Origin of the sequence: Chryseobacterium artocarpi (assembly GCF_001684975.1) — a bacterium.
Classification (GTDB): domain Bacteria; phylum Bacteroidota; class Bacteroidia; order Flavobacteriales; family Weeksellaceae; genus Chryseobacterium; species Chryseobacterium artocarpi.
In genome coordinates this window covers 230687-272108 of sequence record NZ_MAYH01000049.1, presented here as the reverse complement: position 1 = coordinate 272108, position 41422 = coordinate 230687, and the positions used below count along the sequence as shown (strand labels likewise).

Here is a 41422-nt window from a genome sequence, read left to right as displayed (position 1 = left end):
CAAAGATAACAACTTATAACAACACAAAACAAAATTATTTAACATAAATTTCATGGTGAATTCATATTCAACCCTAAACAGCTGGTTTAAAGGTGGAAAAATTTTAAACATATGTTTGAAGGAGTGGTGTTCGAGAGTGGGGAGGGTATGAGAGTTGGGGAATAGGAGGCTTTTAGAAGGATCTGCTATAGATAAATAGAGGAAAATTCGGGATGAAGGACATTATTATATATAGTAAAAGTTGCCTATATAGACAACCTTTATATAATTTTATTTAAAAAAACGAGATTTGATTGATTGGTTCAATCTTTTATAAGTTTTTTTGAAGTGATAAATACAAAAATATTTAAGAGATTTCTTTTATTTCATGGTAAATAGCACTTAAAAACTCTGCAAATGACTTTTCCAAACCTATAACATCTCCAGATTTAAGGTTTAGCCCTCCTACGCCTGAGGTATCTGCTTTAATTTTTGTCGAGGAAATCTGAAAATATAGATTATCATCATCGGTTTTAGGTTGAACTTTCAAAGTGGAGCCTAAAAGTTTCTTGGTTGAAATTGTATAAACTTCTCCAGGAGTTATTTTTAATTTCAAAAAGGATCGGGGCGACAAAGTATAGTCTTTTTGATTGATGCTTATTTTCTGGTTTTTTTCTGAAGAAGCAAATATATACATTGAACCTTCCTTAACTGTTACTTTTTCTTTGGGAGTATAATATAAAGCTATCTTATAATTTGCAGCGTTAAAATCCTGAGGTGAACCGTCAACATTTTCGAATGGCTTTATTGTAAAAGTATTAGCTCCAATTTCTTTTGCCTTTTTATATACTAATGAAAATACGGCTGCATCATCTTTTGAAAATCCCTGAACATCTATCTGTCCTAAATAAATAGCATCTGTGTTTCCATCTGCTTTTTTATATAGAAATTTATCTGAATTATCATTGGTTTTTTCAACCTTAGTCAGATAAACATTCTGGGCATTCCAAAACTGGGCACACAATACGGAAAAGATGATTACTATATTTTTCATACTATTATTATTGTTGTGAAAGAATCTCAACACACTCTTCTAAGCTATTTTCCCAGTGTTTAGGTTCTATTTTATAAGTTTCTTCTATTTTATCCAAAGACATTGTACTTCTCACTGGTCTTTTTGCCGGAGTTGGATATTGCTCAGTAGTGAGTGGATTCAATTTTATTGATGATTTTGAAAACTCCGCAATTTTTTTTGCAAATTCAAACCAAGTAGTTTCCGGATAGTTTGAGAAATGAAATACTCCATAGGTTTTTGTAGGAGATTCAATAATTTCCATAATTGCTTCTGCAAGGTCATTAGCATTTGTAGGCTGACCAAACTGATCTGCTACGATACCCAATTCTTCTTTTTGAGTAAAGAGATTCAACATTGTTTTAACAAAATTCTTATTGAACTCTGAATATAGCCAGGAAGTTCTGAGAATAATGGTTTTTGGATTAATTTCTAAAGCAAGTTCTTCTCCTTTCCTTTTAGATTCTCCATATACACCTATTGGGGCTGTAAAATCATCTTCAGCATATGGAAGATTTGTATTACCGTCAAATACATAATCTGTAGATACGTGAATCAAAACAGATTTGTATTCTACACATGCCTGAGCCAGGTAAGCTACTCCATCTGCATTCACTGCAAAAGCTTTATCTTTTTCTTTTTCTGCTAAATCTACAGCTGTGTATGCCGAAGCATTGATACAATAATCTGGTTTGTTATCATAAAAAAAATCGTTAACCTGTTCTTCGTTTGTTATATCCAGAGTTTGGGAATCTGTAAACAAGAACTCATATTGATTTTCAAAATCGGGAGCTATTTTTCTGATACAGTTTCCTAGCTGTCCATTACTACCGATTACTGCTATTTTTTTCATAAATATTAATTTAAAATTGTAAAAACTCAACAAGAAAACTACTTAAGAGTTTTTTGCATTTTGGATTCTTAAGAATTTAACTCTTGGTTGGAAGTCTTTTTGTTCCAGATCTACATAGAACTTATGGAATGTTTCTTTAATATCTTCTGGATGAACTTCTGATTTTCTTGTTTTAATATTGAAATAAATCACTGTAACCCAAAGTACGGCATGAATTGTTTTTTCGTCTAAACTTTTCATTAAAATTTCAACCTTAGCAGTTCTGTCTTGTATATCAATAGTCTTACTACTGATTACAACCTGGGTATTGTATCTTACTTCCTTCAAATAAGCAATCTCATTCTGAATTGCAATCCAGGTACAACCTGTCTGTTTAGTATATTCTTCGTATGTAAATCCGTAAAATGTTTCTACATGATCTTCTCTGGCATTGAACATATAATCAAGATATTTTACATTGTTCAGATGTCCTATTGGATCACAATCACTAAATCTAACCTTCACTACGGTTGAAACTTCTTTTTCCATTCCGCAAAAATAAAAAAACCGCCTCTAATAGAGGCGGTTGGTTTTATAAATCTTTGTTAATTTGCTGAAATTATTGAATTCCTAATTCTTTCTTAACAGCTGCAGTAGCATCTGCTCCAGCTTTGTAAAGGAATGCTGGTGAATTTGCATCCATTACATATTCGTAACCGTTAGCTTTTGATACTTTTTCAACTGCATCGTTCAATTTCTTTTCAATTGGTCCGAAAGCTACTTCTTGCTTAGCTTGTAGATCTTTTTGAGCTTTATCTTGCATTTGAGCTATTTCTTCCTGAATTTTTTGTAATTCAGCTTCTCTAGCTTTGTTTTCATCTGCTGTTTTCTTAGGAGCTTCTTCACTATATTGCTTTAATTTAGCTTGTCCAGCATCTGCTTTTTTCTTGATTTCAGCTTGCTTTGCATCTAAGAATGTTTTAAGGTCAGCATCTGCTTTTTTCTTTTCAGGCATTGCGTTTAGAACTCCCAATACATCTAAAGTAGCAATTTTTTGAGCTTTTGCCATACCTACAGACACAACCATCATCACTGCTGCAAATAATACACTTAATTTTTTCATAATTGGTAAATAAATAATTTAATTTGTTTTTAGATTTTAAATTTAAGCAAAAGTTAATTTAAAATATTACTTTTTGCTTTTACTAGCTTTTTCTTTTTTATCTGTTCCTTTCAGTAAAATAGCTAATACTTTTTCAGTGTAATCATATTTTCCCTGAAGAAAAATAACACTAATGTTATTGCTTTTATCAAGAACTATGCCCAATCCATTTTTTTCGGACATTGTTTTGATAGCTCCCCAGATCTGATCCTGGAACGGAAGAACAAGATTTGTTCTCAGCTTTGTAATCTCACCATTGGCTCCAAAACGTAAACTGGTAGTTGTTTTGATATTTTTATCAAGGTCTACTACTTCCTTTTCTCTAAGTTTCAGCTGATCACCTATCAATAACACTTTTTCACTTTCGAATGCAGCTTTTTTTCTTTCGTACTCTGACTGTAGATTCTGAAGTTCTGACTGCCAGGTATCAATCTGAGAATTTAATCTCGCTTCTGCTTCTTTATACTGAGGTAATTTATTTAAAATTTCATTAGTATCTACTACTCCAATTTTTTGGGCATTTCCAAACCCGAAAATTAGAAGCAATACAAAAGTGATGGTTATTTTAAAGTTCTTCATAATTATAATTATAATGATTGGTTCATCAAGAAGTGGTTTCTCCATCCGGACGGATTACCTGACATTGTTTTATCAAATCCGTATGCGAAGTCAAATCCAATTAATCCAAATGCTCCCATATAAACTCTTACTCCGACCCCTATTGATCTTTTCAACTGGAAAGGGTTATAATTACTCCAAGAGTTCCAAACGTTACCTCCTTCTGCAAATGTCAATGCATAGATTTTAGCTGTTTGGTTCAAGGAAATTGGATATCTTAACTCTAAAGTAAATCTGTTATAGATTGTACCTCCTCCTTTCTGAGTAATATCTTCACCTTCTCCACCATATGTACTTGCATTCTCATAACCTCTTAAAGGAATCAACTCTCTACCATCATATCTACCACCAAATAATCCTGTACCTCCTACATAGAACCTTTCAAATGGCGGTGCCCCAAGATTTTTGTTGTATCCGTCCATGAATCCCATTTCAGCTGAAGATCTCAATACAAGTTTTCCGATGATTTCGTTATATACATCAGCTTTAAACTTGATCTTATAGAATTCCATCCACTTATATTTATCAACAGGCTTCATTGAAGAGTAGTCTTTGTTACTAAACAATGAATATGGAGGTGTCAACTTAGCAGAAAGTTCAATATTTGAACCCATTGTAGGGAATATTGGGTCAATCCCTGCCGAGTTTCTGCTCAAACCTAGGTTGATACTGAAGTTATTGGCACTTCCATAGTATTCTGTAGCATCACCAAACTGGAATGGATAGTTATTGAAGTCATACTTCTGGAACTGTAATCCCGTGTATAATGAGAAATAGTCATCTGGCCAGTTCAATAGTCTGTTTAGACCTGCTGAAGCGGAGAAGATATTCAATTTCTGTGATCCTCCATACATATCACTATATTTTACTCTGGAGTTATTTAAACTTACTGAAAGGGCTGTTGCTTTTGTACCAAATAGCCAAGGTTCAGTAAATGATACTCCATAGTTTTGGAAGTATTGTCCTGCCTGTACCTGAATAGAGAAAGTCTGCCCATCTCCCTGTGGTACTGGTTTGAAGTCTTTAAATTTAAGGAAGTTTCTTAGTGAGAAGTTATTAAACGTCAAACCTAATGTTCCGATGAAGCTATTTCCACCATAACCGGCCTGAAGCTGGACCTGAGAAGAACCTTTTTCTACTAATTTCCAATTAATATCAACAGTATTATCTGATTGGTTAGGCTGAATATCCTGTCCGATCTGCTGTGGATCAAAGAATGTCATCCCTGCCAAATCAAAATAAGTTCTCTTGATTTCGGTTTTTTTGAATAGTTCTCCCGGTTTTGTTCTTAATGCTCTAAGAATTACATGGTCATGAGTTGTTGTGTTCCCTTGCCATGTTACTTTGTTCCAGGTTGCCTGCTCACCTTCGTTGATTCTGATCTCAAGGTTTACGGCATCTCCTGATACTGATTTTTCAACTGGCGTTACATTTGAGAAAAGGTAACCGTTGTTCATGTATACAGATTTGATATCGGAGTCATCTTCTTTACCTCCGTCTTCTCCAACTTTCTTGTTGAATCCTACTGCGTCGTAAATATCTCCTTTCTTATACCCAAGCAATCTTTGCAGGTAATCTGTAGGGTACACAGTGTTACCGGTAAATGTAATATCACCGATATAGTATTTTTTACCTTCGTTAAGCTTTACGTTGATCTCGTAGTTCTTATTTTTATTTCTCCATACTGAGTCTGAAACGATTTTTGCATCTCTGTACCCTAAAGAGTTATAATAATTGATCAAATTCTGCTTATCTTCCTGATATTTATCTTCAATGAATTTGGAAGATTTCAAGATACCGCCGATACCAAAACGTTTTTGTTTTGTTTCTTTGAAAGCTTTATTTCTAAGCTTTCTATCGGTAACGCTTTCATTTCCTTCAAATTCGATATGATCGATTTTAATTTTTTTGCCTTTTTCTACATTGATTGTCCAATCAACCAAAGCTGGATCACCGGCATTTACTTTATCCTCGATAGTAATTTTAGCATCAGCAAAACCTTTCTTAATATAATCCTTTGGAATATTAGTTTTAAGGCTTGAAACTAAGTTTTGAGTAATTTTAGTTCCTGGCTTCAGATTATTGTCTTTAGCTAATTTTTCGCTTTTGGATTTACCAATACCTTTTCCCTTGAATTTCACTTCTCCAAGTTCTTTCAGGTCCTGAAGATAGAATTTAAGAACAACAGTTTGTCCTTCAATACTTTCCACGTAAACTTCCACTTCAGAAAAAGATTGGGTATCCCAAAGTTTTTTTACAGCATTGCTGATTTTCTGTCCTGGAATGTCTACAACTTCTCCTTTAGCTAAGCCTGTAAATCTTAAGATCTGAGCTGGTGTATATTTTTTTACCCCATCTACAACGATGTCTTTAAGTGTGTAAGTGCCTACCTCATTTTCTGCGTGTACAGCACTATTTACTTTTGTGCTGTCCTGTGGAGTTACTTGTCCATAAAAATGTGCAGAAGCAGCAAACATAATGATGGGTAATAGTCTAAACTTCATTTTATCGAGTCTTTCTTTTCTTTTAAATTTATTGGCCTTGTATCTGCTCTCCGGTTAATCCGTATCTTCTTTCCTTGTTTTGATAATCTACAATACACTGGAAGAAAATATCTTTGGTGAAATCCGGCCATAGAACATTTAAAAACTGTAATTCAGCGTAAGCGATCTGCCAAAGCAGGAAGTTGCTTATTCTTATTTCGCCGCTCGTTCTTATCAGTAAATCTACAGGAGGAAAATCTTTGGTATAAAGATAGTTTTCGAATAGTTTTTCATCAATATTCTCTACTTCTACCTTTCCTTCTTTTACGTCAGAACTAATATTTTTAACGGCTTCCAGTATTTCGTTTTGTGAACCGTAGCTTATAGCCAATACCAGGTTACCTTTTGTGTTTTCTTTTGTAAGGTCTACCACACGTTGTAACTGCTCTTTTACTAAAGTTGGCAGTTTATCCAAATTTCCTATTACATGCATTCTCAATCCTTTGCTAAAGATCTCTTCTGCTTCCAGCAGTAAGGTTTCCACAAGCAAATTCATGAGCGTGTTTACTTCTTCAGTCGGACGGCTCCAGTTTTCTGAAGAAAATGTATAAAGTGTTAGGTACGGGATATCAATCTCGTTACATGCATTAATTGCATTTCTTACAGCATTAATGGCATTTTTGTGACCGAAGGTTCTTTCTTCGCCACGAGATTTTGCCCATCTCCCATTGCCATCCATAATGATGGCTACGTGTTTCGGTAAATTCTCAGAATTTATTTTATCTTTAATCAACGACATATTAATCACAATAACATGGAGGTCTTCCAAACGAGAATGTCAATCCAAGGCTGAATGTATTCATCCAATCTTTGGATTTTTCATCTCCAATATTTCTCTTTTTAATAAACTCTTCTTCTCTTTCCTTAGCAACTGCATAATAGTTTCCGGACTGTAATAATGATCCTCCTGTAGCAGGGTCTAAAATATCTGCATTAAAGGATGATTTTACATCACTGGAAAGAATATGACTATGATCAAGCTGATCTGTCAATGTATATCTAAATGTTGCTTCTGCAAATATAGCCCAAGTATGGTTAAATTTATACTTTAAACCTACACCAAAAGGGATATGCATAGTAACTTTTTTTCCTAATGAGTATTCTGTGCTGGTTTTGAAGTCCATTTCATTGATTGGAGCTAATGCCACACCATCTGCATCTCTTCTAAAATCATTCGTAAGTGTAGCTTTAGGAGCATCAAACATCAATGCACCTACTCCCCCAAAAATATATGGGCTTACCATGCTTACCTGTTCATTATTTACAGGGAAAAAGTTATATTCAAACATTAAACTCGCCTCATACACGTTATTTTTACCGTATGAGTTTCTATTTCTTCTATATTCTTCTTTTGCAGCTTTATCGCTAAACTGAATTTGGTTATATCCTAAATCCAATCTAACAGTCTGATGGGGGTTAAAATTAAATCTGTATAAAATTCCACCATAAAACGGGATCCCCCAATCCGACATTCTATCTAAATCCAACGGCTTTTGTAAAATATAATTTGTCCTCCCTACATCACCCACTAGGTTACTCATACCTAGACGAACCCCCAATTCGTTTCTTTGTGCTTTAACACTTACCACTCCAAGGAAGGCAAGGAAGCTAAACAATAATTTTTTATTCATAAAAGAATATGGATTTATGGTTATTTTAAAATTTAATTTTTGCAAATATAAAACATTTTTATATTAATGATAATCTTAATGTTTAGTTAAAAATAAACAAAAAAACATAATTTGTTATAAAGTAAACGGCAAAGTGGCAAAAATATTCTTTTTTCCATAGAATGAAAATAAATAAAGTATGAAAAAACCCCCATCGAATGAGGGTTTGAGACTCTATTTTTTATTAAACATTCGTTGCATCCTGTTTCGTACTCTGATTAACAGAGGTTCTTTATAGTTTTTATCTTCATCAAAATAGCCATAGCCATAGCCATATCCGTAACCATATCCGTAGCCATATCCCTGTTTCGTATTATAATCATTATATATAAGTCCTAAATGATTGATCTCATCGTTATGATATTTTTCTGTAATCATTTTCAGCATATATTTTTCTGTGTATTCATGACGAACTACATAAATATTTGCATCTGAATATTTCATTAATTCATAAGCATCTGCTACAAGTCCTACAGGTGGGGAATCTATAATAATGAAATCATATATTTCTTTCAATTCTTCTAAGAATTTAATATTCCTCTTACTCATTAAAAGTTCAGACGGATTCGGAGGAATAGGTCCTGAGGTTGCAACATCAAGATTAGGAATTTTTGTTTTGTTGATAATTTGATCAATACCTACTTCTCCTGTAAGGTAGTTTGATATACCCAATTTATTATCAATCTTAAAGTCTCCGAAAATCTTTGGTTTTCTAAGGTCCATTCCTAAAAGGATTGTTTTTTTATCACTTAGTCCCAATACAGAAGCTAAGTTGATAGAAATATAAGTTTTTCCTTCTCCTCCAATGGAAGATGTTACCAAGATGATCTTACCTTTTCCATCATTGTTATCCATCAAGAATCTTACACTTGCTCTTATTCCTCTAAATGCTTCGGAGACGGATGACTTTGGTTGTTCTAAAACAGTAAGCATATTTTCATTGGTATTGTTACCAATTACTCCAAGAAGTGGAATTTTTGTTGCGCTTAATAATTCTTTAATATTTCGGATCTTATTATCAAGTAATGCACCTATCAGAATAAAGATTACAGGAAGTAATAACATGAACAATATGATCCCTGTTTTTGCCATTTTAATATTTGGGCTGATAGGACCTTGTCCTAAATTTTTGGCAGGGTCAATTACTGTAATATCCGACTGGTTTGTAGCAACTTTTATCTGTGTTTCATTCTGTCTTCCTAAAAGGCTGTTATAAGTAGCCTCAATCATATTATAACCTCTTTCTGCATCCAGATACCTTCTTTCTTTTTCAGGATATGAAGAAAGATCTGAATTGGCTTCAGCAACTTGCTTATCTAACTTGTTGATCTCATCATAATATCTTGTATAATAACTATTTAAACTACTATACGATCCTGTTTTCGCTTCATTGATTAATCTATTTATTTCCTTCATTGGCTCTGAAGTAGGTTTATAGATCAATGCCATTTCTGCTTTTTTGGTATACAATGCTTTAAGTTCGGTAACGGTAGCTGAGAACATACCGTCTTCGAAACCTGCTGCATTGGTTGCGATCATTTTATCAAAATTTTGAGACTGTAGTGTATTCTTGATATTATTCAGAGAGCTGATTTTACTTACAATATCTGCTTTCTTCGCTTCAAGCTCCTTTATTTTTTCCAGAGATTTTTCATCTCTATCTTTAATGTTATAAAGTTTTTCTGATGTTTTCAGATAGTTAAGTACATTCGCACTTGAGTCTAGTTTTGCACGAATTTTTTCCAGATTTCCTTTGAGATAAACCTCTGTATTTTTATCTACGGTATTTCTATCAGCTAGTCTTTTCTTCTGTAATTCTTCTACTGATGTATTCAGGAAGTTTACAGTACTGTTCAGATTATATCCTTTTTTGGTAATAATCATAATTGTACTGATCTCTTTGTCAAAATTAACATTAATCGTAGAAACGATATCATTAACACTCTGATTGATTGCCGCCAGATTTACTATAATATTACTCTGCTGAATTTTTGGAGTAACAGGATTTTTTACAAGCTTAAATCTAAGATTAGGAGAATTATACCATTCATTTACTCTTATAATCTTATTAGCAGGTCTTGCATAGGCATTAATTGTCTGAAAGCCTTCCGACTCGTAGCTATATAGATTTGTAGACTGTCCTTCTTCTGGTAGGCTTACTTCAAAAGAACCATCTCCTTTTGGTAATAAAGTGATTGGATAATTAATCTGTTGAAGGTGCTTTTTATCTATTTCTAAAAAAACAGGAGAATCTGTCTTATCTAAATAAGTAGACTTTATCAGTCCTTTAGTGGAATAATTAACAAAAAGGTCCAGATTTTTAACCAAAAACTCATTATGAGATCTTGAGAAAAGCATTTTCTTTAAATATACTCCATCCTGATTTCCTCCTTGTCCCCAAATGAAGTTGATAGATTGATTAGGAGTAAAGTAACTGGATGTATTATTGGATATACTTAAAGAAAGATCTGAAGCGTATACGTTCTGTGCATAGTACTTACTGTATACCCAAGATATGACGTACCCAACAAGAAACATAAAAACAAACCAATACCAGTTTTTGAATATTCTTCTTAAAAAATGTTCAATATCAAACATTGCAAAAGTCCCGTACTTTTCCTTCGGGGCCTCTGCTTTTCCTACTTGTGTATCTTTTCCTGGAATCATAAGGATTAAAGTCTTTGTAGGATTGTATATAATGTTAATGCTGTTGTAATAGCTGTCACCCCAGTAAGTAACGTCTGGATAGGATCTTTACCGAATCCGTTCAAGCTTTTTCTTCTGGTATTAAGATAGATTTCGTCTCCGTTCTGTACATAGTAAAAAGGAGAATTCATCAGATCTTCACGGGTAAGGTCTATTTTAGCAATTTTGATTCCTTCCGGAAGCTTTCTGTGAATTACGATTTCTTTTTTGTCCACAGTTCTGTTTAAACCTCCATTAATGGCCAAAGCTTCTGTGATGGTAAGGGTATTTTTGTGAACTACTTTCTCTCCTGAAAGTCCTGTACTTTCAACATCGCCAAGGATATAATAAGTAATACCATCTGTATTTAGCCTTACTTCTGATTTACCTTCCTGGAAGTTTTCGTTTACTTTAACCTGTATTTCTTTTGTAATATCATCCAACGTTCTGCCTTCCGCTTTTACATAGCCTACTCCAAAAACATTGATATCTCCGTTACCATCAACTTTTAATCCGTTAAAATAAAAATTGATATTACCTCCAAAGCTTGAGCCACCATTACTCCCGGTTCTTCCTCCTGTCATTGCAGAATTCATAGAAGTTCCACCTACTCCACCTGAAGTGTTGTAACTGGAATAAAATTGTGCGGCATCTCCTTTGGGAGTTGTAACAATATTAAGGTTAAGGATATCATTTTTTGTAATCCTGTAGATAGGGATATTGTAGGGAACAAGACCCTCTTCGTTGATCACAAGACTCTCACTTGGTTGTAAATACCTTACATCCTTTGTCGTGATGCACGAGATAACCAAAAAGGGTAATATTAAAAATAAATACTTAAAGTTCTTCATCATATTTGAATATTGTTTACAAAAGTAATATTTAATTGTTAATTTTTGTTATTTCTTAATTTATATATCAAATCCGGTAAATAAGCTCCTAAAAAGCCTAATGAAATAATGATCAGCAACAACAGATTTATATTAGTATGTCTCAGATAATAAGCAATTCCTACAATCATTAAATAGTAAATAATGATATAAAAGGATGATCTTCTATGAGTAAGATTTAGCTTAAGCAGTTTATGATGTATATGGTTTTTATCAGCATCAAAGGGAGATTTTTTATTATAAAGCCTTACAAAAATCACATTTAATGTATCTACAATAGGCAGAATAAGAATTGCGACCGCTACCACTGGCGCAGACTGCAGATGATATCTTGGTACGTCAATAAGTTTTTTATCTATAAAGATATCAATAAAACAAATAGATGTAAATGCTAGCAAGAATCCCAGCAACATAGATCCAGTATCTCCCATAAAAACCTTATTGGTTCTGTAATGTGAGAGATTGTAATATAAAAAGGCAAGAACCGTCCCTATAATAACGACAGACAGCACTACCAATGGATAATTATATTCACCCAATCTGTAATAACTGATTCCGAACAATGCACTGCAAATTACGGAGTATCCACCTGCCAAACCATCAATTCCATCAATCAGGTTAAAAGCATTGATCAGAATAATAAAGGTAATAATGCTAAATAATACACTTACGAGATAACTAAGCTCATATACTCCGAATATCCCAAACAAACTTCTGATCCTGATATCCGAACCTATAACAACTAATGATGATACAATAATCTGAGCAACCAGTTTTTTATACGCCCGCATTACCACAATATCATCCATTACCCCTACATAGAGAAGGATAATAAGTGACGCAAACAAAAATTTATAGAGATCAAATAGCTCATAAGCAAAAATGGATGCACAAATCCCAATGGAATAAAAAATGGCAATTCCTCCAAGATTAGGAATTTTTCTAAGATGTGAACTTCTTATACCAGGTTCATCCATAAGATTTTTCCTTCTGGAAATCTTTACAATGGTAGGTATGGAAAAAAATGTAATTAAAAAGGAGAATACGAAACCTAATCCTATTTTTACATAGAAAATAGGTATCCCCGATCCGCTTAAGAACAATTCAAAATTTTTCATTCTTTTTCTTATCCCGTACTCATGTTACTCCCATTCAAACGGATGATGCTTAAGTATTACAATACATCATCTCTTCTAATGTTCGAAACAATAGTACTCTCATTTGTGTTTATATTAATTTTCTTATCAACTTTTTCTGTCCTGCAAAAAACAACAGATAAAAAATCTTTTTCTTCACTGGCAAAGATAAAAGATAATTCTTACCAAAACGATTATAGTTCAATATATCTTGAATTTTTATTCCTCTCTCTCTTATGAAAATAGACAGCTTATCAGCCATTCTGTAAAACGTGTCTTCATCTTTTACAAATGCGAGATAAGCCATAAAGGAATAAACACCTTCAAAAATCTGAAAATTTTTTAATTCCTTTATTTTATGAGAATACATTGATTCTTTAAATATATACTCCACATCATGTACAGCTTTCAGTATATCCAAACCTTTCTCCGTATGAGTTTTTGTAATAGAATCAGTACGCTCTAAGTATTGATAATGAAAACTTTGAGTCTGTACAATGATATCACAGTCTAATAAAAGCTGTGGTATCAATTGAATGTCCTCAAAATGAGCTCCTTTTTTAAACCTTTTCTGTTGGAAAAGTTCTCTTTTAAATAATTTATTACATGCAAAATAGCTAAGATCTGAAAACACCGAGAAGTTATTCTCAAGTTCTATTTTTTCCGGCATATTGGGAATCTGTGTCAGCTTTTGGGTTATATTTCCGTTTTGATCCACTTTCTGAATATTACAGATAACCATTTTAGCCTGATGCTTTTCTGCCAGAAAAAGCATTTCTTCAAACATATTTTTAGTGACATAATCATCACTGTCTACAAAACCGATATAATCTCCCGTAACCCTTTCCAAGCCATAATTTCGGGCATCACTTAGCCCACCATTTTCCTTTGTAAAGGATTTTATTTTTTCGGGATATTTCAGTGCGTAATCTTCGATGATGTCCCAAGACTTGTCTTTACTTCCATCGTTCACCACAATGATTTCAATGTTCTGATAGCTTTGATTCAATAAAGAGTCAAGGCATTTTGTCAAATAATTTTCGACATTATAAACGGGAACAATGATGGAAACTTTTGAGGGAACGTTTGTCATACATTAAAATTTCGTCAGTCTTGTATTCAGCAAGCCTTTTTTAGCATCATCAAAATCTTTTCTGGAACACGGAAGGCAGTTTTCTATATTTTCATCATCACCAAAATACCACAAATTACTGAATGTATCACGCTTAAAAGCAAATTGTCTGTCGTCTATTAAAACATAAAACAGTTCATGTTGCCTTTCTTTCGGATGTGATCTCTGGATATTGATTCCTTCGATCAAATACCATAGCATTTGCGCTAAAAGCTGATGATTGAGTTGATTTTCAGAATAAATATTATAATTAAAGATCCCTACAGATTTAAGGTTTTCACTCAAGCCAATCTCTTTCATATAAGCACATACTTCTCTTCTGTTTAATCCGTTTACCTGAGGATTCATTGAAAAAGGCTCACTAAAGCTTTCTATAGCATCACAATTTACAGTTACAAGATCTGCTTTTCTGAAAAAAGGCTCTGTTCTTTCTGTAGAATTCATCATTTCTGCAAGGCGAACAATATCAAATTCTACTTCTTTGATCAGCCTTACGGAATCCATTTCATTCAAATGCTTTTGATAGCCTAAATGGTGATAATTTTTAATGGAAAAATTCTTGGAACCAAAAATTTTACCTAGGAAAGTGTGTTCATTGATTTCTTCTCCTTGTTTAAGGGAGATAATATTACTGATTTGGGTATAATTAAGGCTTTTTTTATGGAAATTTAAAGTCGAGAATAATGAAAATGCAAAATCATTAGAGCCGCCGATAATCACCGGAAGAGCCCTTTTATAATGACACGCAGATAAAACTTCCTGCAAAATATAATGAGTATCCTGTACAGATTTCCCTGAAACCAGATCGCCCAGATCTACTATAGGAATTTCAAAATCAAGTTGTGAAAGTCTGTAAAACTCTTTTCTTACCGCTGTAAAGTCCTGTACCTCTGCATCACCACCTACTCCTCTGTAATCTGACACAAACAAAAGAACAATACTGTCTTCTTTTATATTTTTTGTGATCCGATTTCCAATCTGCCAGCTTTCTGTTTTGAAATTTCTTGGTGAAATGATAAAGTCCTCAAAATCCATATTTAAATAAAAATTCTAATAATTTATTAATTGCTTGATATAACAAACATACAAAAAAACACCGCAACTGACTATGTTGTGAAACTTTTTATTCATAAAAAAGCCGTTTACAATTTGTAAACGGCTTGGTATATTTTGTACACTAATGTAAAATTATTTCTTTTTCGCAGCAGGTTTCTTTGCTGTTGTCGTTTTTTTAGCAGTAGTGGTCTTTTTTGCTGCTGTTTTTTTCTTTTCTGCGAAAGCATTTTTATCCTGATCAGTGATCCATTTTTTAACCTCATCAAGAGAAATTTCTTTTAATTCTTCTCCGTCATATTTGGTATCATCACTTTTCTTTGGAATTTTGAACATTGCTTTTCCGAATTTGATAAAAGGTCCCCATCTTCCGTTTTCAATGGAAATTTTTTCTTTTTCCCACTGCTGAATATATCTATTAGCTTCTTTTTCAAGTTTAGCATCGATCAATTCGTCAATATCGCTTTGAGAAAGGTTATCAAAGTTGTATTTCTTAGGAACATTTACAAAAATATCTTTATACTTGATAAACGGACCGAATCTTCCGGTTCCTTTTGTTACAGGTTCTCCTTTATAAGTTGCAATAGGTGCATCTGCTTTTTTCTTTTCGCTGATGATTTCTTCGGCACGATTCTGATTTACAGAAAGCGGATCTTCACCTTTCGGGATACTGATGTATGTTTCTCCCCATTTCACATAAGGACCGAATCTACCAACACCTACGGAAACCGGCTGACCATCCACTTCATTTAAATCGAAAGGCAATCTGAATAATTCCAGCGCTTCTTCGAAAGTAATGGTTGCAATATTCTGTCCAGCCATTAGAGATGCAAAGATTGGTTTTTCTTCATCATCTGTTTCTCCAATCTGGATCATTGCTCCAAATCTACCGATTCTTGCATGTACATTTTTACCAGTTTTCGGATCTACTCCTAAAAGTCTGTCACCTGTAGCACGATCTGCATTTTCTTCTACATCTTCAATTCTCGGGTGGAATTTCGAATAGAAATCAGTCATCATTTCTTTCCATTTCTGATCACCGTTTGCAATTTCGTCAAATCCTTCTTCAACTCTTGCCGTGAAGCCATAGTCCAGAATTTCTTTGAAATTATCTGTTAAGAAGTCGTTTACAACTTCTCCTATATCTGTAGGAATGAATTTATTTTTATCACCTCCGAATTTTTCGTCAAGAACAACTTTTTTGATCTTATCTTTTACCAAAGACATTTTGATCACTTCGCGGGTTTGTGGTTCGATCTCACGTTTATCTACATATTCTCTATTCTGAATAGTCTGAATGGTAGGAGCGTAAGTAGATGGTCTACCAATCCCTAGCTCTTCCAGTTTTCTTACCAGCCCGGCTTCAGTATATCTTGCACTTGGTCTTGTGAATTTTTCTGTTGCGGTAATTGTTTTATAGCTTAGAATTTCTCCTACATTTACTTTTGGCAACAATTTGTCATTGTTTTCCTCATCATCTTCTTCTGTCTTTACAATTCCGTAAGCTTTTAAGAAACCATCAAATATGATTACTTCTCCCTGTGCTTCAAAATGATGCGGCAGAGAGGAGTTTCCAATTTCAATTACAGTTTTTTCAATTTTAGCATTTGCCATCTGAGAGGCAAGTGTTCTTCTGTAGATTAATTGGTACAATTTATTTAATTGTGCATCTCCAATGCTTTTCACACCAAAATCTGTAGGACGGATAGCTTCGTGAGCTTCCTGTGCAGATGCTGATTTTGTAGTATAGTTTCTAGGAGAAGAATATTCTGCTCCGTATTCTGAGATAATTTGTTTTTTTGCTCCTTCAATAGCTTCCTGAGAAAGGTTTACCGAGTCTGTTCTCATATAGGTAATAAATCCTTCTTCATATAGTCTCTGCGCCAGACGCATGGTATTGGTCACATTATATCCTAATCTTGAAGAAGCTTCCTGCTGCAATGTAGATGTTGTAAAAGGGGCAGATGCAGAACGTGTTCCCGGCTTTGTTTCAACATTCAGAACTTTAAATTCTGTGGTTTTTGCCTGTTCAAGGAATTTTTCTGCGTCTTCTTCTTTTTCAAAGTCTTTTTTAAGCTTTGCAGCAATTTCCTGCTCGGTCTTATTTAAGAAAATACCGTCTAGTTTAAAACTTGCTTTTGGTTTAAATTCACGGATTTCTTTTTCTCTTTCAACGATTAGTCTTACTGCCACAGATTGTACTCTTCCGGCAGATAATCCCGGTTTTACTTTTTTCCATAAAACGGGAGACATTTCGAAACCTACGATTCTGTCCAGCACTCTTCTTGCCTGCTGTGCATTTACAAGGTTTTGGTCTATATCTCTAGGATTTTCAATTGCTTTTAGAATGGCATTTTTAGTAATCTCGTGGAAAACAATTCTTTTTCTGTTTTCCGGTTTCAGCTTCAATTCGTCTGCCAGATGCCATGCAATAGCTTCTCCTTCGCGGTCCTCATCGGAAGCGAGCCATACCATATCAGCTTTCTTTACGGCAGCCTTTAATTCTGTTACCAATTTCTTTTTATCTGCTGAAACTTCGTAATCTGGGCTAAAGGTAGCAAGGTCTATCCCCATTCCCTTTTTAGGCAAATCCCGGATGTGACCGAAACTGGATTTCACTTCAAAATCCTTACCTAAATATTTCTGAATAGTTTTTGCTTTTGCCGGGGACTCAACGATTACTAAATTTTTCGACATTCTAAAAATTTTTTGCAAAAGTAAAGCTTTTTTATTATATACTTTTTGTTCTGTAAGTTTAATTTGATTATTCAACCCCTTCCTACATATTCATACAGCCCCTTTTTAACGGACCAAGTGCTTTGTTCTGTATACCTTAGCTGATTATCAAATAATTTATATTTAGTGATATAGAATTTTTCATCGACTGTCATAGATGCAGGAAATATGGTTTATCATAAAAATACGGCACAGATCAATCTATCCTGTATTCTTAAGGTCTTTCCGAATGGTTTATCGTTTTATAATTTTCATAACAGCTTCAGAATTATTTATTCTTATTAAATAGGTTCCGAAAATCAACGATGAAACATTTATCTGTTTATTTTCAAATTTTCCGGATTTCATCAATTGTCCCAATTCGTTATATATCTCAAAATAATATTCTTTATCTTCATCAGCATTGATGTAAAGGATACTTTTAACAGGGTTGGGATATAAAGATATTTTATTTTCTACAGCTTTAGACATTATATCCTTAACACTTAATCCACCTCCCTGAGAGGTATCAACAAACTTTGAAGCTGGACCATTTTCATTTCCATTAGTATCATATTGTATTTTCACACACCGGCAATTCATTCCGAAATACGGATCATTATTGTCATGAAAGGCTATAAATTTATTGGCACTAGATGCTGCATCAAAAAGCACACTTACAGGTCTTCCTAAATAATTAGCATTCAAAGCAGATGTCCAGATTCCCGGATACTGAAAATTAATAACATTAAAAGTTCCCTGTGCAGACTGGTTTCCAACAACATTCCGAAAGCCACGGGACCCTGAATTGGGATAGTTTCCTACAGTATACAAATTGTGATTAAATGTATAACCTATAGTAGCTGTGGTAGATGGATTTCTAACTCTACTGCCTAAATAATCTGAAACAGCACTATATGAAGTCGCAATATTTTTATCTTTTTTATACCAGGGTGTCTGCCCAAAATCCAAACCTGAAATTAAAGCAACATTAGTAAGGTCAGGAATCCTCCAGCCTTCGGGACATGGATCAAAGGGAGATTTTTTTCCTCCTCTCCCCCATCTGTCTGCTGCGAGATTAGGTTCCGTTGCTAGCCAGTCTGTTCCGTTTGTATAATTCGGGACACTATTATTGAATGGTGAAAATGTGCTTGGAACCATATAAACCAATGGATTTTTAACGGAATAACTTAAGATTTTCGCGACTTTATCGGCAGGTTTATCGACTGCAAGAACATTAGACATTTCTGCATAAGTATTGTATGGGACAATATAATTTCCGGACAGATTATTATAAACAGCAGGGGTAAGCATTGTGTAAGAGACAGATCCATTATTTGATACATTTCCCAAAAATATGTTGTAAGAGCTTCTATTATCAGCATATTGAAATATTGGCAACGGATCTTTTCTTCCCCACTGATAGTGCAATCCAGTGGAAGCTCTTATTTTTGATAATTCTGTAACGGTAGGAGTAAGTGGGTTTGCTGTAACAGGAAAAGCATCTGTTGCTCCAAGATTTCTATCCATAAAAACAGTTTGTAAGACAACATCTGCTTTCTCAACGTAATTGATATAGTTTGTAGCTTCAGAAACCGGAATTTCTGTGGTATAAGTATAAGATCCAATGGATGAATCTGTCACCCAGATATGCCAGCTCCAATATACGGGAGAAGAAATACTTCCGTTATGTAATGTTATAACAGCATTCCCACTTTGATTAGGAGTTATTTCCACAGATATTTTCGAGTTTCCCAAATCCTGTAACGCTGAAGGGGATGGATTAGTCACAGAAAGCTTGTTAATAAGGTTTACATTGGTGGTCCAAAGAACATTTGTTTTTAAGCTATTAAAATTTGAAGGATTGAGAATATCACGATTATTAAGCAGCTGACTTTGTACCGAAAAAGCTTTACTGACAGGAATTTCTATACTTGAAAGCGATGAACTTTTAACAATCTGATAGGTATTCGGATTATTGATACCAACTTTATACTCTGTAACTGCCGGTAAATATTCCGTGGGAAAATCATAATCATTAACAATATACAATGGGTCTTTGATACATCTGCAACCATTGGCATCTGAAGTATACATGCCAGCAAGAGGAAAATAGAAATACCTACCTTTTATTCCCGGAAAGTTTGGATCCGGTACGTCCGGCTGTGTTTTATCCGGAATCATAGACAATCCTCTTACGCCAACCGCTGGTGAAGCATCAAAATGTCTTGCCATCGTTGCTGTCCATAACGCAATATGATGTTGATCACTATATTGTCCAAGATGAGCTCCTCTCAGCAACTGCCCTGTTCCGGGAAAAACACCCATATTATAACCTCCTACATTGGAAAGGTCGAAACCAAGATTTGGATAAATTTTAAAATTGTTCATAAAATCCGGAATTCCGGAATCTGTAGGCTTTATGATATAATTCTTATTAGCCTCAAAAAAATTTCCTGCCATATTCGTTTTTACTCCGAAAGGCGAAAAGTCTATTCTAATATCATCCACATAGTTTGGAGACGCAAGATTTGCCACAAGCATGGATGGTACTCTCCAGCCATTGGGACAGGGATCAAATGAAGATTTATCTCTATAGGGCTTAGCACTGTCATCGGTCTTGTAAATCTGATCTACCCTGCCCAAAGAATTATCAGACCAAAGATTAAGTTCCGAAAGCCTATTATCCGGTAAGCCGGCTGCTTTCCCAAACCAATTGACCGGAAGATTGATATTGTTATTGTAGTATGCCTGCCCTGAGTTATCATCTTTGTTTACATAGATCAGGCTCAATGGATTTTTTAAAGAGAGTCTTATATTATTGGTGACTTCTGCATTGGAAAGTAAAACGAATTTCCGAAGATCATCGATACTCATCGCATTGGTAAAGTTCTTCGCTCCTCTGTGCCTTACTCTACCAATAGATCCCGAAACTTCATAAAAATCATTTCCTCTTGTAACCAGAGGAGGTATAGGATCTTTTCTTCCCCACTGATAGAGAAGTCCTATGCTTCTATTCCAATCTGAAGCGGTAATAGAGCTGGAAATAGCGCCTAGATTTCGATCCATCCATTTCCATTCATTATTAGGAATTAACTCCGCTGTTCCATCTGCTCTCATTCTTTTCACTCCATCAAAACTCTTATAGGAAGATCCATTTGTAGGGTCATCTGTAACCCAAATGTGCCAGCTCCAGTAAATTTCTCCATTTACTTTTAATGCAACTACGGCATTTCCTTTTTTAGATTTATTGACAGCTACTTTTATTTTAGCGTCCTGTCCGGAGCCTAAAATCTCTAAAGCATAATTTGTTCCTGATTTTATCAATCCATGTACATCTTCCCAAAGTACCTCTGCTGTCGCTGTTCCTGAGGGGATTCCATTACCATTGATATAGCTTCCTCCACTCGACATTGCATAAGCTTTTTTAACAGGAATCAGTATACCTTCACTATTTTGCTCAGGGTTGAAAATGTAACTATTAGGAGCTTTTTTCCAATCGGGAATTATTCTCTGTGCTATTTTCTTCTGAATTGGCTTTACTAATGAATCTAGTTTCTCAATCTTATGCCCTACTAAGAGAAAACCTTTTACTGAAATAATATTCCCCTTAATAAAACACATACTTATCAACACTAAGCAGAATGCTGCCGTTAATTTTTCAATCAACCTTTTCATACTTTATGGATTTGAGTGTATCCTTAGCGGAATACAACTTTTAAGCCTATATCAATAAAATGATATTTATTTTATAAATAAATATTCAATATTTAAATTAAACAACAAACAAATCAACATAAAAATATTATAAGCAAATGAAACACATTCAAATAAAATAAAAAAAACAGACTACCTTCAAAAGCAGCCTGTCTATTTTATTGTTATTTAAAAGGATTTTACGGAAGTACGTAATTTCTATAAAGATCTATAGAAAATCGACCAGCTTTGATATTATTAAAGTATCCAAATACTACAAAATTGAATACCACAAGGGAAATAATAAATGCATAGATCATATTCTTCATCCTATCAGACACTACATACATAGCATTCGGGATAATGACATAAGCAAATCCAATGAAAGCTCCTGCAAGTCGGGAAGAGAAAATAGGGTTATTTCTAAAGATAAAATATAAACAAATTCCTACTAAGGCATAGTTTCTGTGATATTCATAGTAAGGAAAATATTCCTTCATCTTTGTATCGAAAAAGAAAAGGAAAAAAGTCAGAATTGCCATCATTGCCTCAGGAATACCCACCCCCCCATTCAGCCTTTGAGCACTGATCTCTACATATCCGTTAAATCCCTCTACAAGGGAACTTTCCGACGCCATCCCGCTCAGAAAATCTCCAAGCACACGATACACTTCGAAAGGGGATAATAAAATCGAGCCAATAATCATCAGAAGCATTATCGTTTTATTCAAAGGTACCCGGGCGAGCCAGTACATGGGTAAGAACAGATAACACACACTGTGAATTCCGGAGCCTATGAATATAAAAAAGAGGTAATACCAGAGTTTCCGTTCTTTGATAAACCTTATAGCAAAATAAACAATAAAGGTTCCAAGGTTTTGTCTTATCTGTCCACTTTCTCCAATGAAGAAATTCGGGATAAACATAAACAGCGTGAAGGTAAAAGGATAAAAGGTATTGTTATCAGTATATTCCACTTTAAAGAACATAGCAAACAGAGCTATGACAAAGGTCACCATATAAAACGGCGCATCAAAAACATTGAGGAGAACCTTATTGATCAAAGTATATAGCCATTCTACATCCAACAACTCCGGACCTTCCAAATGGAGCATCTTCATAAAGATACTGTAATAGCTCTTCTCATCAGAATAAATATAAATTCCAAGATAACTTCCATAATCCGGTCCTACATCATTCCTAAGCCCTGCAAGAATCACAAAGTAGGCTCCAAGCAGCCAAAACCACTTTTTGTCCACTTTTCTTCCATAGACTTCCTGAATACTGAAGATCAGCATGTAAATAATCGCAATTATATAATATGGATGGAGTAAAGTCATGCTATATCTCTGATGTTTTTTTAAACTGGTGATAGACAATTATAATCCCTGTCAGAATCAAAGGTAAAAATAACCTTATTTCCCAAAAAAGTCCTACCAAGGTAATCATAACCAAATAAGGAATGCAAAAGAAAAGATATTTACCAAACACCTCTCTATTCTCCTTATCTGCACAAAGCTTATATATAAAATAAAGTACAGTAACCGCAAAAAGCAATCCTGCAAGATTAAAAGGACTTGAAAAATTTCTGTTAATATAAAACCCTTCTACAAAAGTAGTTTCATCCTGCACAAGCATTGCCCGCAATCCCAAATATGGAACCAGAAAAGCAATCACCAATGGTATCAATTTCCAAATTACCTGATAGTTTCCTTTCTTCAAATCATCTATCGTAAAGAATACAGCTGCAAAAAAAGCAATATTAATGCAGGCTGTTTCTCTCACCAAAGTAGATAATGCAATAAGCCCGGTTAAAAGATACAGGAATATATTTTTATGGGTAAGTAAATATTTCAAGGTAAAAAAAACTCCTGTTAAATAACAAAAAAGAGCAATTGTATCACAATTTGTAGGAGCATATTGTGTGAGTACAATAAAAAACACAGACAAAAGATGAATGATCCTTCTGGCGTTCAGATTTAAAAGAAAAGGAGTCGCTTTAAGTTTAAAAATCATATTCAGCACCACTGAACATAATATAAAGAAGACACTGTTCATTAAGAAAAGCCCGTGGTAAAAAGGAGTTCCGTTCTTAGATAAAAAGTCTCTAAAGAACGAAAGAGGACCATTGATCAGATAAAACATCAGATCTGTCATCTGCACACTCAGATAATTGGGAATCACCCTATATGCATATACTGAGGAAAATAAAAAGTCAGGAGTTCGCTCCGAAATCTTTAGTCTTGTATAAGAAGACTCAAATCCGTAGTAAGACATCGCAAATATCAGAAGGGGGAGCACTATTATAAATAGGAATCCGTTTATTTTTTCATCATTCTTTTTCAACATATCTAAAACAGATTCTTATTTTTTAATAATAATTTGTGGTTTAAAATACATTTCATCAAAAGGGAACTTTTGCAAAAGTAGAATATTTTTTTATTCTTCCTAGAATATTTTATTGATTTTCAGTCAAAACTTATGGTCTAACTATTTTGAACTAATTCTTAAAAATTTAAATTTGCAGACTTGATTTAAATGCAATGCATCGCTTTTTTATATTTTTATACTATCTGATTTCCAGGAACAAAATCCTTTCTGTGTTCACAGCCTTAGGAATTGCCGCTATATGTCTTTTCTTTGCTTCAAAGATTAATTTTGAGGAGGATATTAATCAGATCATTCCTAAAAGTGAAAAATCAGACCTAACAGCTAAGGTACTTAAACAGCTTAACTTCTCTGATAAAATCATTGTTATCATAGAAAATAAATCCAATGAAGATAGTTTCCAGCTCTCTGAAACAGCGGATACCTTTTTGCAAAAAATAGACCCTTTACAAAAGTACATTGGCTCTGTTCAGGGAAAAGTAAATGATAACGAGATTTCTGAAACCTTTGATTTTGTAAGCCAAAACCTTCCTTTATTTCTAAATGAAAACGACTATAAGGAAATTGAAGGAAAGCTCCAGAAAGACAGCATTGCCCAGCAGGTAGAGAACAATTACATGTCTCTGGTTTCCCCTACAAGTCTCGTGACAAAAGAGTTCATCAAAAAAGACCCTCTGGGGCTGACTTTTTTAGGAATCAAAAAATTAAATGCATTAAATATCAGCAAAGATTTCAAACTGGAAGACAGCTATATTGTCACCAAAGACGGAAAAAACCTTCTGCTGTTCATCGATCCTAAAAATAAAAGCAATGATACAAAAGGAAATGAGTTTTTTGTAGATCAGCTTAACATCATAAAAGACAACCTTAACAAGCAATTCAAAGGCAAAACCGAAATAAGCTTTTTTGGTTCACCTGTGATTGCTGTTGCCAACGCCAAACAGATAAAGAAGGATATCCAGAATACAGTCATGATCTCAATGACTGTACTTTTGATCTTGCTGATCTATTATTTCAGGAACTTCTTTACTCCGATTATTGTATTCCTTCCAACGGTATTTTCGGTATTACTGGCTTTATTGATTCTGTATTTTATTAAGGATAAAATTTCGGCAATCTCTTTAAGTGTAGGTGCTATTCTGATCGGAATTACCATAGATTATGCCCTGCATATTCTTACACATTATAAGCACAACAATAATATTGAAGAGCTTTACAAAGAAATTACACAGCCTATTGTATTAAGTAGTGCGACTACTGCTGTTTCGTTTTTATGTCTTGTATTTGTAAGGTCGGAAGCATTAAAAGATCTGGGACTTTTTGCAGCCATCACGGTTATTTTATCATCCATCAGTGCCCTGATTATCGTTCCTCAACTTTATAAGCCGAAACAAACAGAAGAGAAAATCAATACTAATTTTATTGATAAGATCGGGTCATATCCTTATGAAAAGAATAAACCGTTGATCATAGGATGCTCCGTTATCATTCTTGCCTGTCTCTTTGGTTTCAGACATGTAGGATTTAATGAAGACATTGGTGATCTGAACTATATTCCAAAGGAAATGAAGATCAGTGAGGCTAAGCTGCAAAAGCTTTCCGACATTACATCAAAGTCTATCTACACGATTTCTTACGGAAACTCCGAAGAGGAAGCTCTTGCCAGAAACTCTCAGCTAAGTTCGTTTCTTGAACAGGAGAAAAAAGAGGGCAAAATCCTGAGCTATAATTCAATCGGAAGCGTTGTTTTATCAGAGAAAGATCAACAGAGAAAAATTAAAGAATGGCAAAATTTCTGGAATGATAATAAAAAGAACCAGACTATTTCAGAATTGGTAAGTAATGGGAATAAGTTTGGCTTCAACAGTTCTGCATTTGATAATTTCAATGAAATTCTAAACAAAAGCTATTCAACATTAGACCTTAAAGACTACGAAAAGGTAAAAGCCCTTCAGATTTCGGAGTTTATGAGCAATGAGAATGGTTTTTATACAGTTTCCAACGTTGTAAAAGTTGATGAAAAGAAAAGAGATTCCTTCATCAAGGATATCGAGAAAAAACATGATGCTCTTGCGATTGATCGTCAACAGATGAATGAAAATTTCTTAGGTTTATTGAAAAGAGATTTCAATACCCTGATCAATTATTCTCTTTTGGCAATCGTTCTCACAATCATTGTTTTCTTTAGAAATTTTGAGCTGACGGTTCTTACCATGTTCCCAATTGTCCTTACAGGAGTAGTGACAGCAGGAATTCTTTATTTCTTAGGCTTGGAGTTAAATATTTTCAGTACAGTAGTTTGTACGTTGGTCTTTGGGGTAGGTGATGATTTCAGTATTTTCCTTACCCAAGCAATGCAAAAAGAACATACAACAGGAAAAAATGAACTTCCTACATACAGAACATCTATTATTCTGGCTGTATTTACCACCATTTTATCTATTGGATCATTAATTTTTGCAAAACATCCTGCTCTACATTCACTTGCCCTGGTGGCATTAATCGGAATGTTCTCTGTAATTATCATCACTTCTACACTATATCCGTTTTGGTTTAGATTTTTTATTACCAACAGAGCTAAAAAAGGACTTTCGCCAATCACCTTCAGACTATTGTTAAATTCTATCGTTTCATTTTTATATTACGGACTGGGAGGGTTAATATTTTCAGCATTTGGAAGTTTTTTCGTGAAAAATTCAAAGGGAAAAACGTTGGATATTATTAAACTTATTTTAGCTAAGTTTTTAACTTCTGTGCTGTATTCTAATCCTTTTGTAAAGAAGAAGGTCATTAAAAATCCAAATGAAGATTTCAGCAAACCGGCTGTTATTATTGCTAATCATACCTCATTTTTAGATACGCTGGCAATTGCGATGGCGACTCATAAGATCATTTATCTGGTCAATGACTGGGTATATCAATCTCCTGTTTTTGGAAAGTTGGTAAGAGCTTTAGGTTTTTACCCGGTTTCTCAAGGCATTGAAAACGGAATGGAAAAACTGAAAGAAAAAATTGCTCAAGGATATTCCCTTGTTGTTTTCCCTGAAGCGGAACGTTCTTACACCAATGATGTAAAAAGATTTCACAAAGGAGCTTTCTATCTTGCAGAGCAATTTGAACTGGATGTTCTTCCTTTATATATTCATGGTAATTCAGAAGTACTTCCGAAAGGAGATTTCATTATCTATGACGGAAGTATCACCGTAAAAGTGGGCGAACGAATCAGTAAAGATGATCTAAGTTTTGGTAAAAATTATTCAGAAAGAACAAAAAAGATCAATGCTTACTACAGAAATCAGTTTGCTAAACTGAGAGAAGAAATTGAAGATGAAAATTATTTTAAAAAGCAATTATTCTTAAGCTATCTGTATAAAGACAGTGAGGTGGTAACGGAAGTAAAAAAAGATTTCAATACGAATAAATCCGTATATTTTGAACTGAATAAACACATCACTAATGATGCTAACATCCTTCACATTGCTGATGATTACGGACAAAAAGATGCATTGATTACGTTATATCAGGCAAGCAGAAGAATATTTACATTAATCAACAATGATGAAAAAAGAGCAGTTGCAGCTCATAATTATTTAGTTAAAAGAAGAAAAATACTTTATATAAAGGATCTTTCGGAGATAAATAAGAAAGTAGATATTCTGCTTATTTCTGATGACAATTTTAATATGAATACAATTCAGGAACTCCCTGACACTGTAATTTTTGTGAATACTAAGAATCTCACTTTTGAAAATAAAAATTATACATTAAAATTCAGTTCCGAAGCAATAAAAGTATTTAAAACTGAATAATAAATATGAAAAACATATTTTTGTAAACGCTAAAAAGATTCCATGAAAAAAAATATACTTGTCATATATTATTCTCAAACCGGACAACTGGAAGATATTGTGAGAAATATTGCCAAGCCTTTTGAAACTCAAAAGGAAGAATATGATGTCACATATTATAACATTCAATTGAAGGAAGATTTCCCTTATCCTTGGCCCGGTGATGTTTTTTTTGACACTTTCCCGGAATCTTATTTACAAATACCAAAAGAAATACTACCTCCATCTGAAGAAATACTGAATAAAAAGTATGACCTCATCCTGTTTGGATACCAAGTATGGTTTCTTACTCCTTCTATTCCTATTATTTCATTCCTGAAAAGCGGATATGCAGCACAGCTGCTTAAAGACACTCCTGTTATCACGATTTCCGGAACGAGAAATATGTGGATGCTTTCTCAGGAAAAACTAAAAGTCTACCTTAGAGATTTAAAAGCAAAGCTTGTAGGTAACATTGCATTAGTAGACAGGCACGACAATTATACCAGTGTATTGACTATTGTTCGATGGCTGACAAAAGGACAGAAAGAAAAATCAGGGCTTCTACCCGCAGCCGGAGTTTCTGATGAAGAAATTGCAGGCTCAGTAAAATATGGAGACATTATCACAAAGCACTTTAGAAGCAATGATCTGGAGAATTTACAACCCGATCTCGTGAAAAATGGAGCAGTAGAAATTCGCCCTTTTCTGGTACGTGTAGAAAAGGTAGGAAACAAAATTTTCACAGTATGGTCTCATCTGATTATCAAGAAAAAAGAGAAACGTCCATTGCTGATAAAATTCTTTAAGGTATATTTGATGACTGCGATATGGGTAATCTCACCTGTCGTATTAGTCTTACACCTTCTTACAACCCCTATATTTTGGTTTAAAAGACAAAAACAAAAACGATATTTACAAGGAATTAATTTAAAATAGAATGTACGACGTATTTATAACAAAGGCATCAAAATATTTACCCAATGAACCGGTATCGAATGATGAGATGGAGAAATATCTTGGGCTAATCAATGACGCACCTTCTAAAGCTAGATCACTTATTTTAAGAAATAATAAAATCACCACAAGATATTATGCTTTAGATAAGGAAGGAAACCCTACACATTCCAATGCACAGCTTACAGCAAAAGCTATCGAAGGTCTTTTTGATGACAATTTCAAAAAGGAGGATATGAAATTATTATCCGTAGGAACTACTTCTCCGGATCAAATCCAACCTTCACATGCTTCTATGGTTCATGGTGAACTGAACATCGGGAAATCCATTGAAATCAATACAGCAACCGGGCTTTGCAACTCTGGGATGAATGCGCTGAACTACGGATTCCTTTCAGTAAAAGCCGGTGTACAGGAAAGTGCGGTATGTGCAGGTTCCGAAAGAATGTCTGCATGGATGACTGCTGATAAATTCAACCACGAAGCGGAGAATTTAAAATTATTGGAAGAAAGACCAATCATTGCTTTCAAAAGAGAATTCCTTAGATGGATGCTCTCTGATGGAGCAGGTGCTTTCCTATTACAAAATAAACCAAGAGAAAACAGTATATCTTTAAAGGTAGAATTTATAGATTTCTATTCTTATGCTCACGAGATTGAGGCATGTATGTATGCAGGATGTGAAAAGCAGGAAGACGGAAGCCTAAAATCATGGGCAGATTATCCATCAGATTCATGGTTGAAGGATTCTATTTTTGCGATTAAACAGGATACTAAAATCCTTGATAAGTATATTCTTGTAAAGGGTGCAGAAAGTTTAAGAGCATCTTTTGATAAACATAATTTGGATCCTGAAAAAATCGACCATGTATTGGCTCATATCTCTTCAGGATATTTCAAAGATGGTTTAAAAGAAGAATTTGCTAAAAAAGGAATGGATTTCCCTGCTGAAAAGTGGTTCTACAATCTTTCAAGCATTGGAAACATTGGTGCAGGATCTATCTTCGTAGCATTAGAGGAGCTAATGAATTCAGGTACATTGAAAAAAGGAGAAAAAGTACTTCTTTGTGTTCCTGAAAGTGGAAGATTCGCTTATTCTTGTTCTTTATTAACGGTTTGCTAATGGAAAACAGACTGCCAACATCCGATACAGATTTTGTACAAAGTCTTATTCCGCAACGTGCTCCGTTTATAATGGTACACGAACTATCGGAATACTCAGAAAACCATCTGATTTCCGGATTCGAAATAAAAGAAGAGAACCTTTTTGTTCAGGACGGATTTTTCCAAGCTTCAGGTCTGATCGAGCATCAGGCTCAAAGTGTAGCGCTCCATACAGGATATAAATATCACTTGCTTGGAAAAGATGCACCAACAGGATATATCGGAGCGATTAAATCTTTTGAAGCCGAGGTATTACCTAAAGTTGGAGATCAACTGAAATCTGAGGTAACTATCCTCAATGAAGTAATGGGAGTAACACTTGTAGACATTGTTACCAAATTAAATGGTGAAGTGATTGCAAAATCTCAAATGAAAACTGCTGTAAAATAACTTGTAATGGAAATCAAGGAAGAAAATATCATTAATATTCACAACTTTTTACCTCATCGTGAACCGATGCTCATGGCAGACTATATACTGGAACTGACCAAGGAAAAAGTAGTGACTTCCTTTGAAATAAAAGAAGATAATGTATTTGTTCACAACAATGAATTCGTTGAAGCGGGCTTAATTGAAAACCTTGCCCAAACCTGTTCATCCATCCTTGGACAAAGCTTTTTTGAAAATCCCGAAGCAGATACCAAGGTAATAGGTTTTATTACCAATATCAAAAAAATTGAAATTTTCGGACTTCCAAAAGTAAATGATAAAATCATTTCAAAAGCATCCCTGATTTCCCAGTTTGAAAATATCTGCCACATTTTCTGTGAGACATTCAATAATAATGAATTGTTGATCCGAGCAGAAATCAACCTGTTTATTCAGGAGGTAAAATCGTAAAAAGAAAGAAAAAAACTATAAAAGCTGCACATTTTGTGCAGCTTTTTTTATGATTACATAGATTATTGGGAATTTCTATTATTTAACACGGTGATCGCAAGAGAAATTTTTTATTCTTATTATTTTAAAGTTCGCAAAGGCATTTCACTCAGCAAAGATTGCTATCTATTGTTACTTAGAGACTTGTTGTTTTGTTAGGTTTTGGCTAAAGCCAAATGAACTTCTATTCTTTATTTAGGCGGGCTAAAGCCCACCTCTATTGAATTACACACACCAATCAAAGATATTCCCTTGCTGAGTGAAGCGCCCTTGCGATCGGAAATATCCGTATTTTATAATCCTTTTGCGAACTCTTGCGTTATAAAAGAATTCATCAAAGATTCTTGTAAATATTCGTGAAATTTGCGTTTAAATAACAGAATATTTCACGTGAAACATTCCACATAAAGATGAAATGACAATTATCATCAAAAGCCCTATTTCAAACAAAAAGTGGAACATTTCTGCTCCACTTTACCTATTATTAAAATTAAAAAAAATTAGTATCCAAAGATCTCTTCAAGAGATACTTCCTGGAATTCACCCATTTTGTTGATAGATTCCATATTCAGATTTTCTTTTTTACCAATGATTGCCGTATTGTATTTTACCGGTTTGATCTCCGTATTATAGAATCCTGTCAGTTGAGGTAATGTCAACCCTTGAATTTCAGCATAAGTATCTTTTCTCACATCGTAATCAACGCCTAGTTTTTTCAACGCTAACTGACTGAAGAAAATATTCGTTCTGTTAATTCTGTTGGAAGCAATCTGCTTTAATGCAGAACCTCTTGCATTTTCAAACTGTGTTGGAATTTGTGGTAATTCAGCCATCAACTCGTTCATTGCATTTACAGCAAGAGGAAGTTTATTTGCCTGTGTTCCTATGTAATTGGTGATATAGTTTGCATGCCCTTTTTCCGAAGCATTAGCATAAGAAACATAAGCAGAATACGCCAATGACTTACTTTCTCTGATCTCCTGGAAAACAATAGAAGACAAACCTCTTCCGAAGTATTCATTGAAAACAGTTGATTTTCCAAAGTTACTAAGGTTTACAGGGCTTGCTTTTGCTACTTTCGCCATTTCCATTTGTACCATGTCGTAGTTCGCAAAATATACCTTTCCTGTTGTAGCCGGTTCTGCATATTCTTTAGCTTTTGCGGGCTGAAGGCTTGTACTTGTGATATAAGGTTTTACTGCTTTTTCCATACCAGCCTGATCCTGTCCGTAAAGGAATACCTGGTAAGGATATTGGTTCAGTGTTTTTACCTTTTTCATCAGTTCTGTAGCATCAATACTTTCTAGACGAGCTTTAGAAATAACATCTGTCAGCCTTGAGTCTTTTCCATATTTTGCATAGTTGGAAAGAGCACCCATAATTCTCACTTTATCTCTCTTGGCAGCATCTCTTGCTTCAAGGATCGTTTTAACAGTTTGGCTGTAGATCGTTTTATCAGCTTTTACATTCGTCATCCAATGATTCATAAGCTCTGCTCCCTTCTTCATATTGCTTTCAAGTCCAGATAACGTGATCACTGTCTGATCGTTGGATGTTCTGAAACTGTATGTAATTCCTAATTTAAAGAATTCCTCTTTCAGTTGCTCCGGTGTATATTTATCTGTTCCAAGGTATTCAAAAACAGTTCCTGCTAAAGAAAGCTCCTTATCATTATCTGTTCCGAAAGGGAAAATATAACTTACCTGAGCAATCTCATTGTATTTATTCTTTACAAAACTTACCGTTTTATCTTTTACCTGTGAAGTCTGAATAGCCGTTTTATAATCTATAAACTCTGGTTTGCTCTCTGTAACCTTTGTATTTAAAATATCTTTAAGGAAAGGAGATTGTGCTTCTTTGTTCAGTTTAATAGGAGTAATTCCTGGGTTTTCTACTCTTACCAATTTATCATTTACACCTTTCTCTTTATAAACCACTACATAGTTATCCTTAAAGAAATCATTCGCAAACTTTACAACATCAGCTTTAGTGATTTTTTCATATTGATTGATTTCATCCAGCTCCTGCTCCCATGTTCTTCCTTTGATATAAGAATCATAAAGTTCTGTCGCAAGACCGTCAGCAGTTTCAAGACCTTTCATACGCTGAACTCTCTTATCATTTACGATAGCTTTCAGCATCCAATCCGGGAATTGTCCTTTTTTAACAAGCTCAATCTGGTCCAGTAATAGTTTTTTAGCCTCATCGAAGCTCTGACCTTCTTTAGGCGTTACAACTAATCCAAAGTAACCATATGTTTTAAATGGAGATTCGTAAGCTCCGGCACCTAAAGTTTTCTGCTTTTGATTAATATTAAGGTCAATTAATCCCGCATCACCTCTGTTACTTAAAATTTCAGCAACAACATCGGCTAATCTTGCTTCCTGACTTCCGTAAGAATCCGTTCTCCACGCCATTGTCATTCTTGCATTAGAAGGACTTTTTACTGTTCTGGAAACAATTTGAGTCATTGGCTCTTCGGAAACCATCTTTTTCATCGGAAGTTCCTTATACTTGAAAGCACCGAAATAATGATCAACTAATTTTATAGTTTTATCATAATCAAGATCACCAACCAATACTACAGCCATATTATTAGGCACATAATAGGTATCGAAATACTTATGAATAGCCACCATTGAAGGACTCTTTAAGTGTTCAGAAGTACCGATAGTTGTTTGTTGTCCGTTCGGGTGTTTTGGGAAAAGAGCTTCCATCAAAGCGTAGTTTACAAGACGTCCGTCGTTATCCTGCGCTCTGTTGTACTCTTCATATACCGCTTCTAATTCTGTGTGGAAAAGACGAAGTACCAATTCTGAAAAACGCTCTTTTTCTACTTTCAGCCATTTTTCAAGCTCATTAGCAGGAATATTATTTTTGTAAACTGTTTCATCCAACCAGGTATGGGCATTTGTTCCAGTAGCTCCTAATGAAGAGATAGCTTTATCATATTCATTGGCGATTGCATATTTTGATGCTTCCTGAGAAACCTCATCAATCTTTTTATAAAGTTCTCTTTTCTTTGCAGGATCTTTTTCTGCCTTATGTTGTTCATAAAGATCAGAGATCTGCTGTAACAAAGCTTTTTCCTTTGCCCAATCCTGAGTTCCCAAATGAGAAGTTCCCTTGAAAACCATATGCTCTAAATAGTGAGCCAGCCCTGTATTGTCACTTGGATCATTATTAGATCCCGTTCTCACAGGAATATAAGTTTGAATTCTTGGTGCATCCTCATTTTTTGCAAGATATACCTTTAATCCGTTTTTCAAAGTATAAACTCTTACTCCGGCATTATCATTCTTTACCGTTTCATAAGTGTAACCTTGAGCATCCGTCAGCTTTTGTGTATCGAATTTCTGAGCCATTGCACTTAGCATGCAGAAAAGCGAAACAGAAATAAAAAACTTCTTCATAGTTGTTATTTAATAGTTATTTTTTTCTATCCAATATTTATCCATTAGTAGTATGATAGAGCATAGTTGTTACATATAGCCAGTACAAACATTAATAATAATTACTAACGGTGTTTTTATGATTCCAATATCTCTGATTAGTTAAACACATTAATATCTAAAACCACAAAAATGAAATTTCTAGAATCATCTCCAGCTTGATTAAACTAAATAAAATTAAGGAGTAACGCTTTTAAATGGTAAAAAAACTGCAATAGCTTATACATGTACCTTTCGACACTAATCCTTATACAGGCTCAGTTTCACAGCAATACCATCGTCTGGCTTAGTGTAATTTTCATATTGTGTATTTTCACTATTTTAGCCAACTGATTAAAAGAATCAAAACAGGTGAACTATTTTTCATCTGGAATCTAAAAAAAATTAAACATTATTTAGATGAAAAAACAAGACCTACCTCAAGACGAAAGCAATCTGAAATCCGCCAACATGACAGAAGTGTTGTACGTAACAGATGAGAATGATAATTATACAACAGCAAATAGTACAGGCTGGGATGCAAAAAAAGCTGCTCTGGACGAATCCATGGAACTTATTCATGAAAGAATAGATGAAGCAAAACAAAATGTTGCCAATAATATCGTAAGCCCGATCGTTTATTTTATGGAACTGAATAAAATGGACCTTGGGGTACTTTCCTCTTACGTAGGAATGTGGCAGTGGAGGGTAAAAAGACACTTTAAACCCAAAGTATTTAAAACACTAAGCGAAACCGCACTGAAAAAATATGCCGACGCATTCGGAATTTCAGTCAATGAATTAAAAAACTTCGATGGGAAATAAATGAAATGAGCACTATGCTCTATTCCATTTAACCAATGAAAAAGATATAAGCTACCAATGAAATTAAATTTTGAACACCATCAGACTGCGCATTGCGAAAACGGTGTTGCTTCTAATCTACTTCTTAACAGAGGACTGAAACTCAGTGAACCTATGATCTTCGGGATCGGTTCAGGATTGTTTTTTGTCTATCTGCCTTTTTTAAAGGTAAACTTTGCTCCGGGCTTCAGCTATCGTCCGATGCCGGGTGCAATCTTTAGTAAAGCAGCAAAAAGATTAGGAATTAAAATAAAAAGAGAAAAATTCTCAAACCCTCAGGATGCTCAGAAGGCATTAGAAAGAAATTTAGAACAAAATATACCTACAGGGCTTCAGGTAGGCGTTTTCAACCTTACTTATTTCCCTGAAGAATATAAATTCCACTTCAATGCTCATAACCTTGTAGTATACGGTAAAGAAGACGGAAAATTCCTGATCAGTGATCCGGTAATGGATTATACCACTTCCCTTTCAGAAGCTGAATTGGAAAAAGTAAGATATGCCAAGGGTGCACTTCCTCCCAAAGGACATATGTACTACCCTATCTATATTCCTGAAAATATTCATTTGGAAGAGGCTATTAAAAAAGGAATCAAAGACACTTGTAAAAATATGCTGGCTCCCGTTCCACTTATCGGAGTAAAAGCAATGCGATGGGTAGCAAAAAGTATCCCGAAATGGGCAGAAAAGAAAGGTACAAAAGTTACCAATCATTATCTTGGGCAGCTGATCAGAATGCAGGAGGAAATCGGGACCGGAGGTGGTGGCTTCAGATTTATTTATGGAGCTTTTCTTCAGGAAGCAGCCGTTATCCTTAAAAACGATGAGTTAAAAGAATTATCAAGGGAAATCACTTCTATTGGAGACCTTTGGAGAGACTTTGCCGTGGATATTGCCAGAGTGTATAAAAACAGAAACTCGAAGAGCAATATTTATAATGAATTATCAAAAACAATGCTTCATATCGCAGATTTAGAAGAAGCTTTCTATAAAAAACTGAGAAAAGCGATCTGATATGGCAGAGAATATGATTGAGATCAAAAATCTATATAAAAAATACAAAAATTCTGACGAGTTTTCTGTAAATGATATCTCTTTGAATATCAATAAAAACGAAATCTATGGAATTCTTGGTCCTAACGGAGCTGGAAAAACAACTTTGATTTCCATGCTTTCGGGATTAATTAAACCAACATCAGGACAGTTTACTATTGATGGGCTTTCCCCACAAAAAGATGGTTTCAAAATAAGACAAATCATTGGAATTGTTCCTCAGGAATATGCGCTCTACCCTACTCTTACAGCAAAGGAAAATTTAATGTTTTTCGGAAGTCTGTACGGATTAAAGCATAAACAGCTTACCAAAGCCATTGATGAATCGTTGGAGATCATGGGGCTGTCAAAATTTGCCAATAAACAGGTAGGACAGTTTTCCGGAGGGATGAAGCGCCGTTGTAACCTTATCGCCGGAACACTTCACAATCCTAAGGTTCTCTTTTTGGATGAACCAACGGTAGGAGTAGATGTTCAGTCTAAAAAAGCAATTATTGATTATCTTCAGGATTTAAATAAACAGGGAACCTGTATTATTTATACTTCTCACCATCTTTCGGAAGCTGAAGAATTCTGTACCAAGATTGCGATCATCGATCATGGAAAGATTCATGCTGTAGGAACTCCGGAAGAGCTTGTTTCACAGTTTGCCAATGCAGAAAACCTTGAAGATGTTTTCATTTCATTAACCGGAAAAGAATTAAGAGATGTTGTTGTATAAACTCTGGAGAAGCTTTATTAAGGAAATTCTTCTGTTGAAAAGAGATATCGGAGGAATTGTAATCATTTTTGTAATGCCGTTGCTATTGATTGTAACCATTACTCTGATTCAGGATTCTACCTTTAAAAACCTTGAAGGATCAAAAATCCCGATCATTTTTATTGATAATGATAAATCTGAGGTCTCAAAAAATATAAAGGGGGAGCTTGAAAACAGCAAAACCTTCCAGCTATTGACCAATTTCAATGAAAAATCTGCACAAGATGCCGTATTTTCCGGAGATTATCAGATGGCAATCGTTATTCCTGAAAATCTAACAAAGGATTTAAATTCAAATATTGATTCTAAAGTTCAGACGATTGTAAGTTCATTCGGACTGGAAAATGATTCTATAAAGACAAAAATCGAAGCTCCAAAAGCCAAAGAAATTCATTTATATTTTGACCCGGCTACGAATGCAGGATTCAAAAACTCTGTCATGAATTCTGTCAACAAAATGGTTTTTGAGATTGAAAACAAAAAGATTTATAAAGCATTCCAGGATCAGCTTGGAACAACTGAAAATCTTGATGAAAATAAAAATCTGATCAGCTTTAAAGAAATCACCCCTAAAAAGGGAGAAATGGATGTGATGCCGAATTCTGTTCAGCATAATGTACCTGCATGGACGCTTTTTGCAATCTTTTTCATTGTAGTTCCATTATCCATAAATCTTGTAAAGGAAAAAAGTCAGGGGACAAGCGTAAGAGCTAGAATAAGCCCTACCCCTTATTTTGTGCATATTTTAGGAAAAACATTTACCTATCTTATTATTTGCATCATTCAGTTTTTACTGATGGTTGCGGTAGGAATTTACCTTTTCCCTTATATGGATCTTCCTGCATTTGATGTATCCGGAAAAATGTTCCAACTGGTTACTGTAACTTTATTTGCGGGACTTGCGGCAATCGGTTTTGGAGTATTATTAGGAACAATTGCAGACACTCAGGAACAATCAGCGCCTTTTGGGGCAACATCGGTTGTGGTTTTAGCAGCTATCGGCGGAATCTGGGTTCCTGTATTCTTAATGCCGGAATTCATGCAGACGGTAGCCAAATTCTCTCCTATGAACTGGGGATTGAATGCTTATTATGATATTATTTTAAGAAACAGCGGAATCGGAGGTATTGCCAAAGAACTGATATTCCTGTTTTTATTTTACCTTGCAACGGTGGCAATTTCCATTTTTTATGAAAGAAAACAAAATGCAGTCTAACGAAAATATATTAACCTGCACTGAAGAAGTAAGGGTAAGATTTAACGAGACAGATCCATTGGGAATTGTCTGGCATGGACATTACATCGTTTATTTTGAAGACGGAAGAGAAGCTTTCGGGCGTCAGCATGGGCTAACTTATCTTGACATTCAGAATGCAGGATTTGTAACGCCTATTGTAAAAAGCACCTGTGAACATTTTCTTCCTTTAAAATATGGAGAAACTTTCAGGATTGTAACCACTTACATCAATTCTGTCTCTGCTAAACTGATCTATAAATATGAGATTTTCAATCAGGAAGATAAATTGGTGTGCAGTGGAGAAACTATTCAGGTATTCCTGGACAGTAATGGAAGCTTATGTTTATATAATCCGGACTTTTTTCAGGCATGGAAAGATAAAATGGGACTATCATGAGAAAGCAAATTTATATCACAGACTATAATTGTGTAACTCCGCTGGGATTTAATGTTGAATCTAACTGGAATGCTATTCTGGAAGGAAAGTCAGGAGTTGCTTTGCATAAGGTTATAGAAAATCAGGATGCTTTTCATGCTTCTATGATTGATTCTGAAAAACTGAATAAAGAATTCACCACAGTTTTTGATTCTGAAATAACTGACAGCCAGGAATTCACAAGACTGGAAAAGATGTTACTTTTAAGTCTTAAACCTATCATCGAAAAACATTCTGTAACTGAAAAAACGGCTTTTATCCTTTCTACAACGAAAGGGAATGTCAGCTTATTAAAAAATCAGACTGAATTACCTGAAGGCGCTTATCTTTCAAAATTAGCACAGAAAATTGCAGATTTTTTCGGATTTACTACAAAACCTATCGTAGTTTCTAATGCTTGTGTTTCAGGAGTTATAGCAATTGCTGTGGCTAAAAATATGATCCAGGCAGGGAAATATAAAGACGCTTTTGTAATTGCAGGCGATGAAATTTCGGAATTTGTGATTTCCGGCTTCAATTCATTTCAGGCAATAGGTTCTGAGCCTTGTAAACCTTATGATAAAAACCGAAGTGGAATCAACATTGGTGAAGCAGCAGCAGCAGCTTACATAACTTCCGAGTCTTCCGAAAATGAAAAGATAAAGTTTAGAGTGCTTGGGGATTCTGCCATCAATGATGCCAATCATATTTCCGGACCTTCAAGAACCGGAGACGGTTTGTACGGAAGTATCAAAAATGCTATGATTGAAGCCAATATTACTTCAGAACAGATAGATTTTATTTCAGCTCACGGAACGGCTACATTATACAATGATGAGATGGAAAGCATTGCTTTCAGCAGAATGGAACTTCAAAATATTCCTTTGAACAGCATGAAAGGCTTCTATGGTCATTGTCTTGGCGCAGCAGGATTACTGGAAAGCATTATTTCTATGGAAAGTGCTCTTCACAGCACATTAATTCCATCCAAAAACTTTGAGGAAATGGGAGTTTCCCAACCTTTGAATGTTATTAGAGATTATCAGACATCAACTATCAGGTATATCCTGAAAACAGCTTCTGGCTTTGGTGGTTGTAATGCGGCTATTGTTTTGGAAAAGATGATATAATATAAAGACTCCAAGAATTTTGGAGTCTTATTTTTTATTATTACTGTTTTGTTCTCTCAGGATTTCATCTTGCCATAAAAGCCTTATTTTCTATTACCTAACTCTTCTATCTGTGCTATTAAATCCGTTGATACCATAAAATTCTATTTTTTCAATTTCCATATTGGAGAAAAATTTAGCTACTACATTATTCCATTCTCCATGATACTGCTTGGTAAGAGGTTCTACTTCTTGAGGCATCTTTTCTTTAAATGTTATTTTAATCATTGGAAATTGATAATGATTATCATTCGCATAGCTTCTACTTTTATTATCCATAAAGTAAAGTTTCAAAATATAATTATCTTTACTATTAAACTCTTTAGCATCATAAGAGAACATCTTTATCTCCAAACCTCTATCTCCGAGACTTTTATAAAAATCTTTAAATTTTTGATTATTAAATTTTGTCTTATTGTTAGCAACATCCTGTAATTCTGGACTAAATCGATTATAAGTTCTTGAATATTCGGTTTGTTGTGCATTGCAAAACTGAAGTATCATTAAAAAAAATGAAGCAAATATTATTTTAAAAATAGATTTCATTATATTATAATTTATTCTTGTTAGTAATTATGGGCACCCTGTAATTTTGACTCCCTGTTTAGATGTACCATCTCCACCAGGAACTGTAATATTATCTTTAGTAACATTCACTTTCGTTAAGTTTCCATTACTATCAACTTTTGCTAAACTAATACCTGTATTATATTTATCCAAAATATATGCTAATCCAGCAGTGCTTCCTCTAATATCATTTCTGTCATTCAAAACTAGTACATATATTTCAGTAGAACCAAAATAATCCCCATACACAAAACGGTATTCAATAGAAACTATAAATCATCATTCAAAAAAATTAACCATTAGCTATCATTTCAAATTATTTTATATTTGTGAAAAATAAAAAATCTGCTAAAAAACAGCAGATCTGCTATTAATGAAGAAAACAAACACCTGTACCCTAGAACATTCAAAAATAACCGTTGACGGAGAAATTATTTTTGAAAGTCAGAACCATACATTCCTGGAATTCGCAAAGGATGCTTATAAAACCATGGAACTGAATTATCCTAAGTTTCACAAAATGGATAATTTAAGCAAATTAGCTTTTCTTGCTACCGAAATGCTATTGAAAGACGAAGACCACAGCAGAACAGCATTAGTTTTTGCCAACAAATCATCCAGCCTGGATACTGATTTTAAATATCAGGAAAGCATCAATTCTCAGGAAAATTACTTTCCGAGCCCTGCTGTCTTTGTCTATACGCTTCCCAATATATGTGTAGGAGAAATCAGCATAAAACATAAAATGCAGACAGAGAATGCTTTTTTCGTTTTGGATGAATTTGATGAAAAATTTTTAAATGATTATTCCGAGCAGATTCTTCATTCCGGAAAAGCAGACAAAGTATTATGCGGCTGGGTTGAATTATATCAGGAAAATTATAAAGCTTTTGTATATTTGCTAACCTTGTAATAAATGTAACAATATAACCACGTAAAAATGTAACAATTTTAACTATTCGTAAACTTTTACATGGATACATTGGTAAACTTAATTAAATTATGGAAAACTTAAAAACTGAATTGAAGCACAAAATTATTGAAGTACTTAACCTTGAAGACGTTTCTGTAGAGGAAATCAAAGATACGGATCCGTTATTCGGAGGAGGATTAGGACTTGACTCTATTGATGCTTTAGAACTTATCGTTCTTCTTGATAAAGAATATGGAATTAAATTAGCTGATCCTAAAAAAGGAAAGGAAATTTTCCAGTCTATTGAGGTAATGGCTAAGTTCATCGAAGAAAACAGAACAAAATAAAATTAATACAACAATGTAACAGTTTATCCTTTATTGATATACTGTTACATTGATACATTGTTACATTATTCATACTAATGAGCCAGAAAATTGCCATAACAGGAATGGGCATCATTTCCTCCATCGGAAACAATGTGGAGGAAAATTTTATTTCATTACAGTCCGGAAAACACGGTATTTCAGATATTCAGATGTTTGAAACCCGTCATGCCGGAGCGATTAAGACGGGTGAGATAAAATTATCCAATGAAGAACTTGTAAAGAAACT

At 34.3% G+C, this 41422-nt stretch carries 34 protein-coding genes (1 of these 34 only partly in view); 14 read left to right on the top strand and 20 right to left on the bottom strand.

From position 1 onward, the window contains the following. Positions 1–346 precede the first annotated feature (346 nt). From BBI01_RS20520 to BBI01_RS20440, 17 genes are all read right to left on the bottom strand, one after another. Entirely contained in the window at positions 347–1033 is a 687-nt protein-coding gene (locus BBI01_RS20520; protein WP_065396504.1) for a hypothetical protein, read from the bottom strand. A gap of 7 nt (positions 1034–1040) precedes the next feature. Then, positions 1041–1904, bottom strand: coding sequence for a dTDP-4-dehydrorhamnose reductase (gene rfbD / locus BBI01_RS20515; RefSeq protein ID WP_065396503.1), 864 nt, complete (start codon positions 1902–1904; stop codon positions 1041–1043). Positions 1905–1946: 42 nt separating this feature from the next. Further along, on the bottom strand, positions 1947–2432 hold the full coding sequence (locus tag BBI01_RS20510) for an acyl-CoA thioesterase (RefSeq protein ID WP_065396502.1): 486 nt from the start codon (positions 2430–2432) through the stop codon (positions 1947–1949). Positions 2433–2502: 70 nt separating this feature from the next. Further along, positions 2503–3006: an OmpH/Skp family outer membrane protein gene (locus tag BBI01_RS20505; RefSeq protein ID WP_065396501.1), complete on the bottom strand. Its 504-nt coding sequence runs from the start codon at positions 3004–3006 to the stop codon at positions 2503–2505. 66 nt (positions 3007–3072) lie between these two features. Further along, positions 3073–3624, bottom strand: coding sequence for an OmpH/Skp family outer membrane protein (locus BBI01_RS20500; RefSeq protein ID WP_065396523.1), 552 nt, complete (start codon positions 3622–3624; stop codon positions 3073–3075). 8 nt (positions 3625–3632) lie between these two features. Next, positions 3633–6167 carry an outer membrane protein assembly factor BamA gene (gene bamA / locus BBI01_RS20495; RefSeq protein ID WP_065396500.1) on the bottom strand — a complete coding sequence of 845 codons (2535 nt, stop codon included), beginning with the start codon at positions 6165–6167 and terminating at the stop codon, positions 3633–3635. A gap of 28 nt (positions 6168–6195) precedes the next feature. Further along, positions 6196–6945: an undecaprenyl pyrophosphate synthase gene (gene uppS, locus BBI01_RS20490; RefSeq protein ID WP_065396499.1), complete on the bottom strand. Its 750-nt coding sequence runs from the start codon at positions 6943–6945 to the stop codon at positions 6196–6198. Position 6946: 1 nt separating this feature from the next. Beyond that, on the bottom strand, positions 6947–7837 hold the full coding sequence (gene porG, locus BBI01_RS20485; RefSeq protein WP_065396498.1) for a type IX secretion system protein PorG: 891 nt from the start codon (positions 7835–7837) through the stop codon (positions 6947–6949). A 213-nt stretch (positions 7838–8050) separates the two neighbouring features. Further along, entirely contained in the window at positions 8051–10543 is a 2493-nt protein-coding gene (locus BBI01_RS20480) for an exopolysaccharide transport family protein (protein WP_065396497.1), read from the bottom strand. Between the two features lie 5 nt (positions 10544–10548). Continuing rightward, positions 10549–11415, bottom strand: a complete 867-nt coding sequence (locus BBI01_RS20475; RefSeq protein WP_083190177.1) for a polysaccharide biosynthesis/export family protein — start codon at positions 11413–11415, stop codon at positions 10549–10551. A 35-nt stretch (positions 11416–11450) separates the two neighbouring features. Then, on the bottom strand, positions 11451–12569 hold the full coding sequence (locus BBI01_RS20470; RefSeq protein WP_065396495.1) for a glycosyltransferase family 4 protein: 1119 nt from the start codon (positions 12567–12569) through the stop codon (positions 11451–11453). A gap of 109 nt (positions 12570–12678) precedes the next feature. Then, positions 12679–13680, bottom strand: a complete 1002-nt coding sequence (locus tag BBI01_RS20465) for a glycosyltransferase family 2 protein (protein WP_083190176.1) — start codon at positions 13678–13680, stop codon at positions 12679–12681. A 3-nt stretch (positions 13681–13683) separates the two neighbouring features. Beyond that, positions 13684–14754 carry a formimidoylglutamase gene (locus BBI01_RS20460; protein ID WP_065396494.1) on the bottom strand — a complete coding sequence of 357 codons (1071 nt, stop codon included), beginning with the start codon at positions 14752–14754 and terminating at the stop codon, positions 13684–13686. Positions 14755–14907: 153 nt separating this feature from the next. Beyond that, a complete protein-coding gene (gene topA / locus BBI01_RS20455) occupies positions 14908–17469 on the bottom strand; it encodes a type I DNA topoisomerase (protein ID WP_065396493.1) in 2562 nt (853 codons plus the stop codon). A gap of 273 nt (positions 17470–17742) precedes the next feature. Further along, entirely contained in the window at positions 17743–21165 is a 3423-nt protein-coding gene (locus tag BBI01_RS20450) for a T9SS type A sorting domain-containing protein (protein WP_083190175.1), read from the bottom strand. Between the two features lie 218 nt (positions 21166–21383). Next, on the bottom strand, positions 21384–22523 hold the full coding sequence (locus BBI01_RS20445; protein WP_228394045.1) for an EpsG family protein: 1140 nt from the start codon (positions 22521–22523) through the stop codon (positions 21384–21386). A gap of 1 nt (position 22524) precedes the next feature. Next, positions 22525–23532 (bottom strand): hypothetical protein, encoded by a 1008-nt coding sequence (locus BBI01_RS20440; protein WP_065396491.1) that lies wholly within the window; start codon positions 23530–23532, stop codon positions 22525–22527. A 251-nt stretch (positions 23533–23783) separates the two neighbouring features. On the opposite strand from BBI01_RS20440, the gene BBI01_RS20435 reads away from it, so the two are divergent. Genes BBI01_RS20435 through BBI01_RS20415 form a run of 5 tightly spaced genes read left to right on the top strand, consistent with a single transcriptional unit; the run spans position 23784 to position 30359 of the window. Next, positions 23784–27380, top strand: a complete 3597-nt coding sequence (locus BBI01_RS20435) for an MMPL family transporter (protein ID WP_228394044.1) — start codon at positions 23784–23786, stop codon at positions 27378–27380. Between the two features lie 42 nt (positions 27381–27422). Beyond that, a complete protein-coding gene (locus BBI01_RS20430) occupies positions 27423–28337 on the top strand; it encodes a hypothetical protein (RefSeq protein ID WP_065396489.1) in 915 nt (304 codons plus the stop codon). 1 nt (position 28338) lies between these two features. After that, on the top strand, positions 28339–29478 hold the full coding sequence (darB, locus tag BBI01_RS20425; RefSeq protein ID WP_065396488.1) for a dialkylresorcinol biosynthesis protein DarB: 1140 nt from the start codon (positions 28339–28341) through the stop codon (positions 29476–29478). Next, on the top strand, positions 29478–29909 hold the full coding sequence (locus BBI01_RS20420; RefSeq protein WP_065396487.1) for a hotdog family protein: 432 nt from the start codon (positions 29478–29480) through the stop codon (positions 29907–29909). The genes darB and BBI01_RS20420 overlap by 1 nt, the downstream gene beginning before the upstream one ends. 6 nt (positions 29910–29915) lie before the next feature. Beyond that, complete coding sequence (locus BBI01_RS20415) at positions 29916–30359, top strand: hotdog family protein (RefSeq protein ID WP_065396486.1); 444 nt, start codon at positions 29916–29918, stop codon at positions 30357–30359. A 539-nt stretch (positions 30360–30898) separates the two neighbouring features. Here BBI01_RS20415 and BBI01_RS20410 read toward each other — a convergent pair. Next, positions 30899–33811 carry a M16 family metallopeptidase gene (locus BBI01_RS20410; RefSeq protein WP_065396485.1) on the bottom strand — a complete coding sequence of 971 codons (2913 nt, stop codon included), beginning with the start codon at positions 33809–33811 and terminating at the stop codon, positions 30899–30901. Between the two features lie 438 nt (positions 33812–34249). Between BBI01_RS20410 and DarG the strand changes: the two genes are divergently transcribed. From DarG to BBI01_RS20380, 6 genes are read left to right on the top strand one after another with little or no spacing between them, the layout of a single operon-like run. Next, entirely contained in the window at positions 34250–34654 is a 405-nt protein-coding gene (DarG, locus tag BBI01_RS20405; RefSeq protein ID WP_065396484.1) for a flexirubin biosynthesis protein DarG, read from the top strand. Between the two features lie 57 nt (positions 34655–34711). Next, the gene (darH, locus tag BBI01_RS20400) at positions 34712–35707 is read left to right on the top strand and encodes a BtrH-related acyltransferase DarH (protein ID WP_065396483.1); all 996 of its coding nucleotides are present in this window, start codon (positions 34712–34714) and stop codon (positions 35705–35707) included. 1 nt (position 35708) lies between these two features. Further along, entirely contained in the window at positions 35709–36467 is a 759-nt protein-coding gene (locus BBI01_RS20395) for an ABC transporter ATP-binding protein (protein ID WP_065396482.1), read from the top strand. After that, entirely contained in the window at positions 36454–37722 is a 1269-nt protein-coding gene (locus BBI01_RS20390) for an ABC transporter permease (RefSeq protein ID WP_065396481.1), read from the top strand. Before BBI01_RS20395 ends, BBI01_RS20390 begins: the two co-directional genes overlap by 14 nt. Beyond that, positions 37697–38140 (top strand): acyl-CoA thioesterase, encoded by a 444-nt coding sequence (locus tag BBI01_RS20385; protein ID WP_065396480.1) that lies wholly within the window; start codon positions 37697–37699, stop codon positions 38138–38140. Before BBI01_RS20390 ends, BBI01_RS20385 begins: the two co-directional genes overlap by 26 nt. Next, positions 38137–39288 (top strand): beta-ketoacyl synthase N-terminal-like domain-containing protein, encoded by a 1152-nt coding sequence (locus tag BBI01_RS20380; protein ID WP_065396479.1) that lies wholly within the window; start codon positions 38137–38139, stop codon positions 39286–39288. The genes BBI01_RS20385 and BBI01_RS20380 overlap by 4 nt, the downstream gene beginning before the upstream one ends. Positions 39289–39381: 93 nt before the next feature. On the opposite strand, the gene BBI01_RS20375 is transcribed toward BBI01_RS20380, so the two are convergent. Together BBI01_RS20375 and BBI01_RS20370 are read right to left on the bottom strand one after the other, a co-directional pair. Beyond that, positions 39382–39873 carry a hypothetical protein gene (locus BBI01_RS20375; RefSeq protein ID WP_123862193.1) on the bottom strand — a complete coding sequence of 164 codons (492 nt, stop codon included), beginning with the start codon at positions 39871–39873 and terminating at the stop codon, positions 39382–39384. A gap of 27 nt (positions 39874–39900) precedes the next feature. After that, positions 39901–40098 (bottom strand): hypothetical protein, encoded by a 198-nt coding sequence (locus tag BBI01_RS20370; protein WP_123862192.1) that lies wholly within the window; start codon positions 40096–40098, stop codon positions 39901–39903. A 169-nt stretch (positions 40099–40267) separates the two neighbouring features. On the opposite strand from BBI01_RS20370, the gene BBI01_RS20365 reads away from it, so the two are divergent. The 3 genes from BBI01_RS20365 to BBI01_RS20355 all read left to right on the top strand — a co-directional run. After that, on the top strand, positions 40268–40807 hold the full coding sequence (locus BBI01_RS20365; protein WP_065396476.1) for a 3-oxoacyl-ACP synthase: 540 nt from the start codon (positions 40268–40270) through the stop codon (positions 40805–40807). Between the two features lie 89 nt (positions 40808–40896). Then, a complete protein-coding gene (locus BBI01_RS20360) occupies positions 40897–41154 on the top strand; it encodes a phosphopantetheine-binding protein (protein ID WP_065396475.1) in 258 nt (85 codons plus the stop codon). A 77-nt stretch (positions 41155–41231) separates the two neighbouring features. After that, positions 41232–41422 carry the beginning of a beta-ketoacyl-[acyl-carrier-protein] synthase family protein gene (locus BBI01_RS20355; RefSeq protein ID WP_065396474.1) on the top strand. It continues 1009 nt past the right edge of the window, so 191 of the gene's 1200 nt are visible here — the first part of the coding sequence; the start codon lies at positions 41232–41234; the stop codon falls past the right edge of the window.

Bases quoted from the DNA above. Each gene is read 5' to 3' on its own strand.
- BBI01_RS20430 (WP_065396489.1), top strand. From the start codon at position 27,423: ATGAAAAAAAATATACTTGTCATATATTATTCTCAAACCGGACAACTG.
- darH (WP_065396483.1), top strand. From the start codon at position 34,712: ATGAAATTAAATTTTGAACACCATCAGACTGCGCATTGCGAAAACGGT.
- darB (WP_065396488.1), top strand. From the start codon at position 28,339: ATGTACGACGTATTTATAACAAAGGCATCAAAATATTTACCCAATGAA.
- BBI01_RS20505 (WP_065396501.1), bottom strand. From the start codon at position 3,006: ATGAAAAAATTAAGTGTATTATTTGCAGCAGTGATGATGGTTGTGTCT.
- BBI01_RS20510 (WP_065396502.1), bottom strand. From the start codon at position 2,432: ATGGAAAAAGAAGTTTCAACCGTAGTGAAGGTTAGATTTAGTGATTGT.
- BBI01_RS20375 (WP_123862193.1), bottom strand. From the start codon at position 39,873: ATGAAATCTATTTTTAAAATAATATTTGCTTCATTTTTTTTAATGATA.
- BBI01_RS20475 (WP_083190177.1), bottom strand. From the start codon at position 11,415: ATGATGAAGAACTTTAAGTATTTATTTTTAATATTACCCTTTTTGGTT.
- BBI01_RS20415 (WP_065396486.1), top strand. From the start codon at position 29,916: ATGGAAATCAAGGAAGAAAATATCATTAATATTCACAACTTTTTACCT.
- BBI01_RS20390 (WP_065396481.1), top strand. From the start codon at position 36,454: ATGTTGTTGTATAAACTCTGGAGAAGCTTTATTAAGGAAATTCTTCTG.
- BBI01_RS20460 (WP_065396494.1), bottom strand. From the start codon at position 14,754: ATGGATTTTGAGGACTTTATCATTTCACCAAGAAATTTCAAAACAGAA.
- bamA (WP_065396500.1), bottom strand. From the start codon at position 6,167: ATGAAGTTTAGACTATTACCCATCATTATGTTTGCTGCTTCTGCACAT.
- BBI01_RS20440 (WP_065396491.1), bottom strand. From the start codon at position 23,532: ATGTTGAAAAAGAATGATGAAAAAATAAACGGATTCCTATTTATAATA.
- BBI01_RS20500 (WP_065396523.1), bottom strand. From the start codon at position 3,624: ATGAAGAACTTTAAAATAACCATCACTTTTGTATTGCTTCTAATTTTC.
- BBI01_RS20385 (WP_065396480.1), top strand. From the start codon at position 37,697: ATGAAAGAAAACAAAATGCAGTCTAACGAAAATATATTAACCTGCACT.
- DarG (WP_065396484.1), top strand. From the start codon at position 34,250: ATGAAAAAACAAGACCTACCTCAAGACGAAAGCAATCTGAAATCCGCC.
- BBI01_RS20520 (WP_065396504.1), bottom strand. From the start codon at position 1,033: ATGAAAAATATAGTAATCATCTTTTCCGTATTGTGTGCCCAGTTTTGG.
- BBI01_RS20380 (WP_065396479.1), top strand. From the start codon at position 38,137: ATGAGAAAGCAAATTTATATCACAGACTATAATTGTGTAACTCCGCTG.
- BBI01_RS20450 (WP_083190175.1), bottom strand. From the start codon at position 21,165: ATGAAAAGGTTGATTGAAAAATTAACGGCAGCATTCTGCTTAGTGTTG.
- BBI01_RS20410 (WP_065396485.1), bottom strand. From the start codon at position 33,811: ATGAAGAAGTTTTTTATTTCTGTTTCGCTTTTCTGCATGCTAAGTGCA.
- BBI01_RS20445 (WP_228394045.1), bottom strand. From the start codon at position 22,523: ATGACTTTACTCCATCCATATTATATAATTGCGATTATTTACATGCTG.
- BBI01_RS20420 (WP_065396487.1), top strand. From the start codon at position 29,478: ATGGAAAACAGACTGCCAACATCCGATACAGATTTTGTACAAAGTCTT.
- BBI01_RS20465 (WP_083190176.1), bottom strand. From the start codon at position 13,680: ATGACAAACGTTCCCTCAAAAGTTTCCATCATTGTTCCCGTTTATAAT.
- BBI01_RS20470 (WP_065396495.1), bottom strand. From the start codon at position 12,569: ATGAAAAATTTTGAATTGTTCTTAAGCGGATCGGGGATACCTATTTTC.
- BBI01_RS20395 (WP_065396482.1), top strand. From the start codon at position 35,709: ATGGCAGAGAATATGATTGAGATCAAAAATCTATATAAAAAATACAAA.
- uppS (WP_065396499.1), bottom strand. From the start codon at position 6,945: ATGTCGTTGATTAAAGATAAAATAAATTCTGAGAATTTACCGAAACAC.
- BBI01_RS20480 (WP_065396497.1), bottom strand. From the start codon at position 10,543: ATGATTCCAGGAAAAGATACACAAGTAGGAAAAGCAGAGGCCCCGAAG.
- porG (WP_065396498.1), bottom strand. From the start codon at position 7,837: ATGAATAAAAAATTATTGTTTAGCTTCCTTGCCTTCCTTGGAGTGGTA.
- BBI01_RS20365 (WP_065396476.1), top strand. From the start codon at position 40,268: ATGAAGAAAACAAACACCTGTACCCTAGAACATTCAAAAATAACCGTT.
- BBI01_RS20360 (WP_065396475.1), top strand. From the start codon at position 40,897: ATGGAAAACTTAAAAACTGAATTGAAGCACAAAATTATTGAAGTACTT.
- rfbD (WP_065396503.1), bottom strand. From the start codon at position 1,904: ATGAAAAAAATAGCAGTAATCGGTAGTAATGGACAGCTAGGAAACTGT.
- topA (WP_065396493.1), bottom strand. From the start codon at position 17,469: ATGTCGAAAAATTTAGTAATCGTTGAGTCCCCGGCAAAAGCAAAAACT.